This is a genomic window from Luteolibacter flavescens (genome assembly GCF_025950085.1).
GTDB classification, from domain to species: Bacteria; Verrucomicrobiota; Verrucomicrobiia; order Verrucomicrobiales; family Akkermansiaceae; genus Haloferula; species Haloferula flavescens.
Map to the genome: position 1 here is coordinate 1 of NZ_JAPDDS010000020.1, position 57,671 is coordinate 57,671.

Annotated in this window: 37 protein-coding genes (1 of these 37 running past the window's edge); 18 read left to right on the forward strand and 19 right to left on the reverse strand. The window is 64.7% G+C overall.

The features are described 5' to 3' along the window. Positions 1–111 precede the first annotated feature (111 nt). On the forward strand, positions 112–765 hold the full coding sequence (locus OKA04_RS22895) for a Type 1 glutamine amidotransferase-like domain-containing protein (RefSeq protein WP_264503555.1): 654 nt from the start codon (positions 112–114) through the stop codon (positions 763–765). Between the two features lie 100 nt (positions 766–865). Here the strand turns inward: OKA04_RS22895 and bamA are convergent, their stop codons facing one another. Then, positions 866–3,268, reverse strand: a complete 2,403-nt coding sequence (gene bamA, locus OKA04_RS22900) for an outer membrane protein assembly factor BamA (RefSeq protein ID WP_264503556.1) — start codon at positions 3,266–3,268, stop codon at positions 866–868. A gap of 161 nt (positions 3,269–3,429) precedes the next feature. Between bamA and tig the strand changes: the two genes are divergently transcribed. The 5 genes from tig to OKA04_RS22925 all read left to right on the forward strand — a co-directional run bounded on the left by tig (position 3,430) and on the right by OKA04_RS22925 (position 8,779). After that, complete coding sequence (tig, locus tag OKA04_RS22905; protein ID WP_264503557.1) at positions 3,430–4,761, forward strand: trigger factor; 1,332 nt, start codon at positions 3,430–3,432, stop codon at positions 4,759–4,761. Next, entirely contained in the window at positions 4,754–5,446 is a 693-nt protein-coding gene (locus OKA04_RS22910; protein ID WP_264503558.1) for an ATP-dependent Clp protease proteolytic subunit, read from the forward strand. The genes tig and OKA04_RS22910 overlap by 8 nt, the downstream gene beginning before the upstream one ends. Before the next feature lie 72 nt (positions 5,447–5,518). Then, a complete protein-coding gene (gene clpX / locus OKA04_RS22915) occupies positions 5,519–6,799 on the forward strand; it encodes an ATP-dependent Clp protease ATP-binding subunit ClpX (protein ID WP_264503559.1) in 1,281 nt (426 codons plus the stop codon). 179 nt (positions 6,800–6,978) lie between these two features. Continuing rightward, complete coding sequence (locus tag OKA04_RS22920) at positions 6,979–7,521, forward strand: Uma2 family endonuclease (RefSeq protein ID WP_264503560.1); 543 nt, start codon at positions 6,979–6,981, stop codon at positions 7,519–7,521. Positions 7,522–7,576: 55 nt separating this feature from the next. Continuing rightward, positions 7,577–8,779 carry a S41 family peptidase gene (locus OKA04_RS22925; RefSeq protein ID WP_264503561.1) on the forward strand — a complete coding sequence of 401 codons (1,203 nt, stop codon included), beginning with the start codon at positions 7,577–7,579 and terminating at the stop codon, positions 8,777–8,779. A 7-nt stretch (positions 8,780–8,786) separates the two neighbouring features. Here the strand turns inward: OKA04_RS22925 and OKA04_RS22930 are convergent, their stop codons facing one another. Next, entirely contained in the window at positions 8,787–10,130 is a 1,344-nt protein-coding gene (locus OKA04_RS22930) for a PhoPQ-activated pathogenicity-related family protein (RefSeq protein WP_264503562.1), read from the reverse strand. A gap of 118 nt (positions 10,131–10,248) precedes the next feature. Between OKA04_RS22930 and tsaD the strand changes: the two genes are divergently transcribed. Genes tsaD through OKA04_RS22945 form a run of 3 tightly spaced genes read left to right on the forward strand, consistent with a single transcriptional unit; the run spans position 10,249 to position 13,302 of the window. Continuing rightward, a complete protein-coding gene (gene tsaD / locus OKA04_RS22935; RefSeq protein ID WP_264503563.1) occupies positions 10,249–11,289 on the forward strand; it encodes a tRNA (adenosine(37)-N6)-threonylcarbamoyltransferase complex transferase subunit TsaD in 1,041 nt (346 codons plus the stop codon). A 54-nt stretch (positions 11,290–11,343) separates the two neighbouring features. After that, positions 11,344–11,982 carry an HAD hydrolase-like protein gene (locus OKA04_RS22940; RefSeq protein ID WP_264503564.1) on the forward strand — a complete coding sequence of 213 codons (639 nt, stop codon included), beginning with the start codon at positions 11,344–11,346 and terminating at the stop codon, positions 11,980–11,982. A gap of 54 nt (positions 11,983–12,036) precedes the next feature. Then, positions 12,037–13,302 (forward strand): OmpA family protein, encoded by a 1,266-nt coding sequence (locus OKA04_RS22945; RefSeq protein ID WP_264503565.1) that lies wholly within the window; start codon positions 12,037–12,039, stop codon positions 13,300–13,302. A 21-nt stretch (positions 13,303–13,323) separates the two neighbouring features. Here OKA04_RS22945 and OKA04_RS22950 read toward each other — a convergent pair whose 3' ends face one another. From OKA04_RS22950 to OKA04_RS22960, 3 genes are all read right to left on the reverse strand, one after another. After that, positions 13,324–14,475: an aldo/keto reductase gene (locus OKA04_RS22950; RefSeq protein ID WP_264503566.1), complete on the reverse strand. Its 1,152-nt coding sequence runs from the start codon at positions 14,473–14,475 to the stop codon at positions 13,324–13,326. A 264-nt stretch (positions 14,476–14,739) separates the two neighbouring features. Continuing rightward, a complete protein-coding gene (locus tag OKA04_RS22955) occupies positions 14,740–17,259 on the reverse strand; it encodes a beta-L-arabinofuranosidase domain-containing protein (RefSeq protein ID WP_264503567.1) in 2,520 nt (839 codons plus the stop codon). 93 nt (positions 17,260–17,352) lie between these two features. Next, positions 17,353–19,902 (reverse strand): beta-L-arabinofuranosidase domain-containing protein, encoded by a 2,550-nt coding sequence (locus tag OKA04_RS22960; protein ID WP_264503568.1) that lies wholly within the window; start codon positions 19,900–19,902, stop codon positions 17,353–17,355. A gap of 780 nt (positions 19,903–20,682) precedes the next feature. Here OKA04_RS22960 and purB point away from each other — a divergent pair. Continuing rightward, complete coding sequence (gene purB, locus OKA04_RS22965) at positions 20,683–22,101, forward strand: adenylosuccinate lyase (protein WP_264503569.1); 1,419 nt, start codon at positions 20,683–20,685, stop codon at positions 22,099–22,101. Positions 22,102–22,182: 81 nt separating this feature from the next. On the opposite strand, the gene OKA04_RS22970 is transcribed toward purB, so the two are convergent. Then, positions 22,183–23,907, reverse strand: coding sequence for a hypothetical protein (locus OKA04_RS22970; protein ID WP_264503570.1), 1,725 nt, complete (start codon positions 23,905–23,907; stop codon positions 22,183–22,185). Positions 23,908–24,055: 148 nt separating this feature from the next. On the opposite strand from OKA04_RS22970, the gene OKA04_RS22975 reads away from it, so the two are divergent. The 3 genes from OKA04_RS22975 to OKA04_RS22985 are packed head-to-tail and all read left to right on the forward strand — an operon-like array spanning position 24,056 to position 27,107. Continuing rightward, complete coding sequence (locus OKA04_RS22975; protein WP_264503571.1) at positions 24,056–24,862, forward strand: hypothetical protein; 807 nt, start codon at positions 24,056–24,058, stop codon at positions 24,860–24,862. Beyond that, entirely contained in the window at positions 24,862–26,442 is a 1,581-nt protein-coding gene (locus OKA04_RS22980; RefSeq protein ID WP_264503572.1) for a sensor histidine kinase, read from the forward strand. Before OKA04_RS22975 ends, OKA04_RS22980 begins: the two co-directional genes overlap by 1 nt. Next, positions 26,439–27,107: a response regulator transcription factor gene (locus OKA04_RS22985; RefSeq protein WP_264503573.1), complete on the forward strand. Its 669-nt coding sequence runs from the start codon at positions 26,439–26,441 to the stop codon at positions 27,105–27,107. Before OKA04_RS22980 ends, OKA04_RS22985 begins: the two co-directional genes overlap by 4 nt. A gap of 627 nt (positions 27,108–27,734) precedes the next feature. Here OKA04_RS22985 and OKA04_RS22990 read toward each other — a convergent pair. The 4 genes from OKA04_RS22990 to OKA04_RS23005 form a co-directional block, all read right to left on the reverse strand. After that, positions 27,735–29,684: a hypothetical protein gene (locus OKA04_RS22990; protein ID WP_264503574.1), complete on the reverse strand. Its 1,950-nt coding sequence runs from the start codon at positions 29,682–29,684 to the stop codon at positions 27,735–27,737. A gap of 19 nt (positions 29,685–29,703) precedes the next feature. Beyond that, positions 29,704–30,105, reverse strand: a complete 402-nt coding sequence (locus OKA04_RS22995; RefSeq protein ID WP_264503575.1) for a hypothetical protein — start codon at positions 30,103–30,105, stop codon at positions 29,704–29,706. 119 nt (positions 30,106–30,224) lie between these two features. Beyond that, a complete protein-coding gene (locus OKA04_RS23000; protein ID WP_264503576.1) occupies positions 30,225–32,012 on the reverse strand; it encodes an ATP-binding cassette domain-containing protein in 1,788 nt (595 codons plus the stop codon). Between the two features lie 221 nt (positions 32,013–32,233). After that, a complete protein-coding gene (locus tag OKA04_RS23005; RefSeq protein WP_264503577.1) occupies positions 32,234–32,692 on the reverse strand; it encodes an iron-sulfur cluster assembly scaffold protein in 459 nt (152 codons plus the stop codon). 134 nt (positions 32,693–32,826) lie between these two features. On the opposite strand from OKA04_RS23005, the gene OKA04_RS23010 reads away from it, so the two are divergent. The 3 genes from OKA04_RS23010 to folD are packed head-to-tail and all read left to right on the forward strand — an operon-like array spanning position 32,827 to position 35,872. Next, on the forward strand, positions 32,827–34,320 hold the full coding sequence (locus OKA04_RS23010) for an FGGY family carbohydrate kinase (RefSeq protein WP_264503578.1): 1,494 nt from the start codon (positions 32,827–32,829) through the stop codon (positions 34,318–34,320). Continuing rightward, a complete protein-coding gene (locus OKA04_RS23015) occupies positions 34,320–35,003 on the forward strand; it encodes a lysophospholipid acyltransferase family protein (protein ID WP_264503579.1) in 684 nt (227 codons plus the stop codon). The genes OKA04_RS23010 and OKA04_RS23015 overlap by 1 nt, the downstream gene beginning before the upstream one ends. After that, entirely contained in the window at positions 35,000–35,872 is an 873-nt protein-coding gene (gene folD, locus OKA04_RS23020) for a bifunctional methylenetetrahydrofolate dehydrogenase/methenyltetrahydrofolate cyclohydrolase FolD (RefSeq protein ID WP_264503580.1), read from the forward strand. Before OKA04_RS23015 ends, folD begins: the two co-directional genes overlap by 4 nt. 73 nt (positions 35,873–35,945) lie before the next feature. Here folD and OKA04_RS23025 read toward each other — a convergent pair whose 3' ends face one another. Then, positions 35,946–37,022: an efflux RND transporter periplasmic adaptor subunit gene (locus OKA04_RS23025; protein WP_264503581.1), complete on the reverse strand. Its 1,077-nt coding sequence runs from the start codon at positions 37,020–37,022 to the stop codon at positions 35,946–35,948. After that, on the reverse strand, positions 37,019–40,216 hold the full coding sequence (locus OKA04_RS23030) for an efflux RND transporter permease subunit (RefSeq protein ID WP_264503582.1): 3,198 nt from the start codon (positions 40,214–40,216) through the stop codon (positions 37,019–37,021). The genes OKA04_RS23025 and OKA04_RS23030 overlap by 4 nt, the downstream gene beginning before the upstream one ends. Before the next feature lie 219 nt (positions 40,217–40,435). On the opposite strand from OKA04_RS23030, the gene OKA04_RS23035 reads away from it, so the two are divergent. Then, complete coding sequence (locus OKA04_RS23035) at positions 40,436–41,104, forward strand: 3-keto-disaccharide hydrolase (RefSeq protein WP_264503583.1); 669 nt, start codon at positions 40,436–40,438, stop codon at positions 41,102–41,104. A 48-nt stretch (positions 41,105–41,152) separates the two neighbouring features. Then, complete coding sequence (locus tag OKA04_RS23040) at positions 41,153–42,403, forward strand: tetratricopeptide repeat protein (RefSeq protein WP_264503584.1); 1,251 nt, start codon at positions 41,153–41,155, stop codon at positions 42,401–42,403. Positions 42,404–42,489: 86 nt separating this feature from the next. On the opposite strand, the gene OKA04_RS23045 is transcribed toward OKA04_RS23040, so the two are convergent. The 7 genes from OKA04_RS23045 to OKA04_RS23075 all read right to left on the reverse strand — a co-directional run. Beyond that, complete coding sequence (locus OKA04_RS23045; protein ID WP_264503585.1) at positions 42,490–44,997, reverse strand: VWA domain-containing protein; 2,508 nt, start codon at positions 44,995–44,997, stop codon at positions 42,490–42,492. 6 nt (positions 44,998–45,003) lie between these two features. Further along, complete coding sequence (locus tag OKA04_RS23050; RefSeq protein ID WP_264503586.1) at positions 45,004–46,752, reverse strand: BatA domain-containing protein; 1,749 nt, start codon at positions 46,750–46,752, stop codon at positions 45,004–45,006. 145 nt (positions 46,753–46,897) lie between these two features. After that, complete coding sequence (locus OKA04_RS23055; protein ID WP_264503587.1) at positions 46,898–47,794, reverse strand: DUF58 domain-containing protein; 897 nt, start codon at positions 47,792–47,794, stop codon at positions 46,898–46,900. A 2-nt stretch (positions 47,795–47,796) separates the two neighbouring features. After that, entirely contained in the window at positions 47,797–48,336 is a 540-nt protein-coding gene (locus OKA04_RS23060) for a hypothetical protein (RefSeq protein WP_264503588.1), read from the reverse strand. Between the two features lie 297 nt (positions 48,337–48,633). Next, positions 48,634–49,614, reverse strand: a complete 981-nt coding sequence (locus OKA04_RS23065; protein WP_264503589.1) for an AAA family ATPase — start codon at positions 49,612–49,614, stop codon at positions 48,634–48,636. Positions 49,615–49,976: 362 nt separating this feature from the next. After that, on the reverse strand, positions 49,977–51,602 hold the full coding sequence (locus OKA04_RS23070) for a hypothetical protein (RefSeq protein ID WP_264503590.1): 1,626 nt from the start codon (positions 51,600–51,602) through the stop codon (positions 49,977–49,979). Continuing rightward, positions 51,599–57,671, reverse strand: partial view of a tetratricopeptide repeat protein gene (locus tag OKA04_RS23075; RefSeq protein WP_264503591.1) — the 3' portion only. Its footprint extends 2,804 nt past the window's final position; only the last 6,073 of its 8,877 coding nucleotides appear in the window; its start codon lies off the right edge, out of view; it ends in the stop codon at positions 51,599–51,601. Before OKA04_RS23075 ends, OKA04_RS23070 begins: the two co-directional genes overlap by 4 nt.

Genomic DNA, 57,671 nt, shown 5'->3' on the forward strand with positions numbered 1-57,671 from the left:
CGGAGGATTCTCCAATGGTCGTGCGGCTCTGTACAGCCCAATTGCTCAACTTCAGTTAATTTTCAGACGGCTTCTTACCAAGGATCGGCGGGATACAAGTCATCTAACAAGATGCAACTCTACCTCTCATCGTATCTTATCGGCGATCAAGGTCACCACCTCGCGAACCTCGCACGAGGCAAGACCGCGCTTGTGGTTTCCAACGCCCTTGATTTCTCGAATGATTCCGAGCGGCTCATGGCTGGAATAAAGCGGGAGATTGGCCGGTTGGCGGACCTCGGGATTCCTGCGGAGCCATTGGATCTCCGCGACTATTTCGGCTCCAGAGACCTTCTTTCCGAGAAGCTCGCGGCGGCTGGCATGTTGTGGGTGCTCGGAGGCAATACCTTCCTGCTCCGCAAGGCCATGCACCTCAGCGGTCTCGACCAACTGATCCATGGCAAAATCGATGACGAGCATTTCCTCTACGGAGGCTACAGCGCCGGCGTCTGCGTTCTTTCCCCTTCACTGAGAGGCATTCACCTGGCGGATCAACCGGAAGCTCCGGCCCACGGATATGAGCATCCCATCATATGGGAAGGGCTTGGCATCATCGACTACTACATCGTGCCTCATTACAGATGCGACCACTTCGAATCGGAAAGCATGGAGGCTGTCGTGGACTACTACCGTGAGAATGACCTCCCGTATCGAGCAATTCCGGATGGCGAAGTCATCCTCGACGCAACCCACAACAGGGGACAAGTCGTCGCGCCCAACCCCTGATCCGACCTCGGTGACCGCCACAACCCGCCGTCGCGCTCACCAAAACAAAAAGGGCTGCGGTTGCCCGCAGCCCTTTTGAAGTTCTTAGCCTAAGCCCGGCTTAGTACTGGTAGTTCAGGTAGAAGTTGAACTGGCCGCCGTTGTCGGCGAGCGGGTCCGGGCTGTCGATCGGGATCGCGTAGTCGAGGGCGATCGGCACGGGGCTGATCGGCAGCTTCAGGCGGACACCCACGCCGAAGTCGTGGTAGAGATCGCTCGGGCTCGGGTCCCAGGCACCTTCGTTGACGAAGCCGAGGTCGTAGAAGACAGCGGCGCGGACATTGTCGATGACCGGCACGGTGTATTCCGCGGAGAGGAAGCCGAGCGACTTGCCGCCGACCACTTCACCGGTGATGGAGTCGCGGGGACCCACGTCGCGGAACTCGAAGCCGCGCAGCGTGCGGCCGCCACCGAGGAAGAGGCGGTCGAAGATCGGTACCTCGCCGCTGGTGGCATCCACAAAGGCAAGCTCACCATTGAGCGAGAAGATCGAGTCCCAAGCGAGATTCCAATACTTCTGGCCCTGCACGGAGAGCGAGTAGATGTCCACATCGCCACCCAGCACGGAGCCGGCGAGAGTGAGGCCGATGTCGAACTTCTCGCCCGAGCGGGTCTCGATGACCGCGTCGCGGCTGTCGTAGACGTAGTTCAGGCCGAGCGCGCTACGGACGAAGTCACCATCCTCATCGAGGAGCGACGGGCGCGGGTAGGGATTGGCAGGGCTGACCGGGAAGGTCGGGTTGTTCGCGAGCCAGTTGTTCGTGAGGGTGCCCACGGCGGACTCAACATCCACGGAGACATTCTCGAGGCGGTACTCCAGCTTGATGGAGCCCTTTTCACCCCAAGGCTTGCGGATGAAGGCGGAGAAACCGGCATTCGTCTGCTCGTAGAAGTCGGAGTAGTACTGCGAGTCCTTGTAGAAGAGTTCACCACCCAGCGCGAGCTGCTGGTCCATGAACCACGGCTCGACGAGCGAGACGCTGAAGTCCGTCCGCTCGGAGCCGAGGCGGAGATTCATGCCGAAGCGCTGGCCGGCACCCGTGAAGGCCCACGGGTTCATGATGTCGAAGTTCGTCTGCTCCAGGTTGATGAAGCCCACGATGCTGTCGATGGAGCTGAAGCCGATACCGGCGCTGATGGAGCCGGTGCGGCGCTCGTCTACGAGCACGTCGATGTCGCGGTAGCCGCCACGACCATCGCTGGAGTCCACCTGGACGCTGTTGAAGTATTGCAGGTTGTCGAGACGGGCCTTGGCGGTGTCGAGCTCCACGGAGTTGAACCAGTCGCCCGGCTTGAGCGGCATTTCACGGCGGATGACCTTGTCCTGGGTCTTGGTGTTGCCGCCGATGTTGATACGGCCGACGCGGTAGCGGGAGCCTTCGGTGATGCGGTAGACGATGTTGACCTGATTCGGGCCGGCGTCGCGGATGTCCGGGGTGACGGTCGCGTCGGCATAGCCGCGGGAGCCGTAGTAGCTGCGGATCATCTTGATGTCGTCCCGCATCTTCTTCGAGGAGTAGGCATCGCCGCCATTGAGCGAGAGAGCCGGGTAGAGTTCCTCGGGCTTGAAGACCGTCATGCGGCCGAAGCCGACACCAGCGACGGTATACTTCGCGCCTTCATTGATCTGGATGACGAGGTCCACGCGACCGTCGCCGACGGCATCGCGGCGGACGCTGCCGCTCACGCGGAGGTAGCCGTGGGTGCGGTAGTAATCGAGCACCGCCTCAAGGTCGGAGTCGAGCTGATCCACCTCGAAGCGGCCGGACTTGCTGATCCAGGAGAAGAAGCCCTTTTCCTTCACCTTCATCTGCTTGCGCAGGGTGCGGCCGTCGAAGACGGAATTTCCCTCGAAGCGGATGTCGCGGATCTCGTTCTTGCCGCCTTCCTCGATGATGAAGATGAGGTCCTCACCGGTGCCGCTCTCGCTCGGCTGGGTGCGGTGGGAGATGACTACGTCCGGGTAGCCGTAGCCACGGTAGTAGGTCTCCAGATTCCGGCGGGCAGTGAGGATGGCGTCGTCGCTCAGCGCGCCGCCCACCTTCAGCTTGGTTTCCTTCGCGAGCTTTGTGTCGCTGAAAACGGTATTGCCGGTGAAGCCGACCGCCACGATCTGGCCGCGGGTCGCCACTTCGAAGATCACCTTGAGCGACTCGCCGACAGGCTCTGCCAGCACGCGCACGTCATTGACCAGGCCGGACTCGTAGAGCGACTTGATATCATTATCCACCTTCTCGCTGCGATAGGCCTCGCCGGCGCGGGTGGAGATCGAATTGCGCAGGCGGCCTTCGTCGATCGTCGCCGAACCACGGTAGCTGATCGCCACCTCCGAGACGTTCTTGCCTTCGATATCCTGCGCCTTCGCCGGGCTGGCGGCAAAGCCGAGGAAGAACAGCGCCGCCAGGGACAGCCGGCGGGCGAGCGAGGCAAGGCCCCGTTTGGTTAGGAGGGATTGAATATCCATGAGTATCGGCTAGCGGAAAGAATGGAACCTTTTCAGGGCAGGGGGCGTCAAGGCCCATGTAGGCGGCCCCCTTCCTAACGCCCTCACCTTCGCTTTGACAAGCTGAGTACGGCCCACTTAGCTTCCCGCCCCCGGCGAGTCCGGACCCACTTTTTCCCGTCATGAACATCACCGTCGAAAAGCAGCCGAACTGCCTCGCCACGCTGCGCGTCCAAGTCCCTTCGGAAACCGTGCAGTCCGAGCGTGCCAAAATCGTCTCCGGATACACCGCCCAGGCCCGCATCCCCGGCTTCCGCCCGGGCAAGGCCCCGAAGAACGTCATCGAAAAGAAGTTCCAGTCCGCCATCGTGGAGGAACTCGACGACCGCCTGGTGCGCCAGGCCTATGACGAGGCGCTGCGCCAGGAAGCCCTGAAGGTGCTGAACTTCGGCATCCCGCAGAACCTCGCCCACAACGAGGACGGAACCATCACCTTCAATGCCACCCTCACGCTGGCCCCGGAAGTGGCCCTGCCGGAATACAAGGGCATCCCCGTGAAGGCCCCGTCCACCGAGGTCACCGACGAGGAGATCGACGCCCAGCTCGACGGCCTGCGCCAGAACTTCGCCGACTATACGGACATCGAAGGCCGCGCCGCCGAAGCGGGCGACGTCCTCAAGATCGACTTCACCTCGTCCCTCGATGGCAAGCCTCTCGAGGAAGCCCTGGGCAAGCCTGCCGGCTACCTCAGCGGTCGCGAAGGCTTCGTGATGAAGCTGGACGAAAACAGCTTCCTCCCCGGCTTCTCCGCCCAAGCCGCCGGCCTGAATGTCGGCGAGTCGAAGGACATCGCCCTCACCATCCCGGAAGATTTCCCGCTTTCCGACCTGCGCGGCAAGGAAGTCGTCTTCCACGTCTCGGTGAAGGAACTGAAGCAGGCCGTCCTGCCGGAGCTGAATGACGAATTCGTCGCGAAGATCACCGGCGGCAAAACCGTCGAGGAGCTCCGCGCCCTCGCCAAGCAGCAGATCGAGATCGAGAAGCGCCGCCGCATCGACGACCACAAGGTCAACCAGATCGTCGAGCACTTCAACTCGCTGGTGGACTTCGAGCTGCCGGACGACCTGCTCCGCCACGAGACGCAGGGCCAGGCCGACGCCCTCGTGCAGCGCGGCATGCAGTCCGGCATGACGCAGGACGAGATCGAGGCCCAGCAGGGCGAGATCATCGCCACCGCCGGCGACCAGGCCCGCACGAACCTGAAGACGAACTTCATCCTGCAGGAAATCGCCCGCACGGAAGGCATCGTGGTCAGCGACCAAGAGCTGGTGAACCACCTCGCCATGATCGCGCAGCAGCGGAAGGAGAACCCGAAGAAGTTCATCAAGGACCTCCAGCGGAACGGCCGCATCCCCGGCATCCGCAACTCGATGCTGGTGGGCAAGGCCATTGACTTCGTGCTGGAGCACGCCACCGTCGAGGAAGTTCAAGATGAACCATCTTCCAATGAGTGATTTCCCGAACGTGATCCGCTCCGGCGGATCACCGCAGAACAGCTACTACGTCCCCGTGGTCGTCGAACAGGACGGCCGCGGCGAGCGCTCCTTTGACATCTACTCGCGGCTCCTGAAGGACCGCATCATCTTCATCGGCACCGGGATCGACGACTTCGTCGCGAACTCGGTGATCGCACAGCTCCTCTTCCTGCAGATGCAGGATCCGAAGAAGGACGTGCATATCTACATCAACAGCCCCGGCGGTTCCGTGACCGCCGGCCTGGCGATGTATGACACGATGCAATTCCTGACCTGCGACGTGAATACCTACTGCATCGGCATCGCCGCCTCCATGGGCTCGGTGCTGCTGACAGCGGGCACGAAGGGCAAGCGCTTCTGCCTGCCGAACTCGCACGTGATGATCCACCAGGTCTCCGGCGGCGCCCAGGGCACGGCCCTCGATGTCGAGCGGACCTTCGGATTCATGATCAACCTGAACAACCGCTTGCACGGCATTTTGGCCAAACACAGCGGCAAAACGGTGGAACAGGTCAAAAAAGACTCCGAACGGGATAATTACATGACCGGCGAGGAAGCCGTGGCCTATGGCTTGGTCGACAAGGTCCTCGAAAACCGGAAGGAACTTCCGGACGCCGTGGCAGCCCTGGCTGACACGAATGACGGAAAAAAGGACGACGTCTGAAGTCTTTTCAGCTAAGTTCAGGCGTCGGGCTGTCCAGCCCGGCGCCTGCTGTTTTTATACCCCGGCACCCCTATGGCACGCGCCTCAAATCTCACGATGTGTTCCTTCTGTGGCAAGAGCCACTCGGAGGTCAAAAAGCTGATCGCCGGCCCGGGCGTCTATATCTGCAACGAGTGCGTCGAGGTCTGCTCGAACATCCTCGACAAGGAACTCGCCGAAGGCACGACCAAGGCCTCCAAGGGCCGCCGCAACCAGCAGGGCAGCAAGCGGCTCCCCTCGCCCGCCGAACTGCGCGCCCGCCTCGATGAATTCGTCATCGGCCAGGAGCATGCGAAGAAGGTGCTCTCGGTGGCCGTGTACAATCACTACCAGCGCCTGCGCCAGGATCACCCGAGTCTGGCAGAGGAATTCGCCGGCGTGGAAATCGAGAAGTCGAACGTGCTGCTGCTGGGCCCCACCGGCTCCGGCAAGACACTGCTCGCCCGCACGCTCGCGCGCCTGCTCGATGTGCCTTTCTGCATCGTGGACGCCACCACGCTCACGGAGGCCGGCTACGTCGGCGAGGACGTGGAGAACATCATCCTGCGCCTGCTGCAGGCATCCGATTTCGATGTCGAGCGCGCCGAGCGCGGCATTATCTACGTGGACGAGATCGACAAGATCGGCCGCAAGACCGAGAACGTCTCGATCACCCGCGATGTCTCCGGCGAGGGCGTCCAGCAGGCCCTGCTGAAGATCCTCGAAGGCACGGTGTGCAATGTCCCGCCGCAGGGTGGCCGCAAGCACCCGCAGCAGGAGTATATCCAGGTGAATACGGAGAAGATCCTCTTCATCTGCGGCGGTGCCTTCGTCGGACTCGAGGACATGATCGAGCGCCGTCTCGGCCGCAGCACGCTCGGCTTCCACGGCCGGAAGGAAGAAGTGAAGTCCGCCACCGGCAACGTGCTCGACCTGACCGAGCCGGAGGACCTGCTGCACTTCGGCCTCATCCCGGAATTCATCGGACGCCTGCCCGTCATCTCCGCGCTCCGCAAGCTGACCGAGGACGAGCTGATTTCCATCCTCACCGAGCCGAAGAACGCGCTGGTGAAGCAATACGGCAAGCAGCTCGCCCTGAACGGCGTGAAGCTCCGCGTGACCCGCGATGCCCTGCGCGCGCTGGCCGAGGAGGCCGTCCGCCGCGGCACCGGTGCCCGCGCCCTGCGCTCCATCTTCGAGCGGCTGATGCTCGACGTGATGTACGAGGTGCCGTCGAAGGGCGACATCGAAGCCATCACCATCAACCGCCCTGTCGTCCTCGGCGAGCGCCCGCCCCTCATGCGGCGCAAGCGCGCGGACAAGGACGCGGCTTGATCGTTCGCCAGATTTGAATCAATCGAGACAGGGTGCCGCTTCAGGTGCCCTGTCTCATTTCTTTTCGGGCTCGGAGTTCTTTTCAAGAGTCCTTGCGTTCGTTCCAACGCGAACCAGCGGCGTGAAGGCGAAACGGCAGCGACATTGCCACAGGGCCATCCGGCTGCTAGTTTACGGTCATGAGCAGCGTCCTCGAAGCCTCGGAACGCACCGCAGTCGAGCATGACCGGACCGCATTCAATCTCGCGGTGTGGGACAAGATTGTCGCGAATCCGGAATTCGCCCGGATGCCTTACCGCTTTGAAACCGACGAGCACGGCCAGATCATCATGTCTCCCCCTCCCGCCCCGAGCCACGGAAACAAGCAGTCTGAAATTTCTTATTGGCTTCGACGCCTCTCACCCAAAGGCCGGGTGATCACCGAGTGCCCCATCTCCACGCGCAAGGGCGTGAAGTCTGCAGATGTCGCGTGGTGCTCTCCCGATGTCTGGCAGGAATCGGAAGGCAAGTCCTGCCTGCTGAGGTCGCCCGAAATCTGCGTGGAGGTCATTTCTCCCTCCAATACGAGCAGCGAGATCGAGGAGAAAAAGCAGCTCTACTTCGACGCGGGCGCGAAGGAGGTCTGGCTGTGCTCCGAGAACGGAATGATGAGCTTTTTCGTGGCAGGCAAATCCGTGGGCGCATCGGAAATGATCCCGGCATTCCCAACGCAGATCGAGTGAGCTGAAGAAAAAGTTCCCGATTCCAATATCCGCCGCGGCTCCCTAGCCTCGCGTCGTGCGTGCTATCCTGCTGGCCCTGCTACCCGCCATCGTCTTCGCGGATCCCGCGACCCCGCCCGACCCGGACGAGGCTGCCTATCCGGCGATCGAGCGTTTCGTGAAGGTGCTCGAGCAGGTTCGCCAGCGGCATCCGGATGCGGACAAGGTGGAGTATGACCGGCTGGTGAACCATGCGCTGGAGGGTATGCTTTCCAGCCTCGATCCCTTCTCCAGCTTCATCCATCCGGAGATGGCGCGAGCCATGGAGGCGGACCCGAAGCTGGACCCCTACCTGCCCTCGCTCGGGCTGACCGTCGGCGTGCGGGATGACGGGTCTTTCATCTCGAACATCGCACCTGCCACTCCGGCATCGCGCGCCAATCTCCTGCCCGGCTCCGCGATCCTCGAGGTGGATGGCGATCCGCCGCCACCGCTGGAGATCCTGCTTTCCTCGCTGCGCAAGCCGCCGGGCGAGCGGACGAAGCTGAAGCTGAAATCCCCCGCCGAGCCCAAGCCCGTCGAGGTCGAGCTCATCCACATCGCCGTCGAGGAGAAGGCGGTGACCGATGCCCGCCTGTTGGACGAGGCCGGCACCGGCTACATCCGCCTCGCGTCCTTCATGGGAAGCTGCGCTCGCGAAATGGAAGCCGCGCTCGATGAACTGGAAGACAAGGGCATGAAGCGCCTCATCCTCGACCTGCGGGGAAATCCCGGCGGCGACCTTCACCAGACCGTGCAGATCCTGGGCTTCTTCCTGCCGCCGAATACCGCGGTGGTGACGACCCAGGGTCGCGGCGGCGAAGTGCAGGGCGAGCCGCTCAAGACCCCCGAGCGCCAGCGCCGCAAGCGCGAGTACCCCATCAACGTGCTGATCGACCACATGTCCGCTTCAGCCTCCGAGCTCACCGCGGGCGCGCTGCAGGACCTGAAGCGCGCGGTGATCGTCGGCGAGACCAGCTACGGCAAGGGCTCCGTGCAGAACATCATCCCCATGGGTGGCGGGACGGCGCTGCGACTCACCATCGCGACCTATCACACGCCATCCGGCAAGACGCCGCACCGCACGGGCATCACTCCGGACGTGAAGGTGAATTTCACCGACGCCGATCGCGAGAAGCTCGCACTCTCCTACCGCCGCGCGGCCCTGACTGCCGATGAGGCGAAGCAGCTCGAAGGCTGGCAAGACCCCGGGCTGAAAGCCGCAGGCGAAGCGAAGTGAGCTCCCGTCACTCCCCGTCCGCGCCCACCACTCGCAATTGCGTGCAGAGCCACTGCGGCAGGTCATCGATCTGGTAACCGAGGTCGGCGTAGTAGGCGATGAAGCCCTTGTCCGGCTTCGGGCCGTTCGCGATGATCGGCTCGCCGTCCTTGATCTTGATCGGCAGTGATTCCCAGCGCGACTTGCGGAAGTCGCGGGTCTCGGAGCGCGCATACCAAAGGCGCGCCTCGCGCGGGGCGGGGTCCGCGGTGATCGTCAGCTCGAGGCTGCCATCGGCGCGCGAGCCATGCTTCCACGCCAGCTTCGGCAGCGGCTTGCCGGTGAGCTGGTGGCGGACGAAGGCGGAGACATTGTTGATCGCGCGGTCCGGGCTAAGCTTTCGCCCGCCCGCATCGCGTTCGGTCAGGTCGTGGCCCGCATTCGGGGAGTAGGAGATGTATTTCTCACCGGGCAGCGCGTCCCAGTAGAGGTTCAGCGCATCCGTGCTCCAGTAGGGGTCGTTGTTCCCCAACACGATGAGCTTCGGCATGGTAAAGCGCTCGCGGTAGGTCCACGGATCGACCATCGACCAGAGCTGGTTCGCGCGCGGCGTGTCCGGGATCGGCACGAGCCCGCGCTTCGTATAGGGCGAGATTTCCTCGCTGGGGCCGCCGAGTGACTTCTGCTGGTGGGTGAGCTGGTCGCGCATGTTCAGCACGTCGATGACCATCGGCGTGATCGCCATCACGCGGGGGTCATTCGCTGCGGTGAGCCAGGTGGTCCAGCCACGCTTCGACCCACCGCCGACGATGAATTTCTCCACCGGCCCGCCCCACTCCTGCTTGCCGAATTCCTGGAGCGAATCCATCGCCTTCACCACGCTCTTCACCATCGGGAAGAGCAGCGGCCACGACGAATCCCCGGAGTCGAGGAAGCGGACGAAGGTCTCCGCAATCAGGTCGTCCTCCCGCTTGCCGTCGAACAAGGGCTGGTTCGGCACGCCGAGCAGCAGCGCCACCGGGGCCTTGATCTTGCCCGCGAGCAGCGCCGCATACATCGCCTTTTGCTCGGAAGCGCTGCCACCTTCATTCAGCAGCAGCATCTTCCCCGTCGGCGCGTCCGGCGGGCGCACGATCAGGAGATCATGGGTCCAGGTGATGCCTTGCCAGACCTGCGAGGTCAGCTTCAGGCGCCACACCTTCGCGATGCCGAAGTCCTTCGAATCCTCGATCTTCCAGCCCGAGCCGGGCTCGGCCTTCGTGAGGTAGGTGCCGAGGTCGGCCGGGATGGCAGGCGGCTCCTTCGCAAACGACAGGGCGGGCGCGCCAAGCAGCAGCGCGAGAGGCAGGACAAGCTTTCCGAGCAAACGCATCCACCATGCTACCCGCCCCCGGCGATGGCACAAGCGGCAGATTTCCCGCCGCACACCGCTCGACTACCGGTGATTCTTTCCTTGGCACGCGGCCCGTCTTCCCCGGACGCTTCCCGGCGTGCTCCTGCTCGCCCTCGAATCTTCCTGCGATGAAACCGCGGTCGCGATCCTGCGCGGCGAGCCGGGGCAGCCCGCGCAAATCCTCGCGTCGGAGATCGCCTCGCAGATCGAGCTTCACCGGCAATACGGCGGCGTGGTCCCGGAGGTCGCCTCGCGGAATCACTCGCTGCACCTGAGACCGCTGGTCGAGCAGGCGCTGCAACACGCCGGGGTCTCGATCCGCGACATCGATGCCTTCGCCGCCACCTCGGGGCCCGGTCTCGCGTCCTCGCTGCTGATCGGTGCGACCGCGGCGAAAGCGATGGCCGCGGCGGCGGGCAAGCCCTTCCTCGCCATCAATCACCTGGAGGGCCACCTGCTCTCGCCCTTCGTGGAGACCGGAGTGGTGCTGCCGCATCTGGCGCTGATCGTTTCCGGCGGGCACACCCTGCTGTTAGACGTGGCGGGACCGGGCCGCTACACGAAGCTCGGCGGCACGCGCGACGATGCCGCGGGCGAGGCCTTCGACAAGGTCGCGAAGATGCTCGGCCTGCCCTATCCCGGCGGACCGGAAATCGAGAAGACTGCGGCGGGCGGCGACAAGCGCGCCTTCGCCTTCCCCCGCTCGATGATGAAGGAGCCGGGCTTCGACTTCTCCTTCTCTGGGCTGAAGACCGCCGTGCTCTACACGCTCTCCGAGCGGAATCCCGAGACCGGCACGGCCCGGCCGGAGGAGATGGCAGACCTCTGCGCGTCTTTCCAAGAAGCCGTGATCGACGTGCTCGTCACGAAGACCCTCCGCGCCGCGAGGCACGCCGGGCGCAAGCTCATCGCTCTCTCCGGCGGGGTGAGCCTGAACAAGACCCTGCGCGCCGCCTTCGAGGACGCCTGCCGGAAGGAGGGCATCACGCTCGCCACCGCCACGCCGGGCCTCTGCACGGACAATGCCGCGATGATCGCCTTCGCCGCGCTCCTCCGCGCCCACGAGGGCCATGCCTCGCCGCTGGACGCGGATATCGATCCGAATCTGCCGCTGGTCGCCTCCGGGAACGCAAGTTGAGCCAAGATGCTTGAGGCATCGGGAAATCCGGCTCAAATTAGGCAAAACCAAAGCATGGCCTACCGCACGATCATCTTCGACTTCGACGGCACCTTGGCGGACACGCTGGAAGAAACGCGCCGGATCTACAACCAGCTCGCCGTGGAATACTCCCTCCGCGAGGTGCAGGCGGAGGAGCTGCCCGAATTGCGGAAGTTTTCCCTGCTCGAACTGCTCGACCACCTCGATATCCCGAAGCGCCGCGTGCCAACCCTGCTCTCGCGCGGCACCTCGATGATGCGGTCGGACATCACCCGCCTGGCCCTCATCCCCGGCATCGGCGAGGTCATCCCCGCCATGCGCGCCCGCGCGAAGTCCTTCGGCGTGCTGACGTCGAATGCGGAGGAAAACGTGGATCTCTTCCTGAAGGCCCACGGCCTGCGCGATCACTTCGACTTCATCTCGTCCACCTCGCGGCTCACCGGGAAATCCGGACACCTGCGCGCCATCCGGAAGACCTTCTCCCTTCACGCGGAGGAAATGCTCTACGTGGGCGACGAGATCCGCGACATCAAGGCGTCGAAGAAGGCGGGCATCGCCGTGGCCGCGGTCACGTGGGGCTTCAATTCCGCGGATTCGCTCGCCGCCGAGTCTCCGGAGCACCTGCTGCACCATCCGGACGAGCTGCTGTCGCTGGTGCCGGAGGAGGCCTGAGCGCGGCGCATTTCAGGGTTCGACAATCCGGAGCCGCTTGCCAATCTGCGGCCCATGAACGAGCAACCCGCCGCCCCCGAACCGGAGAAGCACGCAGAGGCACCCGAGGCCGCCGAGTCCACGTCCGCGCCAAAGGCCGCGACGACTCCCCTGCCAAACTCCGTGCTCGCGCTCGGCTTCGTGGTGATCGCGCTGGTCGGCATCCTCATCGCCATGGCGATGAAGTCCCGCCCGGCCGGCACCTCGGCGGATGCGGCTGGCGACCCGGCACTCCGCGAGCAAAAGGCCCAGCTCGAAATCCTCCAGTCGAGCATCAACCAGGAGCGCGCCAAGCTCGGCCTGACCCCGCTCTATGGCGATACGACCCGGTCCGCGGATGAAGCCGCCGAGCGCATCATCAAGGACACCGCCACCCTGGTGGACCTGACGAAGGCCGCCAAGGGCCTCATCGCCGACAAGGACGCCGAACTCGACAAGCGGAACCAGGAACTCGCTGACACGGCGAAGCTGCTGGCCTCCCGCGTCGAGCAAATCAACAAGCTCCAGGCGGACCTGAACCGGGCACTCATCGACGGCTCCGATGCCTCCGGCCTCCGCACCCAGCTCGACGCCGCCAGCCAGCGCGTGATCGCCCTCACCGACGAGGTCCGCCGCCTGAGCCAGGGCAACGGCGCGCTCGCCCAGATCACCGCGGAGCGCGACCAACTCCTCATCCGCGTGGCAGAGCTGGAGGCACTGATCTCCCAAGCCTCGCTCTTCGCCGGCTCCGAAAGCGAACTGCTTGAGGACGGCGTGCAGCTCTTCCGCCAGCTCCGCAGCCTGGAAGACAAGCCGACGTCGGATATCGCGGACGCCTACAGCCAGTTCGGCGCGTTGCTCGGTGCCAATGTGGTGGACAAGATCAGCTTCCCGACTGGCGCAGCGGACATCGCTCCGGATCTTCAGGAAAAGATCGTCAGCTTCCCCGGCCTGGCCCCGGACAATGCGCTGCTGCTCGTCGTAGGCTATGCGTCCGAGACCGGCGACGTGGACAGCAACCGCGCGCTTTCCTCCGACCGCGCCACCGCCGTGGCCCGCGTGCTGAACCAGGTGAAGAAGCCCGGCCAGCGCGTTCAGGCGGTGTATCTGGGCCAGACCGACCGCTTCGGCGCGAATGCCCCGGAGCTGAACCAGATCAGCGAGGTCTGGCAAATCGTGCCGAAGGCCGACGGCAGTGAAAGCGGTGGCAGCATTCCTGTCCCTGTCCCCGTACCGGTGCCGCTGCCATCGGATTCATCGCTGCCCGCACCACGTCCGATCCCGCCCGGTCTCGGGCAGTGATCGGCGCAGGCGATTTCACACTCAGGCAGGCACGGGTGCCGAGGCATCGAGGAGCTTCTCGCTCTTCAGCTCGGCCCAGAAATCCGCGGGGATCTTCACACCCATCGAGGTCACGTTCTCCTGTGGCTGCGGCACGCTTCGCGCACCCGGGATGGTCGCGGAGACCACGGCGGGAGCGGCGGTGAATTGGAGCGCCGCGGTGCGGAGATCCACGGCGTGCTTCTTCGCCACGGCCTCCAGCTTGGTGCGCTTCCCGATCTGCTCCGCGGTCGGCTTCCCGCCGTAGTTGAAGCGGTCGCGTCCGGTGAGGAAGCCGTTGTTCAGCGGCGAGCCGATGACCAGCGAGGCCCCGCGCTCCTCGCATAGCGGGAAGACCTTCTCGATCGCCGCGGTGTGGTCGATGAGGGTGTAGTTGCAGGCCATGAGGATGACATCCGGATCGCTTTCCTTGAAGGCGCCGAGGATGGGATCGATGTGATTCACACCAAGGCCCCAGGCCTTGATGATGCCCTCCTCCTTCATCTTGATGAGCTCGGGCATGGCACCCTTCACGGCCTGCTCGAAGTAGGCGGGATAGGTTTCCTTCAGGTCGCCATTGTCCGGCGCGAGGTCGTGGATGAAGACGATGTCGATGGAAGCGAGACCGAGGCGCTGCAGGCTGTCCTCGACCGAGCGGCGCGTGCCTTCCGCCGTGTAGTCGTACTTGTATTTGAAGGGCAGCGGATTCGCCCATCCGCCCAGCGCGGACTTCGGTGCATTCGCCGCCGCTTCGAAGACGCGGCCGACCTTCGTCGAAAGCACGAACTCTTCGCGGGGCTTCTCCGAGAGGAAGTGATTGAAGCGATGCTCGGCCAGGCCGTAGCCGTAGAAGGGCGAGGTGTCATAGTAGCGGATGCCTGCATTCCAGGCATTCTCCATGATCGCAAAGGACTGCGCGTGCGTGATGCCCAGACCGGAAGATCCACCGATGGGCGCGCTTCCGAGACCGATGCGAAAGGGAGGACGATAGCGTCCCTTTGCGGTCTTGTCAGACTGGGGAAGAGCCACACCCGACGCCGCGGAAGCTGCTGCCGCGGGTGCCGCATCCTGCGCGACGAGTCTCTGTGAGGAAGCCGCGACAAGCGCGCCGCTGGCAGTGGCAAAGGTGGCCAGGAAGTCTCTGCGTGTATTCATGATGACAATGGTTCGATCGCGTGAAGCTCCGGCATCAGGGCAAGGCACAGCCCGTCACGGGCTCACATGATCCCTGATTCACCGGAAGAATCGCCCGGCACGTCTCGTCGCGCCAACGGAGATTCCGACGTTCTCCCCCGTCGGGGAAAACGGCTGCTTTCCCTCATGGGAGCACCACCGCCGACAAAAAATTCCGCCGCAGTCCCTGCCTAACGGAATCCCGTTGGCAGGCTGCGGCGGAAAGTCGGTGGACGCGCGTGGTTCTTACAGCCCGCTCGCCTTCATCCCGGTGAAGGAGGCGGCGTGCTTCTCACCGCGGGTGCAGTAGCGGCGCACGCCGATCATGCCGGAGCGGAAGCTGTCGTCATTGATCTCGATCTTCGGCTCGTCGAGGTCGCCGGCATAGACGCGGATGACTGGGCCCTCGGCCTCGATGCGGATTGCGGTCGCTTCGCCGGCCTTCACGGTGAGCGGCACGGTCTTCAGCGGGATCCAGCGGTTGTCGGCCTTGCCGAGCACGAGCTCGTTCTTCTCCGCGCTGATGCCGGCGTAGTAGCCACGATAGCTGTCCATGCCGGGGAAGGCCTCGCTGGTGCGGAAGAGCAGCCCGGCATCGCCCGCCTCGCTCACGGTGACCTGCGCATCGTAAACGAAGTCCGCGAAGTCGGTGTAGGGCATCACGGCCTTCGCACCGACCACGCCGCCGCTGCCGGAGTGGGCCTCCGCCGCGGTGTGGAGCGCACCGTCGCGGATGTACCAGCTACCACCGTAGCTGACCCAGCGATCGAACGTGCCCTTGCTGAAATCCGCGGCATATGACTCGGCCGGTGCGACGGGCTTGCCGATCACCGGGAAGCTGGTCACGCGCAGCATGCCGGCACCGAAGGGCACCAGACTGATTCTCTCGCGGGGCGAATCGGACGCCACCGGGCTCACCGGAGGATCCAGTGCGATCAGGCCACTGTGCGCCATCTTCCACGTCGGCACTTTCTTTGCCCAAGTCATCAGCCGGATAGGGGTACCCCCCCGTTGAAAAGGAGAGTAAAGGACCGGCCCAGTCTTCACATCGAATGAAGCTTCGACGTTCTCAAGGTCGATATCCAAGGCGTAGTTCCAATCCGACTTGGGGAGGAGTTCGAAAGACTCGAATCCCGGCACCTTGCCCTTGTCGAAAACCACCTTCTCTTCCTTGATACCCAGAGAGAAGACCAGCGGCCCACGATGCACGCTGACGCTGTCATTCAAGCCGCGCTGCAGCTTCACCTTCATCGGCAGCTTCAGCAGCACCTCGTCGCCTTGCTTCCAGGTGCGCTGGATCTTTGCGAAGGTGCCAGCCTTCGGTGCGGGCTCGGCCGCTCCATTCACCTCGATGGTCGCATCATCGCACCAGCCGGGGATGCGCAGCGAGAGCGGGAAGGCCACTTCCTTCTCCGTGGTGACGCTGAGACGCACGGTCTCGCCGAAGGGATAGTCGGTCTCCGAATGCAGCTTCACCTGCGTGCCATCGCCAACGGTGGCGGTCACCTCGGTGGGCGCGTGGGCGATGACCGCGAGCCCCTTGTCCGGTGTGGACGCCCAGGAGTTCTGCACGAATTTCGGCCAGCCCATGTGGAAGTTGTAGCAGCAGCACTGGAAGCCGGAGATGGGCGAGGGCGTGCTGCCATTCGCGTAGTCCTGGTCGAAGCCCTTGTGCCCGCGCTTCGCGATGACCTGGTTCGGGATGCAGTAGTAAACATGCTGATGGATGTCCCCCGTCACCGAGCCTGGCAGCGCATTGAAGGCCATGCGCTCGAGGCTGTCCGCCGCGGCAACATCGCCGGTCACGCGGGTGACGCTGGCGTCGCTCAGCATGCGCTCCACCACCGAGCAGAGCTCGATGCCCTGCGTGGTGGAATTCCCCGCGAGGAATTCGGAGCCCGCATTGATGCCCACGGCGGTGCCATGGTCGCGGTCGAGATTCGCCACGCCATGACGGTAGGCATCGCGGTCCGCGGCCTTGCCGGACCGCAGCGAATAGACGGCAGGCATCTTGATCGCCTGCGGCACGTTCACATTGTGCCGCGGCTGGAAGCTGCGATCCACCTCGACGAACTTGTTCTCCGTGAGGATATCGGTCCACGGGTACGCCTGCTTCGCGAGCTTGTCGGAGAGGCCGAGCAGGAACTCATCGCCGGTGCGATTGTAGAGCCAGAAGACGGTCTCGATGTCGTCGCCCGCGCGGGACTTGCCCCAGTCGCGCAGCGGCCGGGTGTCGAGGCCGGAATTCATGTGAGCATAGTACTTCGTGAGGAAGGGAATGACGCGCTCGTCACCGGTCGCCTCGTGGAAGTCGCGCAGCAGATGATTCACCACCATGCGCGGCCACCAGTCGTCGTTATTCGCCGGGCCGTAGAAGCCGTCCTCGCGCTGGCTCTTCAGAATGGCGTCGCACCACTTCGTCGCCTCCTCCTTCAGCTTTGCATCGTCGAGTCCCCAAGCGAGCGGGATGAGGCCCTTGAGATAGTAGGGACCTTTTTCCCAATTCTCGCCATCGCCGCCTCGCCACGCGCTGTTAGGGCCCGCCGCTTCCAGCAGCTCCGGCGCATGACCGGTGAGGCCGTCGCGCTGGAGCTCGAGCTGGCGCTTCAGCCATCCGTGCGGCTTCACGCTGCCGAGCGGGAGGGCCTGGAAATGGCCCTTCTCCAGCGGCGAGCGGTTCTCATGGATCGGTGCGCCCTGCTTCGCGAAGGCAAGCACCCCGATGCCTAACAGCGGCACGAAAGGAAGTATGGTGGATGGTCTCATCGGCAAATTCTCCGGGAATCGAATACGGCGCGCATCCGATTTTCAAACACGTTTTATATTTGGAATTATTTCCTCACTCACAACTCGACCCGTTCAGAGCTTGCCGGCCTTGATGGCGGAAAAGCTCGCCGGATTCTTCTCCGGGCGGGCGGCCCAGCGGCGGACGCCGATGACGCCCTCCGTGAAGCTCTTGTCCTCCGTCTCGATCAGCGGCTTCTCCATGTCATCCACGAAGACGCGGATCACCGGCCCCTTTGCCTCGACGCGGAGGGTGTGGGTGGAGTCCGGCTGGATGTCGATGGGAGCGCTCTTCAGCTCCATCCAGCGGTTGTCCGCCTTCCCGAGCACCACCTGTTTTTTCTCCGCGCTGATGCCCGCGTAGTAGCCGCGATACGTGTCCGCACCCATCGCGGCGTCGCTGACGCGGAAGATCACCCCGGCGTCGCCGGAGTCATTCACGCGCACCTTCGCATCATAGACGAGATCGCTGAAGGAAGCCGACGGCACCACCGCCTTTGGCCCGGTGAGGCCGTAGCCGAACGACATCGCATTCGAGGCCGTGTGCAGCGCTCCATCGCGCACATACCATCCGCCACCATAGATCATCCATCCATCGGAGTGGCCGTCCGCGAAATCATCGGCGAAGCTCTCCCGCGCCGGAGAAGGACTGCCGATCACCGGAAAGCTGGTGATGCGCAGCATGCCGGCACCGTAGGGCACCAGCGTGACCTGCTCCACCGCGGCATCGGACGCCACCGGCGAGACCGGCGGGTCCATCGCCGCCATGCCACCCGGCGCCAGCTTCCATGAGGCGATCTTCTTCGCCGGGACCTGCAGCGTCACCGGCGTGCTCGCCCGGTCAAAGGGATGCTCCGTCGCCTTTGCCACGCGGACCTTGAAGGACGAGGCTGGGTCCTTCTCGTCGAGCACGAGGCCGTAGTTCCAGTCCGACTCCGGATGCAGCTCATACGAGTCGAAGCCCTTCTTCTCCCACGCCACCACGTTCGCGTCAGGCTTCTCCCTTTTCGTCAGGCTCTCCCGGCGCTCCATCACCGGCAGCGCATAGACGAGGGGGCCGCGGGTCACGGAGACGGAGCCATTCACGCCCTTGTGAACCTTCACCTCCATGGGCAGCTTCAGCTCGATTTCGTCGCCGTTTTGCCACGTCCTCTCGATCTTCGCGAAGGAGGCGGCCTTTGCCTCGGGACCTGCGGTGCCATTGATGGTGATGGCGGCATCATCGCACCAGCCGGGGATGCGCAGCGACAGCGGGAAGGAGGTGGCCTTGTCCGTCGTCACGCGGATGCGCACGCTTTCTTCAAAGGGGTAAGTCGTCTCCGTGGTGAGCGTCACCTTGCCGCCGTCACCCACGGTGGCGGTCGTGGAGACCGGCGCGATCACCAGCATGGCGAGGCCCTTGTCCGGCGTGGCGGCCCAGGAGTTTTGCACCAGCTTCGGCCAGCCCATGTGGAAATTATAGCAGCAACAGGGGAAGCCCGAGACCGGCGATGGCGTGCAGCTCGTGCCGTAGTCCTGATTGAATCCGCGTCCGCCGAACTTCGCCGCCACGTGGTTCGGGATCGTGTAATAGACCTGCTGGCGGATCTCCGGGGAAAGCGATCCCGGCAGCGCATTGAAGGCCATGCGCTCGAGGCTGTCCCCCGCCTGCGGATCACCGAGGCTGCGGATCACGCTCGCGTCGCTGAGCATGCGCTCCACCACCGAGCAGAGCTCGATGCCCTGCGTGGTGGACGGCCCGGCCAGGAACTCGCTCCCGGAATTGATCCCCACGGCGAGCCCGTGGTCCCGCATCAGGTTTGCCACGCCCTTCGCATACGCATCGCGGTCGGCCTCGCTGCCGGAACGCAGCGAATACACCGCCGGCATCTTCAGGGCCTGCGGCACGTTCACGCCGTGCTTCGGATGATGATCGTCGCCGAATTCCAGGAAGCGGTTGTTCGTGAAAATGTCGGTCCACGGGTAGGCCTGCTTTGCCAGCAGGTCGGCCAGCTTCAGCAGCGACTCGTCACCCGTCTGCCCATGGAGCCAGAAGATCGTCTCGATCTCGTCGCCCGCCCGCGCCTTGCCCCACTCCTGAAGCGGACGCGCTCCCAGGTGCGAACTCATATGGGCATAGTACTTCGTGAGGAATGGGATCACGCGCTCGTCGCCGGTCGCCTCGTGGAAATCGCGCAGCAGGTGATTCACCACCATGCGCGGCCACCAGTCGTCATTGTTCGCCGGGCCGTAGAAGCCGTCCTCGCGCTGACCTTTCAAAATCGCGTCGCACCACTTCGTCGCCTCCTCCTTCAGCTTCGCGTCATCGAGCCCCCACGCGAGCGGGATGAGGCCCTTGAGATAGTAGGGACCCTTTTCCCAATTCTCGCCATCGCCGCCGCGCCACGCGCTGTTGGAGCGTGCCGCATCGAGCAACTCCGGCGCATGCCCGGTGAGGCCGTCGCGCTGGAGCTCGAGCTGGTGCTTCAGCCACCCCTGCGGCTTCACGCTGCCGAGCGGCAGCGCCGTGAAATGGCCGGCCTCCAGCGGCGCACTCCCCGCCCCCGGCTTAATCCCCGTATCCGCAAGTGCAACAAGGCCGAGCACCCCCAAGGGCGCGGCAGCAAAAAAGATGGCATTTCTCATGAACGGTCGCGTTTTACGGATGCAACCTGATGTTTCACTCAGTGAATTCAAACACGTTTCATGTTTGAATTTTTTCATCCAAACTGACCTGTAAGACTAAACCCGATCGAGCCGCCGATCACGCACACAGTGCCCGGGTGACCGCAGAAGCTCCGTCCTCCACGCATTCGATTCGATACCGGAACGTAATCCGCTCGTTATCGTCGCCCGCCATTCCAAGCGTTTCACGATTCGGTTTCCCCTGTTTCGAAGCCAGTTGAATCTCGGATGCGCAATCTGCCGGGACCATTGACATCTGGGGAGAACCCGCGAAAACAATGGAGATATCACGACGCCCCGCCAATGATAGGAAATGCATTCCGCTGGATTCTCCACTGGCTTCGGCAAGGGCTCAAGCTGTGGTTCTTTGCGACCGTAGCGTCCATTTGTCTTGTCCCCCTTTTCCTCCCCCTGGAGATCATGAATAGATGGGCCGTTGACTCGGACGAGCTCCATTTGCTGGCGAAGCTTGGGATTGCGGCAGGCCACATCGCCTGCTTCGCGGTCGGCGTCGCAGTGTTCACTGCCGTCTTGGCGAGCCAACTGAAGGATCACCCTCTTCGCCCTTTCGTCTCACGCCGCATGACCCGGGATGGTCGCAATGGCGCGCCCCAAGCTCGGAAAAGCAGCCCCTCCACGTGAGCAGGGCATTTAGCTTGCCAGCCTCCGGAGGCCTCTTCCCCCGCATCACGACCTGATTTTCCCTTGCCCCGCGCGGGCCGGTGGCCGCTACTCGCGCTCGTGATCCCGAACGTCCTCGCCGAACGCTACGCGTCCCCCGCCCTGCAAGCCATCTGGTCCGCCGAAGGCCGCATCGTGCTGGAGCGCGAGTTCTGGATCGCGGTGATGAAGGCCCAGCGCGACTTGGGCCTCGACATCCCCGCCGAGGCGATCGCCGCGTATGAGAAGGCGAAGGACTCCGTCGATCCCAGCTCGATCATGGCGCGCGAGCGCGTGACCCGCCACGACGTGAAAGCGCGCATCGAGGAATTCAACGACCTGGCCGGCCACGAGCATATCCACAAGGGCATGACCTCGCGCGACCTGACGGAAAACGTGGAGCAGCTCCAGGTGTGGCGCTCGCTGCTGGCAATCCGCGACAAGTCCGTGGCCGTCCTCGCCCGCCTGAAGAAGCGCGCCGAGCAGTGGAACGACCTCGTCATCACCGCCCGCACCCACAACGTGGCCGCGCAGCCGACCACGCTGGGCAAGCGCATCGCGATGTTCGGCGAGGAAATGCTCTCCGCCCACCATGCGCTGGCCGATGTGATCGCGCGCTACCCCGTCCGCGGCCTGAAGGGCGCGGTGGGCACGCAGATGGACCAGCTTTCCCTTTTCGATGGCGACGCCTCGCAGGTCGCCGCGCTGGAGCAGAAGGTGGTCTCCCACTTGGGCATGCCGGCGGTGTGGACGAATGTCGGCCAGGTCTATCCCCGCTCGCTGGACTTCCGCGTGGTGGCGGCCCTGACGGATCTCGCCAGCGGCCCGTCCTCCTTCTGCCGCACGCTGCGCCTGATGGCCGGCCACGAGACCGCCAGCGAAGGCTTCGCCCCCGGCCAGACGGGATCGAGCGCCATGCCGCACAAGATGAATTCCCGCTCCTGCGAGCGAGTGAATGGCTTCCACGTCATCCTGAAAGGATACCTCGCCATGGCCTCCGGCCTCGCCGGCGACCAGTGGAACGAGGGCGATGTCTCCTGCTCCGTGGTCCGCCGCGTGATGCTGCCGGATGCCTTCTTCGCCATCGACGGACTTTTCGAGACCTACCTGACCGTGCTCGACCAGATGGACGCCTACCCGGCCGTGATCGGGAAGGAGAACGCCCACTACCTGCCCTTCCTGATGACCACCACCATCATGATGGAAGCCGTGAAGGCCGGCGTGGGCCGTGAAACCGCGCACAAGGCGATCAAGGAACACGCCGTGGGCACCGTGAACGACCTGCGCGCGGGCAAGACGACCGTGAACGATCTGGTGGACCGCCTGGCCAATGACGAGCGCATCCCGATGGATCGCGGCCAGCTCGCCGCCATCGTCGCCGAGGGCGAGAGCAATGCCGGGGCCGCACAGGCACAGGTTGCCATCTTCTCGAAGGCAGTGGGCGAACTCGAGGCAGCCCACCCGGAAGCCGCCGCCTACGCCCCCGGCTCCATCCTCTGAGAAAGTGGCCGCGGCTTCCAGCCGCAAGCCTCCACGGACTGATGCAAGGCTTGCGGCAAGATGCCGCAAGCCTCTTTCCGCTCAGCGGAACAGCGCATCCACGCCCATCGCCGACTTGCGGAGGAACTTCGGCACGGCCTTGCTTTTTCCCGGGCGGATGAGCCGGAAGATCAGGCCGAGCAGGTTCAGCGTGAAAACGTGGTCGATGAGCCGGTAGCCGCGCTGGCGGCGGAGCAGCAGGGAGGAAAGCCAGCCGAGCGTCTGCCGCTTCACCTTGAAGGGCTCAAAGTTGATCTTGATGCGGTAGCGCTGCCGGCGGTCGCTCGGCCACGCCTTCTTGTAGGCCTTCTTCGAGGCGCGGATGCGCTCGGCCAGCTCCGGCTCGAAGGGCAGGAAGTAGTAGCGCCGCGCCAGCCGCACGAGGTGGCAGAAGTCCCGCCAGTGCTCGATGTCCGCCACGGGCAGGTCCGCGGTGCGCGCCAGCTCGATCATGCGCGGGAAGAGCGCGTAGGCCGCCTCGCCCTCGCGCAGCGCACGCTCGGGATCGGTCACGAAGTGCCGCAGCACCTTTCGCACCGCGTGATTGATGAAAAGGCAGTCCCAATAGACATGCAGGAGCGGCGGGATGCGGACGCGGCGGAAGAAGAGCTTCTGCGAGGCAAATTCCCCGATGTAGTGCAGCTCCTTCACCACCGTCTCCGAGTGGCGCAGCAGCTCCAGCACCGCGGGTGCCTTCTCCGCGCCCACGACGTGCGCGACTGCGTCCTCCACGGACTCGTGATAGCGGAAGATCCGCAGCGCAACCCGGGTATTCAGCCGCAGCCAGAAGTCGCGGCCGTCTTCCTCCAGGAATGCGAGGCGTCGGAAGCGGTGCCACCCGCCGGTCTGACACCACACCGAGATGCCCGCGAGATTCGCATCGCCCTGCAGTTCGCGCGCGTATTGCTCGCAGTCCCAGCCGATGAAGCTGGGATACTCCCCTGCTCCCTCGTATTCACGGCGCGCCTGCAGCTCCACGATCTTGCGGTGCGGCGTTCGGAAGAAGGCGCGGTTCAGCGGCAGGTAGCGGAAGAAATCGCTCTCGCCGTATTTCATCGAGAGGATGAAGGCGGGCGAGTCGATGCCCTTCAGCGCATCCGCCAGCGTGCGACGGTGCCAGATGAGATCGCCGATGCGGTGCGCGCCGACGGTCCATGTTCGCAGGATGAGCGTGCGCCCGTGCTTCTCGAAAATGGGCAACAGGTCGTGCAGCAGACGATTCGTCTCCTTCGCATCGCGGACATGCAGGCGGGTGCGCAGCGGGTCCTTCACGTCCACGCCATCGCTCTCGCCGATGCGCAGGACGATGCCGGTGATCTGCGGGAAGTCCGCGAGCATGCCCCCGACCAGCTCGCGATAGTAGCACTCCAGCTTCTCCCGATCCTCGCCGATGGCCGCCTCGACTCCGGGCGACACCGGCAGCACGTCCGAGGTGAGATAGAGATCCAGCCCCGCCCCGCGGACGATTTCGAAAAGCACCGCGAACTCCTCGCGCAGCACGGCGATACGCGCGGCGGTCTCCTCGTCATGCAGCGGGTGGGCGGCGAGGTGCGCCAGATCATCCAGCGTGACCGCCGTGAATCCCGCCGCGGCCACTTCGCGAGTGAAGGTCCGCAGGTCCTCCCGGATGCCCTTCCACTGCTCCTCGCGCTCCGGTCCGGACGTGGCGAGCCGGGTGAAGTGAATCTTCGACCAATTGATGCGGCGGCCCTCGCAGCCACGGAAGAACGGTCCGATCGCGTCGATAAGATAAATCCCCGGCAGCATGCTCAGTGCGACGCTGGCGTCACACAGATGCGGCGCAAAGACCCCGAATATGACAGGATCGTGACATTCGGCGGGAGAGAGCCACTTTTCCGTCTTTTGACATCCATTTGACCTGCGGCCGGCGCGGACCTGCGATGCTGGCGGAGTTATGAAGAAAACCATCTGCATCCTGATCACCGGACTCACCACCCTGTCCGGACTCCACGCCCAAGACCGCGCCGCCACCGATCCCTTCGTCCGGAATGGTGCGCAGGACAACCAAGCCGACGAAAATATCCCGCGGGTGATCTCGATCTGCGTCGAGAACTTCTCGCTGGACCTCAATGAGGCATCCGCACTCTACCAGCAGAAGATGGGCGACACCAAGCTCTACGCCGAACTCCGTGCTCGCGTGGCAAAGAACCAGGCAAAGCAGGAGACCTTCAGCGTGATCCGCGCGCGCACGGGGGAGAAGGCGTTGGTCGAGAGCCTATCGGAGCATATCTATCCCACGGAGTACGATCATGGCACCCCGGCGAATACCCCGGTGCCCGCTGCCGCTGCGGCCACGGCAAACGGAAACAAGCAGGCGTCCACACCGACAGCCACCCCAGCGACCATTTCCCCGGCCACCCCTCCCATCCTGCCGACCGCTTTCGAAACACGGAACACCGGCATCACCGTGGAGATCGAACCGACCCTCACTGCCGACGGTCGCGTGGTAGACCTACGGATCGCACCCGACTTCACCACCCTCGCGGAACGAGTGAAATGGGGCCAGGGCACCGCGGAGGCCGAGCTGCCCATCTTTGAGTCCCAGCGCATCACACTTGCCACCTCTCTCATCACCGGCCAACCGCAACTGCTGGGCACGCCGAGCCGCCCTCCGGTGTCAAAGGTGGATGCTGACTCCGCGAACCGCGTGTGGTTCTGTTTCGTTACCGCGGATGTCATCCCCGTCGTGAAGGAACCTTGATGAGAAGCCACTGGCTCACTCTCGGACCGATGCTTGCCGCCGCCGCTCTGGTGCTCTGGGGCGGCGAGCGGATGTCCCGACGCACGGTGGAGGACAGGATTCCCGCGGATCGCGACCGGGTGTTCGATTTCGCGGCGTCCTTCCGCGGCGAGCTTGACCGGCTGGATGACGTCTATGCGGGGCACTTGGCGGAGATCGCCAGCTCCACCGCCTCCGCCTGGCTGCCCGTGGATGCCAGCGAGCGACGCTGCGAGAATGTCATCGGCCTACGGTCCTGCTACGTCTTCGCCTCCTCGCAGCGGACTGCGTTTTTCAGCGGGAAGAAGCCAGCCGTGGGCGCCAGCAGCCGCATCCCGGAAGTCATCGCGGAGGGCGATGGCGGGCGGATCGTCCCACGCAGTGCGGTGGTGCTGCCCAAGGAAATCCTGGAAGGCGTCTCCACCACGAGCGGCTGGCTCCCCGGTCCGGAAGAGGGCCATCAGGTCCGGTGGATCCGCACGGAGCCGGCACGCGTGATTGCCTTCGTCATTGATGAGGATGAGCTGGCGGAGTGCCTGCAAAAGCACCTCGCCGCGTGGATGCCCGGCCCGATGGCTCCGCTGCGCGAAGCGGACGAGCGGGTGGCGATCCAGGGCCCCGGCGGGAAGGAGTGGCTGGCACGTGCCGATGCCTCGCACACGGGCCCCGCAGCGATGTCGTTGCCTCATCGCACCGGTCTCGGCGAGTGGCAGGTGCTGGCGTGGGACAAGCTGGAGACCGGCAGCACCCACGATGCCGCCACGCTGATCCTCGCGGGAGCGATCGCCTGCGGGCTGATCCTTGCCGGCATCTCGCTCCAGATCCAGCAGGGCCGGGCACTGCGGCTCGCGGAAGAGCGGGTGTCCTTCGTGAACCGCGTGTCGCACGAACTCGGCACGCCGCTGACGAACATCCTGCTCAATCTCGATCTCGCCGGGCGCTCGCTCGACACACGACCGGCCGAGGCCCAGCGGCGGCTCTCGCTGGTGCATGAGGAAGTCCGGCGGCTGGGACGGCTCGTCGCGAACGTGCTCACGTTTTCCCGCAGCGAGCGGAAGACCCTGGAACTCGCGCCCACCGCCTGCATCCCGGACCAAGTGGTGGAAGACATGCTCGCACAATTCCAACCGTCGCTGGATCGCCGGAAGATCCGCGTGGAATGGCAGCGCGGCGCGGGCAATAGCACGCTGCTGGATGCGGACGCGCTCGCCCAGATCACCGGCAACCTGATTTCCAATGTCGAGAAATACGCCGGCTCCGGCGGTTGGCTCGGGCTGGCGACCTCAATGGAAGGGGACCGGCTGGTGCTGCGCGTGAGTGACCGCGGACCGGGCATCCCGGCGCGCTTTCGGGGCAGGATCTTCGAGCCTTTCGAGAGGATCCACGGCGGCGTCAGTGAGGGCGCCAGCGGGACAGGGCTGGGCCTCGCCATCGCGCGCGACCTCGCCCGGCGGATGGGCGGGGACTTGCTACTATGCCCATCGGAGACGGGCACCGTCTTCGAGCTGGACCTGCCCGCACCGCCCCACCTCGCCATCATCTCCCACACTGAAGTCGCATGACCATCCTGCTCGCCGAAGACGATCCGCTGACGCTCGATGCGCTCGCCGCGTGCATCGAGGACGAGGGCTTCCGCACGATCTCCGCGTCGGATGGGAAGGAGGCGCTGGAGCTGTGGGCGCGGCACCGGCCCCAACTGCTGTGCCTGGACATCATGATGCCCGGCGTGGATGGCTTCGAAGTCTGCCGCCGCGTGCGTGCGACCGACCCCGCGGTGCCCATCCTCTTCCTCTCCGCGAAGAACGAGGAGGCGGACGTGGTGGTGGGCCTTGGTCTCGGTGCGGACGATTTCATCCGCAAGCCCTTCACCCGTGCCGAGGTCATCGCACGCATCCGCGCGGCACTGCGAAGGGTGGCTCCTGCGAATGGCACCAGCTTCACGATGAAGGATCTCACCGTGAGGCCGGATGCGCTGAGTGCGGAGCGGAATGGCAAGGTCATCGAGCTGACCCGCCGCGAGGTCTCGATGCTGGAGCTGCTGCACCGCCACGCGGGCAAGCCGGTGAGCCGCGATGCCTTCCTCGATGCCTGCTGGGGCCTCGACTACTTCCCCGACTCCCGGACGCTCGACCAGCACGTGCTGATGCTGCGGAAGAAGATCGAGGCTGATCCGGCAAGGCCCGAGATCATCGAGACCGTGCGCGGGACGGGGTATCGGTTTTCGTAGCGGGGCCGGATTTCCGTAAGGGAGTCGCGTTCACGTAGCGGAGCTACATCCCCGTAGCGGAGCCGACTGCGTCGCTCCGGCTGGGTGCGGACCGCATGAACAGTCAAAGTGGCGATCCACCTTCAACCCCCGCCCCGCCGGAAGGACGCAGTCCTTTCGCTACCTTTGGCTACGCTTCCGCAGCGGAGCTACATCCTCGTAGCGGAGCCGACTTCGTCGCTCCGGCTGGGGGCGGACCGCATGAACGATCCAAGCGGCGATTCTCCTTCATTCCCCGCCCCGCCGGAAGGACGCAGTCCTTCCGCTACCTCTGGCTACGCTTCCGTAGCGGAGCTACATCCTCGTAGTGGAGCCGACTGCGTCGCTCCGGCTGGGTGCGGACCGCATGAACGATCCAAGCGGCGATTCTCCTTCAGCCCCCGCACAGCCGGAAGGACGCAGTCCTTCCGCTACCTTTGGCTACGTTTCCGTAGCGGAGCTACATCTTCGTAGCGGAGCCGACTGCGTCGCTCCGGCTGGGTGCGGACCGCATGATCGATCCGAGTGGCGATCCACCTTCAGCCCCCGCACAGCCGGAAGGACGCAGTCCTTCCGCTACGGGAGAGTTCGCGCTAGCGACGGTGCGCCTCACTGCTCGGCATTTGCCCGCGCCTCGGCCTTCGAGCCCTTCTCTTCCAAGATCTCGCCGAGCATGCGCTGGATGCCGGCCTCCGCCATCTCGCTGCGCGGGTAAAGCGCGCGGGCCTTGAGATACCAGGAAAGCGAAGCTCCAACCTGCTTGTCGCGGCGCTCTTCGAATTCACGTGCCTTGCTAAGCGCGCGGGTGAAGTCGGCCACGTCCGGAGCCAGCTTTTCCAAGGCGAGGCCGAGATTCGGATCGTCCGGGAAATCCTTGCGGAGGGAAGCGAGCTGCTCCCATGCCGCGTAGTCCTGGCTCATCTTGCTGAATTCCGCGGCCTTTTCGAGCGCACCCTCGATGCGGGTCAGATTCGTGATGATCTGCTTGAAGGCATCCTCGCGCGCGGCATCGCCCGCGATGGCCGGGGCCAGCTCATACTGGCGGCGGAAGATCTCGCGGTAGTTCCGCTCGCTGAGAAGGCGGTCGAAATCATTCTTCGCGACCGCCATGCCACCGCCGGCTTCGACGAGCTTGTCGAATTCGGCGAGCTTCGGATTCTGCGGCCACACTTCCATGGCGTTCTTGATCTCCTGCGCGGCCTTCTCGTTGTCGCCCTTGGAGGCGGCGAGCTTCGCGGCATCGATGTGCATGCTGCTCACCCGCGTGTAAGTCGCGATCGCGGCTTCCGGCTTGGTGGCGTCAAAGTCACCGGCCATCTCCTTCAGCTTCTTCGTCAGGTTGCTGGCGGTGGTGTAATCCTTCGCATCGAGAGCGGCGATGAGCTTGTAGGACTCGCGGACGAATTCCAGCACCTGGCGCTTTTGCTCGCGCGGCAGGACCCGGATGGACGGCATGAATTCACCCACCGCATAGGCCTCGCTCAGGCGCTTCGCGGCGCTCTGGTATTCCTTCTTTTCCACGAGGAAGGTGAAGGCGTCCACGCCTTGGTTCACGTCGCGGATCGCCTCGCTGGCAAGCGAATCGAGCGCCGCCACGGTCGGGCTGGCACCGAGGCTCTCGGTGAAGAGCTTGTTCACCTCGGACTTCTGGTCGATGTGCAGGCGGTTGTCCCCGTCCTGGAAAATCTGGTGGTAGAAGCGCGCGGACATCACCACGTGCTCGAAGCGGCGCTGCACGAAGAACTGCAGCATGAGCGCCTGGTACTGGACCTTCGCCTGCGTGATCTGGAGTTCGTTCTTGGCGGTATTCGCCTTCTTCATCGCCTCGATCTCGGCGATGCGCTTCACGGAATCCACATACTGGAGCGAGACGACGCCGCGGCCCGGATTCTCCGCAGGAGCCTTCGCCCGGCCGGGTGCCCGGTTGTTGCCACCGCCGCCACCCTGGCCGGTCGCCTTGGTCTCGTTGAGCGAGGGATCGTGCTCGTGGCGGGCCTTCCAGTCGGCATCCTTGATGAGGCGCTGCTTCTCCTCCTCGATCGCGCTCGTCAGCGCGCGCGTTCCCGAGATGTCCTTCTTCGCGAGCACCGCGGCATAGATCGCCTGGGTCAGCGAGTCGCAGAGCTTGGCGTCGCCGGGGAAAGATGAAGCACGCGGGAGCAGCTTCACCGCGCCCGGGAAGTCCGGCCCGCCCTTGTGATGCGGCGAGACGAGCTCGAGGATCTGGTCGATGGTCTCGCGATAGGCCTGGGCGTCCTCGGACTGGTCCTCGGGCTCGTTCAAGTAGCGCTCGAAACGCGCGGCGAGGGCCCTGTTGTCCGTCGCAGCCCAGGTGTGCCCGTTCCACGAGACGGTCTCCGCGGAGGGATCGAAAAATGGAAGCTCGCTGCCAAAGGGCGAGCCGCCCGGCTTCGCCTGCTCCGGCTGCCGCTGGACGACGGTGTCGTTCGTCTGCGTCGCCGGGGGATTCGTCACGCGCTCGCGGGCGTCCGGGTGCAGGACCTGGCCGGGCGCGATGGCGACGGTGGCGAGCAGGGCGAATGGGATGAAAGTTTTCATGAGGAACGGGACGGGACGCTCAGAGAGGATTGATGCCGGTGGCGACCGCGATGCCGGCTTCGCGGATGCGGACCTTGATGCGGTAGCGCTGGGAGCGCTCGATATTGGACTTGGCCAGATTGGCCGGGATCTCGACGCCGAGGAACTGGTCGCCCGAATTCGTGTCCACCTTCAGGCTCACGACCTGGTTCGGATTGTCGCCGAGGAAGAATTTGTCATCCACCGTGCCCTCCACGACGTACTCGTTGTCGCGCAGGGATACGCCATCCATCACATCGGACATGTTGATGGTGGCCATGTTGGCATAGGTGTCCTTTTGCTTCCCGAGGAAGAACTTGCCACCGAAGAAGGCGATGGCCACGAGAGCGGCGATCCCGATCAGAAGACCGGGCTTGATTCCAGAACTGGCGCGTCGAGCCATGGGACTACAGTGGTGGGTTTCGGCTTAAAGTTCAGTCTCTAAACGTTTCCCGTGGACTCAAGTTTCCACGATTTTCGGGGTGATTCACGCCTTTTCCCCACATTTGCCCGGTATTTCCATCAATCCCACTGGTGGCGGCGTGTGCCGACCCATGCAGCGATGAGACCGGCGGCGATGTGGAACCCGAGCGTGTAGAGGCAGGCCTCACGGGTGGAAAGCGAGGTATCCACCACGGTCTTCACCGCCTCCAGCACCTTTGGCTCCAGCGCCCCGATGCTGCCCGACCACGCCCAGTAGGCGGAGATGAAGGGCCGCGTGAAACCCTCGACGGAATCCGGCAACGCAAGCACCGCCCCCGAGAGAGGAAGCTGGAAACCAACGAGATAGATGGAAAGCAGCGACGCCTGCTCGGCGGTGCGCATCAGCGCGGAGATGCCGAGACAGATGGCCGTCATCCCGCCATTCACTAGCAGGAGGAAGATGATATGGCTCTCGAAGCCCCCTGCCCCGCCGCGGAATGGCGCGAACAAATTGACGAAAACCGCCATCCACAGCGATTGCGCGAGGACGAGACACGCGAGGAAGGCGATCTTGCTGGCCAGATAGGCGGTCGGTCGCAGCCCCCCGAATTTCTCCTTCTCGAAGATGGACCGCTCTCCGGCGATCTCCCGGGCGGAGTTGTTCGAAGCCATCAGTGCGAGCAGGATGACCTGGAACATGACGATCCCGGAAACGGCCGAGCCGACGCGCACCTGATCCTGCCTCACGACCTGCTGCTCCTGGAAATCCTGCATCACGTTCCCCAGGCGGGTCTCGGAAAGATTCGCGATCTGGCCGAGGGCGTTGTCCTTGAAGAGGGTGACCAGCACCGGGAAGCAGAGCAGGATGGCGAGCTGGAGAAAGACCTGTCCGCGATCCCGGAAAAAGATCCGCCAGCGGCGGGACAGCAGCGTGGTGAATTGCGCGAAGAAGCCGGGCGTGCGGATCTTCTCCGACTCGGGCTTCTCTTTCGCCGCTTGCTCCTTCTCGTCCGTCACCTCCTGGGTCGGGACCGGCTCGGGATCGGCAGGCAGGTGCAGGCCGCCGGAATCGACGAGCTTCGTGCGATTCCGGTCGAGCTTCGTATAGTAAGGCCCGCGGTGCTTCATCCACGAGCTCTGCCAGCGATCGGAGGTCTGGCTGGCGAGCTTGGGGTAGACTTCCTCGGTATCGTGCACCGAGAAGTAGTGGTTCATCTGGTCCGGCGGGCCGTGGTAGGCCACCCGGCCCTCGTGCAGGACGAGGATGGAATCGTAGAGTTCCAGGTGAGCCAGCGAGTGGGTCACGGACAGGACGATGCGGCCCTCGCGGCGGGAGAGGTCGTGGAGCAGGCGCACGATTTCCCGCTCTGAGCGGGGGTCGAGGCCGCTGGTCACCTCGTCGCAGAGGAGCAGCTTCGGATCCGACACCAGCTCCATGGCGAGGCCTAGGCGACGCTTCTGGCCGCCAGAAAGCACCTTCACGTGGCGGTCGGCGATGGTGGTGAGCCCGGTTTCTTCCAGCACCCGGTCGATGCGCTGGTCCAGCTCCTCCATGTCCCGCGTCTTCACGCGCAGGCGGGTGGCGGCCTCCACCGACTCGTCCACGGTGAGCGGATCGTAGGCGACGGAGAACTGCGGCACGTAGCCGATCTCCGAGGGGTCGAGGTCGCCCTCCTCGGAAAGATTCCGCCCGTCCCAGTAGAGCGCTCCGGCCGACTCCGGATTCAGGCCGGCGATGGTTTTCAGCAGGGTCGTCTTGCCGCAGCCCGAGGGGCCGACGATCGCCATGAAATGCCCGCGCGGGATCTGGATATTGACCTTATCGACGAGGTTCACGTCCTCGCCGTCCTTCTTGATGGTGAAACAAACGTCCTTGAGCTCGAGCACGGGCAAACGGGTGAATTGGATAGCTACGGAAGAAAGCGGCCGTTTTTCGCAAGGGCGAGAAAGAAAGGGCGGTCAGTCTCCGGACGCCCCACCGATCTCCACCAACGCCTCGCCAACCTCAATCAACTCCCGGGCGGTGGAAAAGTGTCTCCCGAGAAGCTCTTTCAATGCTGCTTTGGAGGTTTGCCGGGGACGAGCACTGTATCGAGAACGGGGCCGTCTCACTCCAGCGGAACGATCCGAATCTTCCCGGCGGGCTGCTTCATGCTGTCGGAGATCGTGGTGCCGACCGCTTTCGGTGCTTCCGCCGGGGTCTGGTCGAGGGCGTTTTTCAGCGCGCCCTCCACGAGCTGGCCGCAGTGGATCTTCATCGGAGGCAGCGGACCGAGGTCGCCGGTCAGCTCGTTTGCGGAGAGTTCGCGGGCTTCCTCGGCGGTCTTGCCCTTGAGCAATTCGGTGGCCATCGAGGCGACGGCGATGGCGGTCTGGCAGCCGAAGGACTGGAAGGAGGCCCGGTCGATCACCTTTTTGCCGTCCTTTTCGGTGAACTTCAGCCACATCCGCAGCATGTCCCCACAATCGGGCGAGCCGACGGTGCCGACGGCATCCGCATCGGCGAGTTCGCCTTGGTTCTTCGGCGAGGACAGGGCTTCGCGGACTTTTTCTTCGAAATCGCTCACGCCGCGACGATGCGGCAGGCGGGCGAGGATTCAAGCGCGGGAAAATAGGAACCACCAAGCTTGCAAAGACCCGCCGCACCGGAAAATCTAACGCCGCCCCCAACAAAATCCTCCCGTCGCCCGGATAACGAGGCATGCACTTTCTAGGAATCGAAATCGGCCACGCCGCCACCCGCGTGGTGGCACTGGATCTCGAAGCCGCCACGGTCGCGGCCGAAGCCACCGCCGCCCACGCGTGGGTCGAGGGGCTTCCCGACGGCTACCGCGAGCAGGATCCGGCGTCGTGGATCTCCGCAGCGGACCACGCGATGCGGCAGGTGCTGGAGACGCTGGGGGACGCCCGCGGCGGGGTCGCGGGCATCGGCATCACCGCGCCGACCGGCGGAATGGTGGTGCTGGATGAGAACAACCGCATCGTCCGCCCCGCGAAGCTGGGGATTGACCGCTCGGCCCAGCGGCAGGCGGAAGAGATCGCCCGCGCCTTCGGCGGGGCACCCGGACTGATCGAGCTCTGCGGGAATCCGGTGGATGCCGGTTCGTTGGCCGCGCAGTGCCTGTGGCTGAAGCAGCATGAGCCCTACCACTTCCAGCGCGCCGCGCGTCTGATGACGCCGCAGGACTTCATCGGCTACTGGCTGACGGGTGAATCCGGCATCGAGGCAGGTTCCGCGGCCACGACCGGTCTCTTCAATGTCCCGCAGCGGAAGTGGAGCGGCGAGCTGATGGAATTCATCGACAGCCGCGTCTTCGACATGCTGCCGCCGGGCATCTCCCCGCTGCAGCCGCGCGGGCAACTCCGCCCCGGCCTGTGCCGCTCGTGGGGCCTGCCGGATGGCGTGATCGTGGCCCCGGGCTCGGGTGCCGCCGCGCTGGCCGCCCTCGCCGTGGGTGCCGCGGGGAATGGCTCGGTGGTCGCGGACCTCTACGCCGATGGCTCGCTGTGCGCGATTTCCGACCGCCCCGCCGTGGACTTCCAGGGCGAGGCCTCCATCCTCTGCGATGCCTCCGGCCGCTGGATCACGCGCATGGGCATGGCCAATGCCGTGTCCGCACTGGAACTCGTGCGGCGCCACTACGGCTGGTCCAACGCGGAATACGAAAAGGCGCTGACAAGCACGGAAGCCGGGGCAAACGGTCTGCTCTTCCTGCCCTACCTGCGCGGCGAGATCACGCCGCGCCTGCCGGATGCCACCGGCGTGCTCCACGGGGTGACGCTGGACAATTTCACGCCGGGAAATCTGGCACGCGCCTCGGCGGAAGGCCTCGCGCTGGGCTTCGGCTACGGCTTCAGCCGCCTGCGCGACCTCGGCTTCGAGCCCTCGGGCGTGCGCGTCAGCCGCGATGCGGGCCCGGCCTTCCACCAACTCCTGGCCGATGTCTTCGGCGTGCCGGTCGCCTCGGTCGCGGTCTCCGGCGGCTCCCTGCTGGGTGCAGCCATGCAGGCGGCGGTGGTGTATTTCCGGCTGAATGGCGAGTCGCTGGGCTTTGACGAGATCGCCGGCTACATCGTCACCATGGACGATGCGACGCGCCGCGATCCCGATCCGCAGCGCCACGAATTCTACCAGGACCTGCTGGCCCGCCAGCAGTACCTCGTCGAGACGCTCCACGCGGGAGGTTTCCTGTAATGGCTGGCAAGGGCTCGGAAATCCGCGAGAGCGGGAAGGCCACCGCGCTCGGCACCTTCGCGGGGCGGCTGATGCAGGCGTGGAGCGCCACCCTGCGCTTCGAAATCATCGACCGCTGCGGCCTCACCCGGCCCGGTGGCATCCCCGGCCCGGTGATCTACTGCCTGTGGCACAACCGCATCTTCACCATGCCCGCCGCATGGAAGAAGTCCTGCGGAAAGCACCGCCAAGCCGTGGTGCTGACCAGTGCCAGCCATGATGGTGCGGCGCTCGCGCGGGCGGTAGGCGTCTTCGGCATCGGCTCGGTGCGTGGCTCATCCTCCCGCCGGGGCGTGGCCGCGCTCGTCGGCATGCGGAAGGCACTGCGGGAAGACACCGACGTGTGCGTGACGCCGGACGGACCGCGCGGCCCGAAGCACATCGTCCAGCCCGGCATCATCAAGCTGGCGGAGTCCACCGGCGTGCCGATCGTGCCGATCCACGTGACGTATTCCTCCTGCCGCGAGCTGAAAACCTGGGACCGCTTTGCCATCCCGGCCCCCGGCAGCCGGGTGCGCGTCATTTTCGACGAGGTGCTTGCCGTGCCCGGAGGGCTCTCCGAAGATGACTTCGAAACGTGGCGCCGCCGACTGGAGGAGATCATGCTCCGCGGTGCCAACCCAACTTCCGACCACCTACGATGAGTTCCGTAATTGATGGCAAGTCCGTGGCAGCCGCCGTGCTCGAAGAATGCCGCAGCGAAGTCGCTGAGCTGAAAGCCAAGGGCATCACGCCCGGCCTGGCCGTCGTGCTGGTGGGCGATGACCCGGCGTCGCACGTCTATGTCGGCTCGAAGGTCCGCACCTGCGGCGACCTTGGCATCTACTCGCGGAAGATCGTGCTGCCCGCCGAGACCTCGCAGGAGGAACTGCTGGCCGTGGTGAAGGAACTGAATGCCGATGCTGCCATCCACGGCATCCTGGTGCAGAGCCCGCCGCCGAAGCACATCGACGAGGAAGCGATCATCCGCGCGCTCGACCCGCGCAAGGACGTGGACGGCTTCCACCCGGAAAACGTCGCCAAGCTCGCGCTGGAGGACAAGACCGGCTTCGTCCCCTGCACGCCCGCCGGCAGCATGCGCCTGCTCGCCGCCGCCGGGGTGAAGACCGCCGGTGCCGAAGCCGTGGTCATCGGCCGCAGCATGATCGTCGGCAAGCCGATGGCGCTGCTCCTGATGGCGAAGGGCTCGGACGCCACCGTCACGGTCGCACACTCGCGCAGCAAGGATCTCGCCGCCATCTGCCGCCGCGCCGACATCATCGTCGCCGCCGTCGGCCGCCCGGAAATGGTGAAGGCCGACTGGGTGAAGGAAGGTGCCGTGGTCATCGACGTGGGCATCAACCGCATCGAGGACGCCTCGAAGAAGAGCGGCTACCGCCTCGTCGGCGACGTGGCCTATGACGAGGTCGCGCCGAAGTGCTCCGCCATCACCCCGGTCCCCGGAGGCGTCGGCCCGATGACCATCGCGATGCTGATGAAAAACACGCTGCAAGCGGCGCGTCAGCTCGGCTGAGAAACGAAAAGAAAAGAGCGTGGACACGGCGTCCACGCTCCTCGGTTCAAAGGGCTGTCGATGTTTCGCGGCCTTACTTCCCTCCGGCCACCAGCGGGCTCGGGGTGACGGCATCGCCGGGGCGCAGCATCGCATTCGGGCTGACGATCACCTGGCTGTCCGGCTTCAGCGCCGCGGAGGTCACTTCCATCTGCGGGCCGAGATTGCGGCCGGGCAGCACATCCACGAGCTTCATCTTCCCGTCCTCGACGATGGAGACGAACGACTTGCCATCGCGGAGGATGAGCGTGTTGTTCGGCAGCAGGTAGGTGCCGGGCGCGGGCTTCAGCTTGAAGGCGACGGTGCCGGTGAGGCCCGCGGGCAGGGTGAGGTCCGGATTCTCCAGCAGCAACTCCACGCGCATGGTGCCGGTGGCGGTGTCGAAGAGATTGCTGGAGCGGCTGACCTTCGCCGGAAATTCGCGTCCGGGAAGCTCGGCGAACTTCACCGTCGCCTCCGTCTCGGCGGAAAGGCGCAGCGCGACATCCGGCGTGGCACCCACGGCGAAGCGGAGCTGGTTCAGCCGCACGATGTGGAACATCCACTCGCTGGTGGTGGCGGAGTCGCCGCGCACGAAGTCACCACGGTCGATGCGGCGTGCGGAGACGGTCGCTTGGAAAGGAGCCTTCACGACGGCGAACTTCTGGAGCTCTTCCAGACGACCCACCTCAGCCCTCGCGGCGCGCACGGCGGCCTCCAGCTCGGCGGCGGATGCCTCGCGCTGCTCGGCCTCTTCCTTCGAGACGGCCTGCGCATTCAGCAGGCCGGTGGTGCGGTTCGAGGTGCTGCGGGCGATCTCGGCACGGGCGACGGCCTGATCGACGGACGCCTTCGCGGCTTCCAGCTCCTGCTCGATGTCCGGGATATCGATCACCGCGAGCGTGTCGCCCGCCTTGACGCGGTCGCCGATATCGACCGGCCGCTCCTTCACCGTGCCGGTGGCGCGGGAGAAGATGCGGGCCTGCTCGACCGGCTCGGTGCGACCCGGCAGGTCAAAGGTGCGGGCCTCGGTTGCGGCGGACGGGGCCACGGTGCGCACCGTGGCCGGCTCCTGCGCGAGGGCAGACACCGCGGAGGCGACGAGGAGAAAGGGAAGCGTGCGGGCAATCATGACGGCTCGGGAATGACGGTGGATGGGAGAGCTTCCTCGCTCTCTTCTTTCTTCGGGTGGAATCTGGCGCGGACGAAGGCAAAGGCAATCGGCACGACGAAGAGCGAGGCCATGGTGCCAAAAAGCAGGCCGCCGATCACGGCGCGGCCGAGAGGAGCATTCTGCTCGCCGCCCTCGGCATGACCGAGTGCCATGGGGATGACGCCCAGGATCATCGCCAGCGCGGTCATCATCACCGGGCGGAGGCGGGTGGTGGCAGCCTCGATGGCGGCATCCAGCGCGGTCTCGCCCTGGTCGAAGCGGTCACGGGCAAAGCTGCTGACGAGCACGCTATTCGCCGTGGAAACGCCCACGACCATGATGATGCCCATCAGCGCGGGCACGCTGAGCGGGGTGCCGGTGACCCACAGGCCGAAGAGCGCACCGGACACGGCGACCGGCAGGCCGCTGATCGCCACGAAGGGCAGCGTCCACGATTGGAAATTCACCACCATCACGAGGAAGACGAGGACCGCGGCGAGGCCGAGGCCGCCGATGAGCTCGGAGTAGGCGGACTTCATGAGGGCGGCCTGGCCGGTCAGCTCGATCTTGTTGCCGGGCTTCTGCTGCTTGCGCAGTTCCGCAAGCATGTTCTCGAGCTCGATGGTCAGGCTCCCGAGATCCCGGCCCGCGGCATTTGCCACCACCGTGTAGGTCGGCTGCAGGGTGGTTCGCGAGACACTCGCGGGGGCGCGCTTTTCCACCACGGTGGCGAAGGCGCGGAGCGGCACCGGAGAGCCCGTGCCCGCCGATCCCCGGATCGGAAGGTTGAGGAGTTGCTCCACGCTGACGAGATTCGATGGCGGTGCGATCACCTGCACGTCATACGAGGCGCCGGTCGCGGGGTCGGACCAGTAGTTCGGCGCGATGGAGCCACCGCTGCCGAGCGCGGCAAGCATGGCATTCGCCGCATCCTGCTGGGTGATGCCGAAGGTGGCGGCACGCGCGCGGTCCACGCGGATCGCATAGCCCGGCTGGTCCAGCACCTCGCGCAGGGTCACGTCCACCGCGCCGTGCACCTTTGAGAAGTCGTCGCGAAGCTTTCTCGCGAGCGCCAGATTCCCCGGGACATCGCGGCCCATGAAGCGGACCTCGAAGGTGGTCGGCGCGCCGGATGCCAGCGTCTGGCTGGTCGCGTCGGCGGGACGGAAGAAGGACTGCACGTCGGGGAACTTCTCCGCGAGCATCTCGCGGATCTTTTGCTCGTAGCCGAGGCTCGGCCCGTGGTCGCCCTGGAGCTGCACGAGGATCTCACCGTCCGACGAACTGATGGCGGTGGTCTCGACCCACGCCTGGTTCACCGATGAAGGAGCGCCGATATTCTCGACGATGAACTGGAGTTCTTCCGCGGGGATCACATTGCGGATCTCGCGCTGGATGTCCGCGAGGGATGCCGAGGTGTCCTCGATGCGGATGCCGCTGGGAATGCGGACGAACAAGCGGATCAGGCCGGCATCGGTCTTCGGGAAGAACTCTCGGCCCGACTGCCACGCGGAGAAGCCGCCGATGCATGCTGCCACCAGCACGGGGATGAGGATGAGGTATTTCCTGGGCATCAGGAATTTCAGGATCTTGCCCTGGAATTCCGCGATGCGGTCCACGCCGCTTTCGATGCCGTGGTGGATCTTGCCAAAGCCACGCGGCGGCAGGCCCTCGCGCTTCTTCTCCGCCGCGGCCTCCGCGGGCAGGATGATCGAGGCGAGCGTCGGCACCAGAGTACGGGCGAGGAGGTAGCTCGCGATCATCGCGAAGACCACCGCCAGCGCGAGCGGGCGGAACACGTACGATGCGGTGCCGCTGAGCAGGAAGATCGGCAGGAAGACGATACAGATGGAGATCGTGGAAACGAACTCGGGGAAGGCCACCTCGCGGGCACCGTCGATGATCGCCTGCCGCACGCCCTTCCCGAGCGATATCTGCCGCTTGATGTTCTCGATCTCCACCAGCGAGTTGTCCACGAGGATACCGATCGCCAGCGCGAGACCGCCGAGGGTCATCAGGTTGAAGGTCGCACCGACGAGCGAGAGACCCACGATCGAGCAGAGCAGCGCGAGCGGAATGGAGGTCAGCACGATGAGCGTGGAGCGCCACGAACCGAGGAAGAGCAGCACGACCGCGGCGACGAGACCGCCCACCAGCAGGATCTCGTGCTCCACGCCTTTCACCGCCGCACGGACGAAGACGGATTGGTCGAAGATCGGCTCGATGTTCATCCCCTCGGGGGCCGATGCGCGGACCTCGGGCAAGCGCTCCATGATCCCGTCGATGATGTCCACGGTGGAGGCATTGCCGAGTTTCAGGATGGAGATCATCACCGCGTTCTGGCCGTTGAGACGCGCGATGTTCGAGCTGACCGCCTCGCCGTCGCGGACGTTTGCGAGGTCGCGCAACAGGATGGTGCGGCCTTCCACGGAGCGGATCGGCAGGTCGAGGAAGCCCTGGATATTCTCCGGGCTCGCATTCAGCTCCACGGGCAATTCGCGGCCGCCCTCACGCAGCGAGCCGGAAGGCAGGGTGAGATTCTGCCGGCCCACGGCGGCATTCACCTCCGCCGCGGAAATGTCGAAGGCATTCAGCGCCTCGGGGTCGAGATCGACCATCACCTGGCGCGCGGCACCACCGTAGGGCAGCGAGATCCGCATGCCGGGCACGCTCTGCAAGGATGCACGCAGGGTGAGGCGCGCGTAGTCGAAGAGCTGGCCGCCGGTCATCGTGTCCGACGAGATGACCATCTGCACGATGGGCACGCTGGACGGGCTGGTGCGGACGATCAGCGGCGGCGTGGTGCCCGCCGGCATGCGACGGATGATCGTCTGCGACACCGATGTCGCCTGCGCGAGCGCCGTATTGATATCGACGTAAGGCTGGAACTTCAGCTTCACGAGGCCGATGCCATTCGAGGTCTCGGAGCGGACCTCCAGCAGGTCATCGACGTTGTTCAGCGTGGCGATCTCGGAGAAGGACGAGATCTTCGACGCCATCTCGGCCGCGCTGAGGCCATTGTAGCTCCAGACGATGGTGACCTCCGGGCTATCGACACGCGGCAGGATATCCGTGGACATCCGCTTTGCCGACATGAGGCCGAAAAGCAGGATGAGGATACCGAGAACGCCGATGGTGTATTTGTAACGGAGTGCAAAAAGAACGATCCACATGATCTGTAGAGCCTCGGCGGCGGGTGCTGGAATTAACGATGACCAAGATGCCGCGGAACCGGCCGGTATTCCCGATTTTCCCGATGGGAAACGATCACCGTGGCAGCGCGATCCGCGCCACCTTCGTTCGATGAACGTCAAACGTCGCGTGTTTTTTCGGTTTGAAACACTTTTTCCGGAGAAATGCCGCTACGGTGATTTCCGTAGGAGGAGCTACCCATGAAACCCATCATCCTGCTCCCGCTTCTCGCCGTGACCGCCCTCGCCGAACCGGTCGCCCTCTTCAATGGCAAGGACCTCACCTGCTGGAAGGCGGATGTCCCGGAGGCGGACAAGAAGCCGGACATCGCCCCGAGCTTCATCGTCCGCGATGGTAATCTCGTCTCCCTCGGCAAGCCGCTCGGCCATCTGGTCACGGAGCAGGAGTACGCCAACTACCGGCTGACCGTGGAGTATCGCTTCCCGGACAAGGGAGGGAACTGCGGCGTGCTCGTCCATGCCTCGAAGCCGCGGGCACTCTACGGCATGTTTCCGCAGTCCATCGAGGTGCAGATGCAGTCCGGCAACGCGGGAGACTTCTGGTGCATCGGCGAGAACATCGAGGTGCCGGACATGGAGAAGCGCCGCCCTCACAAGGAGGGACAGAAATTCGGCGGAGGCCCGGACGACGCGCGCAACATCAAGAACCTGACCGACGACTCCGAGAAGCCTCTCGGCGAGTGGAACACGATGGTGATCACCTGCAAGGGCGACACCGTGACCGTGGAGGTCAATGGCACCGAAGTGAATGCGGGCAACAAGGCAACCGCGAGCAAGGGGAAGATCGCCCTGCAGGCCGAGGGGACCGAGGTGGAATTCCGCAAGGTGGAACTCGAGCCCGTGAGATAAGTCACGAAGATCTCGCCGGGACGCATGCGGTGAGATATCAGGTGCCGCATGCGTTGCTTGTCCTCCCTCATCGCCGTGCCGCTTGTCCTCGGCGCTGTCTCTTGTCGCAAAGAAAGCTCCACCCAGCCCGGACCACCGGTCGCAACCCCGGAAACTGCCGCGACCGAAACCACAACCGCTGACGAGGAGGTCAACGACAAGAGTGCGAACATCCACGAAGAGGTCGCAGCCGCGGCCAAGGATGGCGATCGCGAGAAGCTGCTGCGGCTCTGGTCCACCGGGGCGCTGGTCGATGAACTTGTGAGCCGCGGCTATCTCGGCGAGCCCGACGCGGAGGCGAAGTCACGCGCGAAAGCGGCGATCGACGAGCACTCCGACCTGCTCGCCTCCTATCTTGAAAAACGCATCGGCGAATCGTGGCAGCCCTACATGACCAGCGTGACGACGTCCGGGCTGCAGGTGAGCATTTATCGCACTCGCCAGGAAGACGGGTCGCGCGACACGGTGATGCGCTTCTGGTATCGCTCGCATGAAGGACGCACACAACTCGTCGATTGCGAGGACATGACGCTCGGCTATCGCGCCTCCACGCTGCTGCTCGGCCTGGTGGCTCCGGCGGAGCTATCGTGGCGGCAGCCCTTGCTGGACCTTATGGCAAAGATCAGCCAGGCAGGCAGCGAGAGCACCTTTGTCGTAGCTGCCGCCGTCGGCGATGAGGCCGACGCCTTGATCGCCGCAAATCCTCCCGACGAGCTGAAGGCCTTTGCCTACAAGCTGAAGGCCGAGCGCCTGCTCATGGAGGGCAAGCCCGCTGATGCGCTGAAGGCGATCAAGGAATTCGCCGCCGCTTCACCGGGCTCACCCTGGGCGGAGTTCCTGCGCGGGATGGCGCTGATGTATCTCCACCGGGAATTCGAGGCGATCACCGCATTCAACAGCTACGGGAAGCTCGCGGGATGGGATGCCACAGCCCACGACTACATCGCGTGGTGCCACTACATGGAGGGCAACGAGAAGTCGGCGATCGAACACGCGAAGCAGGGCCTGCTGCTCAACAAGGACATGACCGGTTGCCTGCTGACCATGGTCTGCTCCAGCAAGCCTGCGGAAATCGCGCAGCTCGGCAGCTACTTCAAGAACACCTTCGACTCCGAGCAGACCTACGCCTACGTGCTGGACGAAACCATGGACATGGATGACCCGGGGGTTCCCAAGGCGGTATTCTCGCTGATGGAGACTGAGCTTCCAAAGAGCGGGCTGCTTGAGGACTACCGGAAGAAGGTTCAAGCAATCGACTGATCTACTACGTCCGCAGTAGATGGTTTGGAATGAGGAGCGTGGACGTTCCGTCCACGCCGTGTCGACCGGAGGCCGACACTCCTCAGCTACACCCGGCGGAGGACGATCCCGGCGATCATGAAGACGATGGCCGCAAGCCCGGCCCACGGCAGGGCGCTCGTGCGGATGCGCACCACCGGAATGCCATCGCGCGGAGCGGCGGAGACAAAGCTCTCCACCTTCGCCAGGGTGGGATCGGGCTGACCGGACAGGCGATACTCCGCCGGATAGCCGCGCTCCCAGCGGAGCGTCTTCACCTTGCCTCGCTCGGGATCGTGAAGGCGTAGCGTCAGCCGCGGCGCATCGCCGGGATCGACGCGGACCCGGTAGCGACCGATGCCGCTTTCCTCGATGCTGACGGGGAATTCCTTGCCGGTGTCATCCAGCGCGTGACCGGTCCACGGCACCGCGGAGAGTGCACGCCCGGCGTCATCGGTGGCGCGGACGTCGATGTCCCAGCGCCCGCGCTCGCGGTGCGAGGCCGTCTCGATGCCCACCGACTCCTCCTTCCGCAGCGCGCCACGGAAGACCTGCGCCCAGAATTTCCCGCAGCCCTGCCAGGCCAGCCACTCACTGCCCCAGCGCTCGGTGAGGTCGCCGGTGAAGGCGATGCCGGTGCCAAGACCGAAGCGCCCCACCGCCAGCAGCGGATCGCCGGACTCGACCGCGAGTAGCACCTGCGCGGTCGGCTTTGGCCGGGCCATCACGTAGCCGAGCACCGGAGGAAAAGCCGCGCTTTCAAAGCCAGCCATGATGGGATGCTCGGTCACGCCCGCCGGCTCGTAGAGGTCTTCTTTGATCGCGGAGCGCGAGGCCTGCATCGTCTCGCGGGTGAAAATCTGCGGGACATTCTCGGGCGCATCCGTCTGATAGAAACGCCCGCGCCCGGCCTCCGCCATCTGCGAAAGCAGGTCACCCGCCGCGCCCTGACCCATCGCCACGGTGGATACGGTCATACCGGAGTCGGACATCTCGCGGCACAGCTCGACGATGTTCATCGGATCGAACTGGCCGTCGGTGAGGCCGATCACGTGCTTCAGCTTCGCGCTCGCGCCGCGCAAGATATCGCGCGCCTGCACAATGCCCGGCTGCATGTTCGTGCCGCCACCCTCAGCAATCGAGTCGATGGCCGCGGCGACCTGTGCGCGGTTGGCCGCGGAGGTGAGGTCGAGCACGAGCTGCGGCTGATCGTCGAAGGCGATGACCGCGATCTGGTCCTGATTCCCCAGAAGCTCCGCCGCGCTGCGTGCCGCCTGGCGAGCTAGCTCCAGCGGCGGACCGGACATCGAACCGGACTTGTCGATCACCAGCACCATCGCGAGCGAAGGCTTCTCCTTGTCCTTCTCGAAGCGCGAGACGAGGGGCAGCACCTCTTCCACCGGCGTCTTGAAATAGCCGCCGATGCCGAAGGTATTTTCCGAGCCGGTCATGATGAGACCGCCGCCGAAGTCGGTGACGTAGCGCTTCAGCGAGGCCATCTGCTTCGGCGAGATCGCGGTCGCGGGCACGTCGGCCAGCACGATGGCATCGAATGCCAGGATCTCCTCGAAGGAATCCGGCAAGCCGCGCGCGCCACGCGTCTCCAGCGTCACGTCCTGCTCGCGCATCAGGCGCTCGAAGGGCCGCATCTGCGCGGGCTTCTCGTGGATCACGAGGATGCGCGGCTTCCCACGCACCGGCAGTGTCATCGAGAGGTGGTTGTTCGCGGGGAACCAGTCATCGTCCGGGACCAACTCCGCATCCCACACGGTATCGCCGGAGGTGACCATGCGGACCTCGGCATGACAGGCGGTCTCTTCCTTCGCGGTGAGCTTGATGGACTGCTCCGCCACGGCGACGCCGCGGTGGATGAGGCGCAGCTTCGCATTCATGTCGCGGTTCGACGCGACCTTCACGGTGAAGCGCACCATCTCCCCCTCGAAGGCGAGCGGGGTGCCCGCCTCGATGGAGGTAACCGCGGCCTCTGGCTTGTCGAGCGAGCCGAGCTTCACGAAGCGCAGGTCGGTCTTCTCCGTGGAAAGACGTTCCGCCGCCTCTGCCACCGGCCCTTCTAACAGACCGTCCGAAAGCACCACGATGCGCCGCCCGCGATTCGCCGGGAGGTCGAAGCGAGCCCCGGCCAAGGCACCCGCAAGATCCGTGGACGAGCGGAATGCGGCATCGCCACGGCCTGCCTCGCACTCGGCGATGAATTTCTCCGCCTGCTCGAAATCGCTGCGCCGCAGCTCCCGTGCGAAGAGGAAGAGCGACCAGGTATCGCCGGGCCTGAGACCCTCGACGGACTTCCTGATCTCCGCGATGCCTCGCCGCATCTCGCCGGGATCGACGGACTCGGATCCATCTAACAGGAACGCGACATGGACGTCATCGCTCTTGCGCGTGAAGAACGGGCGGCACAGCGCGAGCAGCAGCAGGAGCAGCGCGATGAAACGACAGAGCGTCGCCGCCAGCTTCATGGCCGGCGGGCGGTCCACCAGCGAGCGCCGGTAAACGAGGAAGAACAGCGGCACGGCAATCGCCAGGCCGAGGAGGGGCATCCAGGTGAGCAGTTCCATGCAGGGTCAGCCGGCCTTGCGGCGATGATAGAGGAGGAATTCGATGACGAGCATCGCGATGGCCAGCAGCAGCAGCCAGAAGGAGATGGGATAGCCGCGCTCGACCGAGGCACCGCTGTCGGCAGGGCCGCTGCCGTCCAGCACGGTCTCCGAGCGCTCGAAGAGCGCGCCGCCGAACCAGCGTGGCCCGGCCTGCGTGGTCGCGAGGTAGTGGCCGAATTTCGACACGGTGAAATCACCGTCCGGGATGGAGCCACCGTCCGGCTTCGTGACCGGGCCGCCGGCATTCACCCGCGAGCCAGTGGGGTGCGCCGAGCGCAGCGCAGGGCCACGGCCGCTGAGATCGATGGCCGCGCCATGGACCAGCGCGGGAAAGACCGGCGAGAAGAAGAACTCGCCCTTCGACGGATCGAGATTCACCACGAGAGCATCGCGGCCTTCCACGCGGGCCTTCCAGATGAGCGGCTTCCCGGTCTCGGATGCGGCGAGGATCAAGGCACCGGCGACGGGCGTGAGATCGCGCGCGCCCTCGAAACGCATCGCTTCGAGATCCAGATGCTTTGTCACCGGATGGCCGGGGATTTTCGACTCCGCGGCGAGCACCTCGATTTCCCCTGCCCCGCCGGTCCAGAAGGGCGACTCGCCGGTCGGCGCGAAAATCACCTGCCGCGGATCCGTGGTCGGGCTCCCCTGGGAGATGGTGACATCCGCCCCCTCGTCCACGAGGGAAAGCATGCCGCCGGTCTGCGCGAATGACTCGACGCAGCGCTGGAAGAAAAGCGGCTGCGGGCCGACGACCTTTACGGTGACGGGCTTCGGCTCGGCGAGACCGAGGGCAACCACATTGTCCGTCGCAAGCGCATCGGGGAACTTCAATTCGGCGGTCCACCGGCCCGGCGTGGCATCGTCGATATCCAGCGTGTCGCTGGTCTCCTCGCCGGGCTTGAGAGTCACCGGGACAAGGCGGGCGAGGCCCATCTCATCGTGGCGCAGCTCCAGCTCCGCGCTCGTCTCCTGCTTCACCGAGGAGGCGATACGGTAGAAGAACACGGCACCGCGCGTGGTGCCGGGCTTGCGGTCCAGATCCGCGGCGATGAAGCCGGCATTGGGCGCGGACGGGGTGAGGCGCATGATTTCCACGCCGGGATCAAGGCCTTCCCATCCGGGATTCCCATCGGTGATGAGCAGCACGCGCCCGGCACTGCCCGCGCCCTTCGCGCAGGAGTTCAGCGCGGCCACGGTCTGCGGCCCCACGGGCACGTCGGCCACCTGCAGGCGCGAGATGGCGTCGGTGAGATCCTTCGGCGAATCGCTGGCGTGACTGAGGAAATCGAGCTCGCCCGAGGCGGTGGCCAGCGCGGCACGGCGGGTGCCATTGAGCGCGCGGATGATGTCGCGGGCGCGGTCCTTCGCGTCTTCCAGACCGTCCTTGCCACTGCCATCGGCTCCCGTCTTCGCCCGCATGGAGGGCGAGGTGTCGATGACGATGAGCAGGTCACGCTTGTCCTGCGATGCCGGACGCGGCCCCGCCGCGGCGAAGGCGATGGCCCCGAGTGCGAGCGCGAGCAGCAGCAGCGAGAAGAGATCACGCAGGCGCTGGAAGAGCGATGATGCCTTCTTCTCCTGGAAGATCTTTTCCCAGAGGAAGAGTGCATTCACCGGGAAGCGGCGCGGGCGGACCTTCAGGAAATACGCCGCGGCGAGTGGCGCGAGCGCCGCGAGCATCCACAGGAAGCTGGGGGAGGTGAAGTTCATGGCCGATCAAGCTTCGTGGCGGAATGACGACGTCGTTCCAGTTGGAGAAGGCGTCGCCGGAGCATCGTGAGCGGCGGCATCATGCGCGCCTTGCCCTGCCGGAAGGGACGCAGTCCTTCCGCTACTAAGATGCATGAAAGGCTCCTCACGCAGCGAGCCCTCCTCTCTGTAGGATGGCGCGGATCACCTCGTCGAAGGCCTCGCTGTCGAGCGTGCGGGTGAAGCCGATGCCGCGGCGCGCGCACTCGACGCGCAACTTCTCATTCCACTCCGCCACGGCGGCGGCGTAAGCATCGAGCTCGCGGGCGGTCACGGTCACCTTGCGGCGCTTGCCGGACTCCACGCACTCCAACTCCAGATCGCCCTTGCGATCGCACTTCAGGTCCTCCTCGGACAGCACCTGGATCGCATGCACGTCATGGCCGAGACCGGAGAGCCGCTTGAGGCCTTCCTCAAATCCACCCGGGAAAAGGAAATCCGATACCACGACCACGAGTCCCTTCTTCCGGTGCCTCGCCTGGAGCGTCTTCACGCAGGTGTTGAAGTCGGTGTCCTTGCCGAAGCAGGTCGCGCTTTCCAACGAGCGGAGGAAAGGGAGCACCTTGCCACGGCCGCGCGACGCCTCAAGGAGCGGCCGCAATTCGTCCGCCATGCCGTAACAGGCCACGCGGTCCTGGCAATTCAGCCCGATGTAGCCGAGTGCCGCGGCGAGCTTGCGAGCCATCGCCGTCTTCGTCTGCATCGAGCGGCTCATATCCAGCAGGAGATAGACGGTCGCATCTTCCTCCAGTTCGAAAAGCTTGATGACCAGCTCGTCGAAGCGCGCATACACTCGCCAGTCGATGGCCCGGTAGTCATCGCCATGGCGATACTCGGCGTAGTCCGCGAAGGTGATGCCCGTGCCCTTGCGCGTGCTCTTGCGGTCCGCCTGCATCGACCCGCCCAGCACGCGACGGACGAGAAGGAACAAGGTCTCCAAGCGACGGATGAACGCCGCGCCGGTCAGCTCGCCGGGAGGAAGGGATTCGAGGGGTTCGGGCATGGCTACAATTGATTGACGAAATCTTCCAAATAGGAGTCGTAGCCGTTAAAGAATGCCCATCCGAATCGATCTACCTTAATAGATCGAACCACTCTGCCGGAGTTCAGATCGACGACTGATCCCTGTAACGTTTTCATCTGCCCGTCGAGGTAGGTGGTATAGGTGAAGCTCAACGCATAAACCGACCTCAACTGCTTTTCGCTAAATGACTCGATCCGGCCGGTCGTGCGGCTCGGCTGATGAGACACCCCAAACTCTGTGACCACTGATCGCCGGGCAACGTCGTCAGAGACCACGTTGTATCCGCGGTTAACCAAAAGATGCTCAATCTCCTCTCGGAAACCTAGGTGATCGCTTCGTTTGCACGTGACCGTTATCGTTGCGGCGGTCGGGACCGCTGCAGCTGACGTAGGACGACTGCTGGAAGCACAGGAGGAAAGGAGAGCCAACGAGGTGAGCGCAAGTAAAGCGAATCGAAGGAGATTCATAACGTCGTTGAGAATATTGAGGAGGGCGTGAATGGCAATCGTGAGGAGCTTCACTTAGAACTACATCCGTAGCAGGTGTCTTCTCCTGGAACCGAAGGCAATAGCCCGCAGTGCCTGCACAGACGAGAATTGACGACTTTGGCTTTCTTACCTTTGCGCCTCGCCTTCTTGGGGCCATCTCCCACAACCTTTGGACATCGCTTCTGGAGATGAGCTTGCAGTTTGTGGCCGGAAATCGGTGAGCCGCACTTCGGGCACGAAACAAGAACAGGACGCTCGTGACGTGGGACATCGTCTGCTTCCATGCCTTTCAACTTTCGTCAATTTCGCCCCTTTCGTTGTTACCCAACTTCAGTAGGCCCCCCGGATTGCCGAGCGCACAAGATCGACGGGCTTGATGCCTTCGGCTTCGCCTTCGAAGGAAAGGATCATGCGGTGGCAGAGGGCGGGCGGGGCGACGGCATCGACATCCTCGCGGGCAACGTGGAAGCGGCCATCCAACAGCGCACGCACGCGCGCGGCGGAGAGCATGGCCTGGGCGGCGCGCGGGCTGGCACCGTGGCGGACGTACTTCTTCACCTTCTCCGGCGACTTGTCGTTCTCGGGGTGGGTATTTCGCACCACCTTGATGAGGTGGTCCTGCACGTCCTTTGCCACCGGGATCTCGCGCAGGGTCTGGCCCATGCGGATGATGTCCTCGCCGTGGGCCACGGGCTTGATCTCCGGGGCGCTGTTGCCGCCGGTGCGATTCAGGATCTCCGCGAATTCATCGTGGTCGGGCAGGGTGACATTCAGCTTGAAGAAGAAGCGGTCGAGCTGCGCCTCGGGCAGCGGATAGGTGCCGTCGTTCTCGATGGGATTCTGCGTGGCGAGCACGAAGAACGGGAGCTGCAGCGGGTGGCTGACGCCGGCGACGGTGACGCGCTTTTCCTGCATGGTCTCCAGCAGCGCGCTCTGCGTCTTCGGCGTGGCGCGGTTGATCTCGTCGGCGAGCAGGATATTGCAGAAGACGGGGCCGGGCTGGAAGATCAGCTCGCGGCGACCATCGCGCTCCGCAAGCACCTGGGTGCCGACGACGTCGCTGGGCAGCAGGTCGGGCGTGAACTGGATGCGGCCGAATTTCAGGTCCAGCGCCTTGGCGAGGGTGTTGACCAGCGCGGTCTTGCCGAGGCCGGGCACGCCCTCGAGCAGCACGTGGCCGCCGCAGCAGATGGCGGTGAGGACATTCTCGACGATGTCTTTCTGGCCGACGATGAACTTGCCGACCTCATCGCGGATGCGGCTGAAGGTTTCGGCGAATTGGGCGGTATCGGTTTCGAGCGTGGCGGGCATGGGAAGATCGTGGATGGGAGATCGGAGATAGAAGATGGCGGATCAAACGACCGTGTAGCGGTCAAGGATGGTAGCCGTGGACTTCAGCCCACGGACAGGAGTTCGTGCGTTCGCTGTCGCCTCGCGACAGAGGATTCCGGGCCTGTGGATCAGAGGATGATCGCCACGCCGCCCGTCGGGTTCCAGTGTCGCGATGCGACACGGTTGCCTGCGCCGCGTCTCCGTGGGCTGAAGCCCACGGCTACCATCCTGGGTCACCACGCGACCGGGAGACGGGTCACACGTGGAGACATGCAAGTCGATCGCGGGGAGGAGAGAGGCCATGGGGAATCCGGAGGAGAAAGTTGTCTCAATGGCGGCTCTCATTCCGCAGGCGCATCGCCGGTTTCGTGGACTCGTTCGAAGTATTCGCGGACGCCGAGCTTCAGCTCTTCCGGGATGTCGTCGCGACGGACGAGCGACTCCATCTGGCGGCGGAAATCGCGCTGCTTCGCCACTCCGGCACGACCGGCGATGCCGGTGCCGCTCTCGGCGGACTCGACGGTATTGGAAGACGGGCCCTCGCCGTTCGGGTTGCCCTTGATCTCGGCGCGGTTGTTGTTGTCCTTGAGTTCATCGCGCCCGTCGCGACGGCTTTCCACGCTGCCCCTGCCCGCTTGCTTGCCGCCGGGCTGCTGGCCCTGCGCCATGGACCGGCCGAGGCCGAGCGTCTGGCTCTGGCCTTGCGCGAATTGCCTCGCCTCGCTCATGCCGGCACGCAGCTTGCCGAGCTTGTCCTTTGCCTTCTGCCGCGCGCCGAGTTGGCCGAGGCGGTCACCGAGCTTGTCCATCTTCTCGCCCAGCTTCATGGCCATCGCCTCGGCGTCGGGGTCAAATTCACCCTGCTCCAGCTTCGCGCCGAGCTGACGGGCATCGGCATCCATCTCATCGAGCATTTCCTGCAGCGGCTGCTGGTTGCCCGGGTTCGCCTGCATCTGCTCGCCGTCCATCTTGTCGCCCGGCTTCATCTTCTTGCCGAAGTTCCGCTGGCGCGCGCCGTCCGCCATGCGCTTGGCCATTTCCTTGGCCTTCGCAGCGTTCTTCTTGAGCTGCTCCAGCTCCTCCGGCGTCATCTTCTCCTTTCCTTCGGGCTTCATCTCGCCGAGTTCCTGCTTCGCCTTTTCGAAATCCTTCGCGTCGAGCTGCTTGCCGAGCTGGCGGGCATCCGCGAGCGATGACTTCGCAAGCTCCTCGGCGGAAAGCTTGATCACCGCCTCATCCTGCCGCGCCTCCAGGCCCTGCATCGCCTTCGCGAGTTCCTGCTCGAATTTCGCGATCTGCTTCTCCGCCTCGCGCTGGTCCTTGGTCTCGGCGAGCTGCTTCGCCAGTTCGCGCAGCTTCGCGGGGTCGAGCACCTTCCGCTCTTCCTCGCCGAGGTCCTTGATCAGCTCCTCCACGGCTTCCTCGACCTGCTTCTTCACCTCGGCGCTGCGCATCGCCGTCAGCTCCTCGCTGGCGATGCGGTCGCGCACGGCCTGGCTGTGCGGGAGGAATGCCAGCACCGCGGCGATGACCGCCAGCAGCACGCCGATGCCGTAGGAGCGCTTCGGATGCACCAGCGGGACGCCCGCAGGGTCCAGCGAAGAGACCCTCGCGGCCAGCATCCTTTCCTGGAGCTGATAGACCTCGCCATCCCCGCCCTTTGACCGGAAGCCGAGCCAGGAAAGCAGGCCGTCCTTCAGGCCGAAGGTCTCGTCCGCAGCCAGCGCGGCATCCGTGGAATTCCTCCGGGAAGCGATCAGTGCGATCACGAAGACAAGCAGCGCCAGGCCGAGCGCGACGGCATAGCCGACGCGCGGGGCCGCATAGCCGAATGCCCGCCATGCCACCGCCCAGACGAGGCAGGTGCCGGCAGCGGCAAGCAGGCACCGGGCGCCGATGCGCGATGCGATACCGCGGTCAAGACGCCGCCGGACGGCATCGAGGAATGAAAGGAGGGAGGTGTTCATTTCTTTTCCGCTGCCTTGTTGATCAGATCCTGCATCCACTTGCGCTCTTTTTCGTCGAGATCGTCGAGCTTGATCTCCTTCGCGATCGCGGCGGCCTCCGCCGGTTTCTTCTCGCGGTCGTCGGTCCACTTCGCGCGGTAGGCGCGGGCGTAGGCGATGGACTTCGCGTCCCCGCTCGCCTTTGCCGCGGCGTCGGCGGCATCGAAGCCCTTGATGGCATTCTCCTTCTCGTCGGTGCGCCAGCCAATGATCCCGGCTTTCTCCGTGAGGAATTTCGCCTTCATCGGGTGCTCCGCGGGCAGGCCGTCCACCGCAGCGAAGATGTCCTCGCGGGTGAAGGCCTTTGAGTCCAGCAGGGCGGAGAGATCGGTCGGGTGCTTGATCTCGCGCTTCAGCGTCGCGTCGTCGGACAGCATCGCGGCGAGCAATTCACGGCGCGGCTTCTCATATGCCGCCTCGCTGAAGGTCGGCTCATGGAGCATGGGGAATGACTGCGCCAGCGAGTACTGCTTGCGGACCTCGTCATAGCGCTTCCGCGAGTCCTCGGGCAGGCCCTCCAGCCAGCGATCAAAGGCCGAGCCATCCCCTGCCGCGACCTGAGACATGATGCCGAGCGGGATCACGTCGCGCTGCATTTCCCGGCGGTTGAATGCCAGCAGGTGCTCGCAGATCTTCAGCGCTTGGGCCGCGCCCGCCTTCTTCTTCTCGCCATCGAGCTCGTGGATGCGGAGGACGAGCATCGCGGCCAGCGGGTCGAAGAAGCGATCCATCTGCTGGGTCGCATAATACTCGTTGTTCCCGTCGGCGATGAGCTGGATCGACTCCACCTGCCGGGCGAGGCCGGCGGGGTCTCCGGTTTCCGCGAGCTGGCAATACGTCAACTGCTTCAACAAGGCCTCCTGAACCGCCTGCTCCTCGCGATCGACGGGAGTGCCATTGTAATTCGAACTCGATACCGCGAGGACCAGCGATCCCATGTCCACGCCCTTCGTGAGGGTCTCCAGCTCCTCCAGCAGACCCTGCGAGGCGGCAGCCTCCACCGAGAGCGCGGCGAGCGCTTCCATGCGCGATGCCCGTGACTTCGGAGCCTCCGCGGCGAAGCGCTTGGCCAGCGCGGCAAGACGATCCGCGCGCTTCACCGATGGCGCGGCGTCGTCCTTCGCATCCGGCAGACAGGAGACCAGGCACTCCATGCGGAACCTCTGTGTGGGGTCCTCGATCACCGCCACCCAACCCTTCAACGCGGCCTCGATCTCCTTTGAGAAAGCGGGCAGCGCATCCCCGTCTTCCTGATTTCCACCGAGCACGACCGCCCGCAGTCCTTGGTGGAACTCGCCCGGCCGCGCGATCAGGAGCTTGGCGGAGTCGCCGAGACCTCCCTGCCAGAGCTTCATCATCAGATCGAGCCGCCCGCGCATGCCGGAGCCCGACCGGACCGCCCGCGCGATGCTCTCCGCGTCACCGGCCCGCAGGGCGAGGGAAAGATTCAGCGAGGAGATCGCCCCCCGTGCCTTGTCCTCGTCGCCGCTGCCATTCGCATAGTCGATGCGGCTCTTCTCGAAGGCGGCCAGGAGTTTCTTCGCATCCTCCGGCGGGATGCTCTTCCACGAGGCGAAGCGATTGAGCGCAGGCACCGAGACGTAGCCGGCCCAGGGACGCTCCGGGGTGAGGAAGGTGGAGAGGAAGTCCACCATTGCCTTGGCGCAGGCGGGATCGTCGAAGTGATCCGCCGGGCGATTGTGCAGCACGCCGGCCAGCGTGGCGAATTTCAGGTCGGCCGGGATGCCCGGTGCCGAGACGAAAGCGGCGAAGCTGGCGCGCAGCTCGGCCTTCGCCGTGTCGTCCAGGCGATTCCCGGCTGCAGACATCACCGCGAGGTGGACGGCATTCGCGAGCGAAGGATCGGCTTTCTTCAGGTCGCCATCCGTCCATGCGGACAGCTTCTCGCGCCAACCGTTCGAATAGTCCCACGAGCTCTGATAGCGCATGCGGGAGATCACCAGCGCGCCCATGATACCGCGGAGTTCCTTTGGAGTCTCCTTCGCGAGCAGGGCGTAATAGCCGGCATTCGCGGGCAAGCCCGCGGGCACCTTGACCTTCTTCACCTCGGCTTCGCGGACCTTCGCATCCTCTCGGAAGATACGGTCGAGGTAGTAGGAGAAGTTGTTCTCGTACTGGCCCAGCTTTGCCGACGCCGGTTGCTTGTCGAAGGCGGCTAGGAAGCCGAGGAGATCGCGCAGGCTGCCCCCGCGGCTGATCATGGAATCCATGAGCTGGGAGTGCGCGTAGGTCTCTGCGGCGGTCATGTAGCCGCCGCTGCTCGACGACCAACCGCGTGCATTCGCACTCATGTGCTCCAGGCACATGTTCCAGAGCTTCGCCGCCAGCTCGGGATCGCTGCCCGCGAGGCGTGCGACCAGAGGTTGCAAGCCGCTGTCGGAGGAATACGGCTGGAGAGTCGGCGGCAGGCCATCCTTGAGATACTCCTCGGCCTTCTTCCTCGCCTCGATGTCGCCGACCTTCAGATTCTCGGCTAGCTGCTTCTTCACGGAGGCGGAGGCGTTCTTCGCGGCATCCGGCAGCCAGGTGCCGACGAAGCTCCACAGCGCCTGACGCTCCTCCGGCGTCCACTTGCCGATGGCCGAGGCCTGGCGGTCCAGCTCGGCGTAGGCGGTCTGCGGCTTGTTCGCCAGCACCGCGCCGAAGATGCGCGCCCAGAAGCGATCCGGGCCGTCCACTTTCATCAGTTCCTCACCCAGCTTCGGCGAGCCATCGCGCTGCTTCACACGGTTCAGGCCGTAGTCGAGCATGCTCTTGCCATTGCCATCGATCGCGTTCGCGACGATGTCAGGGCCCGGCGAAAAGTAGCCCGAATCCAGCAGGGTCTCCGCCTTCGGGAGACCGCCGCCGGGGCTATCGAGGATCTGGTACCAATTCAGCGATCCCATGTTCGCCAGCCCGTGGGCCGAGACGAAGCGCATCGCACAGACGGCGGTCGCCGGGTTGCCATTGAAAGACGAGAAGAGATTCTGGAAGGCATTGATCCGCTGGTTCGGCCCGGGCAGATAGATCCCGCTCTTCTGCATCTCCGCATAGAGCGGCCATGCTTCCTCCGGTCCCAGGATCTTGATGGCGAAGCGATGCAGCTCCGCGCTGCGCGCCTGTGGGTCCTTCGCCTGCTCGACCGTCCGGGAGAGTTCCCGGCTGAAGGACTGCGAGTCGTAGGTGCCCTGCCGCAGCGCTTCACACATGAAGTCCTCGATCGCCGTGCGCAGGTCCTCCCTCTTCGCCGCGGCCGCGGCACGCGAGATCCACTCCAGCTCCAGCACCACCTGCTGGCCGCGATCCATGGGGCGCTCGGCATTCGCCTTCTTCCACTCGTCGAATTTGGCGACGCCGGGAGTCTTCGCGATCTCCTCGCAGGTCTCCATGATCTTCGCCCAGTCGCCGTTCTCCTTCGAGAGGCTGAGGAGGAATTCCTTGTCGTAGGGTTCCAGCACCTTGCCCTCTTTCGCCCGCTTCGCCAGCCACGCGGACGGCATCAAGCCCTGCGGCGCGCCGCCACCGGAGGACGAGCCATTGCCCCGGATCCACGACCACATGTAGTCCCGCCGGTTTCCGTAGAACCTGCGGTTCGCCTCCGGTTGCTCGATGCGGATCACCAGGCGCAAGGCACCCAGTGCCGCGGCGTCCAGTTCCTCATCGGCGGCCCCCAGGACGTCGCGGGTGCCGGCCAGCATCACGAAGCCCTGCTCGGTGGTCTGCGGATGCAGGATCATCGCGCGGAACATCTTCTTGCAAAGATCCTCCCGGCGCTTGGACACCTCCTTGTTGTAGTTGTTGCTCTCACCTGCCTTCCGGAAAAGCGGCGTCATCTGGACGTCCATGTAATCATCCGTGGTGATGCGGACCATCATGTAGTTCACCCACGAGAGATTGCGCTCGGCCTTGAAGCTCGGCTCGAGGTTCTCGAGCAAGCCCGCCATCGCTTCCAGCGCATCGAGCCTCTTCGACGCGCTGTTCCCTTCCACCCATGAGGAAAAGAGCACCGATATCACATCCTCGTCGAAGTCGCCCTTCGCGAGTTCCTTTGCTTGCTTGAGCTGCTCCTCCGGCTTCAGCACGGAGTAGAGGGCGGTCTTCACCGTCAGGTCGTCCGGCTTCTCCTCCGCCAGCTTGCGCAGCAGCGGCCCGGCCTCCTCCTTTTTCTCCAGCGACATCAGCAGCATCGCGTGGTCCAGGCGACGGGCATAGCTGGCCCCCTCGGCAGGCGCGCTCACCAGGATGAGTTCCTTGTCCAGCTTGAGGGACTTCGCCTGCGAAAGCACGCGGTCGCGCTCGTAGCTCGAATTGTGCGTTCCGGCGGATTGGCGCAGACTGCCCAGCAGCAAGCGCGCGGCAGCGTCCCGCTTCCCATCCTTCACGAGTCGCGCGACGTCTTCGCCGTTCCTGCGACTGGGCGACATCATCCGGGAACCGCTGCCATAGCGGTTCCGCATCGCGCGGCTGGCGAAGCCGCTGGCAGGTCCGCTCAGGTAGCGCTTCGACTCATCCTCCAGGCCGAGATCCTTCAGCCATGCGGCGACCTGCCCCTTGAGTTCGGGATTGTAAGACGAGCCCTTGCGAAGGCGGAGTGCCGCCCGTTTCGCGGGCTCCAGATCGACGCCCTCGGTCTTCGCCTTCGCGAGTGCCACGCCGGTGGTCACGATCTCCTGCTCCACCCGGTCACGCCAAAGACCGGCATCCGGCACCTCGCGTGCCTTCAAAAGCAACGCGTAGGATTTCTCCGGGGACTTCTTCGCGTGGAAGCACGAGGCGAGCAACAGCTCCTCGATGCTCGGACTCGCCGCAGCCTCGATCTCCGCGACCTCCCGCTCGACTTCCTTCGACTTGCCCGCCTGCTCGTAGATGCAGACGCGGGAAATGCGGTCGTCCAACTTGCCGGTCAAGGCGGCGAGCGCCTCGGTGTCCAGCGGCTTCACCTGCGGCTGGCCGGGCATTCCGTTCTCGGACTCTCCCAGCAGCTTGAGCAGGCGCCGGTGAGTGTCCGTCAATCCCATGCCGCCCTGGCTGCGGGTGCCGCCGAGGAGATTGCTCAATTGCGGGGAAAGCTCCTGGAGCACCTCCGGGTAGCTCTGGGCATTTGCCCGGCCACCACCACGGAAACCCATGCCCCATGGCGAGTACATCCCGCGATAGCGGGAGCTCGCGAGCTGGGCCTTCTTCGGGTCCTTCTTCATCTCCGCATTCAGGCGGTTCAGCCACTCGATGCCGCGCTCGATCTGGCCGTCCCTCATCCAGCGGCTCGCCAGTTCGAATGAAAGGTAGTTTCCCGTGATGCCGTCCGGGGACTTCTCCATCTGGGCGATGAAGAGATCCTCGGCCTCCTTCTTCAGTTCCTTCGGCACCTTGTCCCCGGCGAAGGCAATGGTCTGGAGCTGGTGGCAATTCCTCTCCTGCTTCTCGGCAGGGAGAGTCTTGAAGAGATCGATCCGCTGCCGCGCCCCCTTCTCACCCGCACCCTCGTCGCCATCGAGCGGCAGGCGGCTCGCCATCCACAGTGCGAACTCGGGATCATCCTTCTCCATGAGGTCCACGCCGCGCTGCATCAGGCGCGCGAAGTCGGGATCCGGCTTGTTCTGGCTGTTGTTCGAGGATGCCGTCTGGAAGTACCAGCGGAAGTCATCCGCCGAGGCCTTTTCGCTCATCACGAGTTCCTTCATTTCCTCCGGCTTGAGGAAGAAGACTTTCTTGAAAGTCTCCAGATCCTCGAAGTGGCTGGATGAAACCTTCGCGACGATCGCGGCACGCTTTTCCTCATTGTCACGCGCCACGATCATGAGCTGGGCGAGTGCCATGCGACGCATGGCATCTGCCGACGCGGGCAGGAAGATCTCACCCGGCTGCATCCCGGCGTAGTAGCCGTAGCGATCCGGGTCCTTCGCACTCATGATCTGCGACTGATATCCCTGATACTCCGGCATCGCCTTGCGCGTCACCGTCGGCTTCTTCGTCGTGGGATTCATCCCCGGATGCCCATAGGGATAGCCGTAGGGGTTCCCATAGCGG

What these genes read in the sequence shown, in the direction of transcription:
- folD (WP_264503580.1), top strand. Translation starts at nt 35,000, where the DNA reads ATGAGTTCCGTAATTGATGGCAAGTCCGTGGCAGCCGCCGTGCTCGAA.
- OKA04_RS22970 (WP_264503570.1), bottom strand. Translation starts at nt 23,907, where the DNA reads ATGCTGCCGGGGATTTATCTTATCGACGCGATCGGACCGTTCTTCCGT.
- OKA04_RS23025 (WP_264503581.1), bottom strand. Translation starts at nt 37,022, where the DNA reads ATGATTGCCCGCACGCTTCCCTTTCTCCTCGTCGCCTCCGCGGTGTCT.
- OKA04_RS23015 (WP_264503579.1), top strand. Translation starts at nt 34,320, where the DNA reads ATGGCTGGCAAGGGCTCGGAAATCCGCGAGAGCGGGAAGGCCACCGCG.
- OKA04_RS23070 (WP_264503590.1), bottom strand. Translation starts at nt 51,602, where the DNA reads ATGAACACCTCCCTCCTTTCATTCCTCGATGCCGTCCGGCGGCGTCTT.
- OKA04_RS22955 (WP_264503567.1), bottom strand. Translation starts at nt 17,259, where the DNA reads ATGAGACCATCCACCATACTTCCTTTCGTGCCGCTGTTAGGCATCGGG.
- OKA04_RS23050 (WP_264503586.1), bottom strand. Translation starts at nt 46,752, where the DNA reads ATGAACTTCACCTCCCCCAGCTTCCTGTGGATGCTCGCGGCGCTCGCG.
- OKA04_RS23035 (WP_264503583.1), top strand. Translation starts at nt 40,436, where the DNA reads ATGAAACCCATCATCCTGCTCCCGCTTCTCGCCGTGACCGCCCTCGCC.
- OKA04_RS23030 (WP_264503582.1), bottom strand. Translation starts at nt 40,216, where the DNA reads ATGTGGATCGTTCTTTTTGCACTCCGTTACAAATACACCATCGGCGTT.
- OKA04_RS23065 (WP_264503589.1), bottom strand. Translation starts at nt 49,614, where the DNA reads ATGCCCGCCACGCTCGAAACCGATACCGCCCAATTCGCCGAAACCTTC.
- OKA04_RS22995 (WP_264503575.1), bottom strand. Translation starts at nt 30,105, where the DNA reads ATGGCTCGACGCGCCAGTTCTGGAATCAAGCCCGGTCTTCTGATCGGG.
- OKA04_RS23040 (WP_264503584.1), top strand. Translation starts at nt 41,153, where the DNA reads ATGCGTTGCTTGTCCTCCCTCATCGCCGTGCCGCTTGTCCTCGGCGCT.
- OKA04_RS22945 (WP_264503565.1), top strand. Translation starts at nt 12,037, where the DNA reads ATGAACGAGCAACCCGCCGCCCCCGAACCGGAGAAGCACGCAGAGGCA.
- OKA04_RS23055 (WP_264503587.1), bottom strand. Translation starts at nt 47,794, where the DNA reads ATGCCCGAACCCCTCGAATCCCTTCCTCCCGGCGAGCTGACCGGCGCG.
- tig (WP_264503557.1), top strand. Translation starts at nt 3,430, where the DNA reads ATGAACATCACCGTCGAAAAGCAGCCGAACTGCCTCGCCACGCTGCGC.
- OKA04_RS22930 (WP_264503562.1), bottom strand. Translation starts at nt 10,130, where the DNA reads ATGCGTTTGCTCGGAAAGCTTGTCCTGCCTCTCGCGCTGCTGCTTGGC.
- OKA04_RS22990 (WP_264503574.1), bottom strand. Translation starts at nt 29,684, where the DNA reads ATGAAAACTTTCATCCCATTCGCCCTGCTCGCCACCGTCGCCATCGCG.
- OKA04_RS22980 (WP_264503572.1), top strand. Translation starts at nt 24,862, where the DNA reads ATGAGAAGCCACTGGCTCACTCTCGGACCGATGCTTGCCGCCGCCGCT.
- clpX (WP_264503559.1), top strand. Translation starts at nt 5,519, where the DNA reads ATGGCACGCGCCTCAAATCTCACGATGTGTTCCTTCTGTGGCAAGAGC.
- bamA (WP_264503556.1), bottom strand. Translation starts at nt 3,268, where the DNA reads ATGGATATTCAATCCCTCCTAACCAAACGGGGCCTTGCCTCGCTCGCC.
- OKA04_RS22895 (WP_264503555.1), top strand. Translation starts at nt 112, where the DNA reads ATGCAACTCTACCTCTCATCGTATCTTATCGGCGATCAAGGTCACCAC.
- OKA04_RS22960 (WP_264503568.1), bottom strand. Translation starts at nt 19,902, where the DNA reads ATGAGAAATGCCATCTTTTTTGCTGCCGCGCCCTTGGGGGTGCTCGGC.
- OKA04_RS22975 (WP_264503571.1), top strand. Translation starts at nt 24,056, where the DNA reads ATGAAGAAAACCATCTGCATCCTGATCACCGGACTCACCACCCTGTCC.
- OKA04_RS23045 (WP_264503585.1), bottom strand. Translation starts at nt 44,997, where the DNA reads ATGGAACTGCTCACCTGGATGCCCCTCCTCGGCCTGGCGATTGCCGTG.
- OKA04_RS22920 (WP_264503560.1), top strand. Translation starts at nt 6,979, where the DNA reads ATGAGCAGCGTCCTCGAAGCCTCGGAACGCACCGCAGTCGAGCATGAC.
- OKA04_RS22940 (WP_264503564.1), top strand. Translation starts at nt 11,344, where the DNA reads ATGGCCTACCGCACGATCATCTTCGACTTCGACGGCACCTTGGCGGAC.
- OKA04_RS22910 (WP_264503558.1), top strand. Translation starts at nt 4,754, where the DNA reads ATGAGTGATTTCCCGAACGTGATCCGCTCCGGCGGATCACCGCAGAAC.
- OKA04_RS23010 (WP_264503578.1), top strand. Translation starts at nt 32,827, where the DNA reads ATGCACTTTCTAGGAATCGAAATCGGCCACGCCGCCACCCGCGTGGTG.
- OKA04_RS22950 (WP_264503566.1), bottom strand. Translation starts at nt 14,475, where the DNA reads ATGAATACACGCAGAGACTTCCTGGCCACCTTTGCCACTGCCAGCGGC.
- OKA04_RS22985 (WP_264503573.1), top strand. Translation starts at nt 26,439, where the DNA reads ATGACCATCCTGCTCGCCGAAGACGATCCGCTGACGCTCGATGCGCTC.